The sequence below is a fragment of the Solibacillus sp. FSL R7-0668 genome (genome assembly GCF_038006205.1).
Taxonomy (GTDB): Bacteria; Bacillota; Bacilli; order Bacillales_A; family Planococcaceae; genus Solibacillus.
The window spans coordinates 365,343-423,013 of the sequence record NZ_JBBOUU010000001.1; the positions used below are offsets into that span (position 1 = coordinate 365,343).

A 57,671-nucleotide genomic window follows, 5' to 3' on the forward strand; every position below is an offset into this window, starting at 1 on the left:
TGATTTTGTTATGCAGCATATTAAGAAAAATAAATTACGTGTTTTTATGACGGTGTTAGCTGCAACGATGGGCTGTGCGTTTTTAATCGTATTAGCATCAGTTGGCTTTGGCTTACAGGCATCGATTGAAAAGGATATTTTATCGAATGATAGTGTGACAAAAATAGAAGTACAAAGCAGCCAATCCCAGTTTACCGAGGAAGAAGTGGCTGAAATTCAAGCGGTAGAACATGTACAAACCGTGCTAAAAATAACAAATATGAATACAGAAGCGCAAAGCTTTTTTGAAGATCGGGATACAATCGGTAGTGTATCGTTAACGAATTTTAACGATTTACAGCAAGTAGCCGATGATTTATCGACGGGTGTGTATCCAACAAATGCAAACGAGATTTTAGTCGGCTATCATTTCGCACAAACGCTGTTAAATGACGCGGATCGGAAACGAATCGAAGAAAAATCATTAGAAGCACAGGCAAATGGTGATTATTATGATGGTTCTGAAGAGGGTTATAAAGAGTCCCTTCTAGGTAAAGAAATCGAAGTGGCATTCCGTTCTTATGAGGATGTCTCGAAACAAACCGAGCGTCAAAAATTCAAGATTGTTGGTGTGCTTGCGAAGCCTAGCTATGAATGGGCGATTGATAATAAAATGTATCTATCTGATGCAGTGGCACCAAAGCTAGAAGAAAGCTTTGGACAAGCGTTCCCAGAGCAACAAGAAGCGCTTTATTTTGATCGTTTTGAAATTTATGCAACAAGCTTAGAGTATGTGAAGCCGATATTAGAGGAATTACGCGATAAAGGTTTTGGTGTCTATTCGGTAACGGAGCAATTAGAGGAGCTCAATGTCTTTTTCTTAGTATTAAAGGCAGGACTTATTTTTGTAGGGACCATTGCGGTACTCATTGCATCGATTGGGATTTTCAATACGATGACGATGGCTGTAACCGAACGTACGCGTGAAATTGGGGTGTTAAAGGCAATTGGCGCAAGTCCGAAGCTGATTCAACGATTATTCTTAATGGAGAGCATGTTTATTGGTGTCATTGGAACGGTCATTGCTGTTGCGATTTCTTATGCGGTAAGCTTTGCATCCAATGCGTTGCTACCAGTTGTATTAAAGGCAGCAACAGGTGAGGAAAGCTTTGATGGTATTCAGTTTTCTGCAATTCCGTGGCAGCTCGTTGTCATTGCGGCAGCGATTAGTATCGGGGTAGCGATTATTTCAGGTGTGCGCCCTGCACGAAAAGCGACAAAAATTGAAGTGATGCAAGCCTTGCGTCAAGAAGCATGATGAAAATGAGGTATCCGAGAGCATATTCTTGGGTACCTCATTTTTCAATTGGCTACTAATAATTCAAGGAGTCGTAATTGCCTCTGATGTTCCAGATAGGCTTGCTCTGCCTGCTGTAAGGTCACCAATTCAAATGTAAGACTTTGCTTTGGCGTGAGCTGTGCAGCGTAGGGTAAATCTGCGGCAATGACTTGAGCGATTTTTGGATAGCCGCCCGTTGTTTGATGATCCGCCATTAATAAAATCGGTTGACCACTAGCAGGAAGCTGAATGGTACCGAATGTGACAGCTTCGGATAATAGCTGTGACGTGTTGGCTGCTGCGATCGGTTGCTCACTTTCTAAGCGATAGCCCATGCGATCTGAGTTAATAGAAATGGTGTAGGGTTGCTGTAAAAATAGTTGCTGTGCTTGCTCACTAAAATAAGGCCATTCCGTTCCTTGTAAAATGCGAACAGGCCGCGCTTTATAGAAATTGTGTGTGTAAACCTGTAGAGGCTTAAAGCGTTGTGCTGTACGTTCATAAGGAATCGCGTCGCCTGTTTGTAAGGGCCGCCCTTGAAAACCACCGAAGCCTACCTTTATATAGGTGCTCGTGCTATTTAAAATGGGTTTAATGGTAAATCCACCTGAGATACTTAGATAGCTGCGTGCGCCTTGTACAATCGGACCGCATGTTAACAGATCATTTGGCTGGATTGGGATGGCCCGGTTCATCGGGATATCTTTGCCGTTGAGCTTAGCTTGCATCATACCACCTGTTAAGGCGATGGTCGTTTCCTTTGTAAATTGAAATTGTCCACCAATAAGCGTCATTTCCAAGGCAGGTTTGTTGTGCTGTTGGAGTAAAGCATTGCCGATGCGATAAGCAATCATGTCCATGGCGCCGCTTGTAATGACGCCGTATTGCTGATAGCCGAAGCGTCCAGCATCTTGAATGACTGAAAAAATACCGGGCTTAATGATAATTAGCATGACGAGTCCTCCTTAACGGCGATGAAGCGCACCCGATCGCCGGCTTGTAATAATGACGGTGGCTGTTGTTGGAGTGAAAAGAGCGCTGTCATCGTGCGCCCAATAATTTGCCAACCACCCGGAGTTGCAAACGGATAAATCCCGGTTTGTGTGCCGCCAATACCAACTGAGCCTGCCGCGATTTCGAGGCGTGGTATTGCGCGGCGCGGTGTGGCGATTCGTTCATCAAGTCCGCCTAAATAAGGAAATCCCGGTGCAAAGCCGAGCATATAGACAAGGTAATCGCGCGATGTATGGCGTTTGATGACCTCCTCTGTCGTTAGCTGATTGTAGTCGGCCACTTCTTGTAAATCGGGTCCGTAGTCACCCCCATAAATGACGGGGATTTCAATGATGCGCCTTTTAATGGCTGAGATTTGCTCCTCTGTAGAGAAAAGGGGCGTGACGTAATTTTGTACTTGTTGTGCAATAGTACTTGCATATGGTAATCGTTTTTGCACGATGAAAGGATCGTAGTAAATACAAAAGTTCGTGTAGCTTGGCACGATTTCAATGAGTCCGGGAAAGGGCTGTTGAAGTAATGCGTTCATCGCGTGCTGAATTTGATTTTGTATTTGGTCGTTCATAATGGAACCAAATTGAACAAACAGTGCTTGTTCGCTCAATTGTTTGAATTGAATGGTTTGCATACATTCACCTCGTTATTGGAATCGTGCTTATTGTATGGCATGATAATAGCATAGTTGTTGGAAAATTCCAAAAAGGCAGGGGACGCTGTTGTTAAAGGTAGATATGAACTGTGACTTAGGTGAAAGCTTTGGGCGCTATAGGCTTGGCGAGCAAGAGGCCATTTTACAATATGTGACGAGTGCGAATATTGCATGTGGCTTTCATGCGGGCGATCCATCGGTTATGCGGGAAACGGTCGAGCTTGCTTTGAAGTACGATGTAGCGATTGGTGCGCATCCGGGGCTACCGGATTTAAATGGCTTCGGTCGTAGAGAAATGGCGATTTCTGCACAGGAGGCCTATGATTTAGTCGTCTATCAAATTGGCGCGCTGCAAGGCTTTTTAACGACTAAAGGGGTGGTGATGCAGCATGTCAAACCACATGGCGCTCTTTATAATATGGCCGCGAAAAATCGTGAGCTGGCACAGGCGATTGCGCAAGCGGTGTATGATGTTTCCCCAAAGCTTCGGTTGTATGGTTTGGCAGCGAGTGAGTCAACGGCAGCTGCGGAGCGTATTGGGTTAAAGGCAGTGCATGAGGTGTTTGCTGACCGCACCTATCAAGCAAACGGTGCATTGACGTCACGCCGTGAAAAAAATGCCCTTATTACCGAGGAGGCACAAGCTATTGCGCAAATAATTGAAATGGTAAAAGAAGGTACCGTAACCTCCGTCCAACAAACAAAGGTGCCAATACGCGCAGATAGTATTTGTATCCATGGGGATGGGGCGCATGCGGTGGCATTTGCAAAAGTAGCACGCACACAGCTAGAAGCACAGGGAATTCGCATACAAGCATTCGAAAAAAAGGGAGCGTCCGAATAAATGGACACTCCCTTTCATTTTAATAATAAGGTAACACTTCAGAAACGGTTACAAATTCATAGCCCTCGCTTTGTAAATATTGGAGCACGGGCTCAAGTCCATCTGCTGTTGATTGGTGGATATCATGCATTAAGACAATGGCGTTATTATGTAATGATTTTTGAATCATCGGTAATAGCTTTGCTGGGTCATGGTGCTTCCAATCGAGCGTATCAATCGTCCAGTTCACAGATCTACGTGGAATGAGTGCGCGCACGGAGTCGTTAATGGCTCCATATGGTGGACGGAAAAAGGCTGACGGCTGACCGATTGCCGCTTTGATCGCTTGCTCGGTTGTTTCGTATTCCTTTTTAATAGCCGCGGCCGACATTTTCGTCAGTACGGGATGTGTCCAAGTATGATTCCCAATTTCGTGCCCCGCAACCCGGACTTCTTGTACGAGACTAGGATAATATTGGACACGGCTACCAAGCATGAAAAACGTTGCCTTGGCCTCATACTTCTGTAACAGCGCCAGGATTTGCTTCGTTACTTCAGGGTGCGGGCCATCATCGAAGGTTAAAGCAATTCGCTTATGTGATGGGTCTGTATTTTGTGTTGGTGCAGTCGTGTCCTCTGCTTCCATTGCGATTTGAAAGTTGGATGCAAGCAATGGATTAATGGATGATAATGAAATTTCTACATTTGGTAAACCCACTTCGACAGGGGCGATTTCCCCTTCATTGAAGTAGACAACAAGGGTGTCCTCTTTTAATGCAAAGCGCTCAAAGGCTTCCCAGTTTGGCTGTGTGGCTGCAACAAGCTTATCTTTGTTTAGCGCATCAGCGAATTCAGGGTTTTTTGCCATTTCGGATTGGACATGATTTGCGAAGGATTTTAAGCTTGCTTCATTATGATTGAGCAAGGTTTGCATATTGAAGGTTTCGCCTGTTTTATTGTCGATTAAAAATGTTGTAACGGTTGTTTCATGTTCGGTATTACTTAAAATGGTTTTATTAGTAAGGACAAATGAATAATACTGTTCATGTGCAAAGGTTTGGAGACTAATATTTAGCTCACCTGTTAAGTCATGCACATTTTGTTGAAGGCGCATCATGCTTATGTAGTAATCTTTTGCCTCATTTATGTACGATAACACGGTATTGTTGAACGTTTCGTGTTCAGTTAATGGGTATTGAATCGCAAAGGGCATTTGTTCGTCATTGGAAATGTCTGTAACAATGCGTACCCCCGGGAAGCTTGATTTTTCCTCTGAAATATTGGATGGGGTATCCTTTGCGCTCTGTTCTTCTGTTTGAAAAATAGGTTCATCATTTAAGACAGTTAAATACACAATAGCTGAGCCGAGTAATGCGATTGTTGAGATGAGTAGTAAGTCAATCCAAATACCACGGCGTTTGCGGTAAGGCGTTTTCATGTTGTATCGGGTTCCTTTCAAAAAAATAGGGTAATAAATGGTTCTATTATAGATGGTTTTCGGCTAGAAATAAGTTAAGGAAATACATCATTATGTAAGCATAAATTGTCCGAAAAAAGACTATGATTTTGACGAAGCTTCAAGTAATATGAGCTAAGAAGTGAAAAGGAGGTCCATCCCCTATGAATGCTGAACATAATGAAATGGCGCTTGAATGCTTTTTATTAGCAGGTCGCATCATGATGGAAAGTGGTGCAGAAACGTATCGTGTAGAAGATACGATGCTAAGAATGGCACGATCTCAAAATATGGTGGACGCGCAAAGCTATGTAACGCCAACAGGGATTATTTTCTCACTTGGTAAAACACAGCCGACAAGAATTACATCAATTTCCACGAGGATAACAGATTTACACAGAATTGTTCTTGTTAACAATGTTTCCCGTAAACTTACATCTCAAATCATAACATTAGAACAAGCTTATGACGAGTTAAAGAAGATTGAAACGACGAATTATTTTTTACCAATTATTATTCAAGTATTAGCGGCGAGTATCGCGAGCAGCTGCTTTTTACTGATGTTTAAAGGGGTATTTACAGATATTCCAGCAGCATTTGTAGCTGGCGGACTCGGGCTCTATATTGTGACAGTGATACATCAATCTACACGTGTTAAGTTTTTCTCGGAGTTTTTGGCAGCATTGGCTGTTGGATTTGTCGCATTGATGGCGGTACATGTTGGGTTTGGGACTGAGGTAGATAAAATTATCATTGGTTCGGTGATGCCACTCGTACCAGGACTGCTGATTACGAATGCGGTGCGTGATTTAATGGCGGGGCATTTTACAGCGGGTATGGCAAAAGGAGCAGAGGCATTTTTAACAGCTTTTGCGATTGGCTCGGGTATCGCGGTTGTTTTATCCTTCTAGATAAAGGGGTTTGTTTATGATTGATAGTCTATGGTTTCAACTGATAATTAGTTTTTTTGCGACAGCTTGCTTTGGGGTCATTTTTAATGCGCCGACGAAGGCAATCCCAGCTTGTGGATTTGTTGGTGCAATTGGTTGGGGAATTTACTATTTCTTATACAATAATGGGTTAGATGAAGTGCGTGCCTCGTTTATTGGTGCATTTGTTGTATCCTTAGTGGCCCATTTTGCGGCGCGCAAGTTTAGTATGCCCATGATTGTTTTTAGTGTGTCGGGTATTATTCCACTTGTGCCTGGTGGTATTGCGTACAATACGATGCGCAATATTATGGAGCTGGATTATTTGATGGGTCTACAAAATGGGATGCGTGCCTTTATGATTTCGGGTGCGATTGCGATGGGCTTAGTTTTTGCTGAAGTCATTATGCAAATCATCCTACGCTCGATGTCTCAAGGAAAAACATCGATTGATTCCTTTATTAAAGCAAAAAAAAGAAGCTCAAAAAGCTAGGAAATCTAGGCTTTTTGAGCTTTTTGAATTAGATTAAATTTGAAATTTCGCTGCTCGTTACAGGTTTGCTAATGTAGAAGCCTTGTACAGCATCGCAGCCGAAGCTTGTTAGGAGTTGCTGCTGCTCTTCGGTTTCAACACCTTCTGCGACAACGCGAAGATTCATCGATTTGCCGAGTTGAACCATCCCGTTTACAAGCAGCTGTGTTTTTTCGGATTTTAATGCAGATGTAAACGTTTGGTCAATTTTCACGATGGAAATCGGTAATAGCTGCATGTAACGGAATGAACCGTAGCCTGTACCAAAATCGTCTAACGCGAAGAGGATGCCTTCGTTTTCAAGTGTACGCATTTGCTTAATGATGCTATTTTCAGCCTCTGCTTCAAGTGCGAACTTTTCTGTAATTTCAATTTGAAGTAAGTTTGCTGGGCAGCCCGTGCGCTCTAATGTATCTAAAATTGATTTTGCCATGTTTTTATCGCGGAACTCACGTACAGAGGAGTTGATGCTCACTTTTATATTGTGACCTGCCTTTTTCCATGCGGCAGCTTGCTCACATGCACGTTCAAGCATGAAGGAGCCGATATTGTTAATGAGCCCTGTTTCTTCAGCGATTGGGATGAGCTCGTCTGGTGAGACAACCCCGATTTCTTCATCATCCCAACGTACGAGCGCCTCAACAGCAGTAACGGTACCTGATTGTATATCTAATTGTGGCTGGTAAAGCACATGTAAATTTTTTTGATCGAGCGCCTGTAATAAGCGTCTTTCAACGATTGATTTACGGTTAATCGCTGCATGTGATGATTTGGATAATGAAACAATGCGATCACCACCAGCCTCACGCACCGTTGCAATGGTTGCAAGAGACGCTTTCATTAGCTGTGAAAAGGTTGTTTGGTCTTCAGGGTAGCGCGTCATTCCCCCACTTATTGATAATGGTACGGCGACATTGCCATTATAAATAGGATTTTGCTGCAAGTACGTTAAGAAGCCTTGTGTAAACCATTCAGGTAATGGTGTAATGACAACGAATTCATTTTCATTAATACGCGCCATTGTGCTGTCTTGGAAATACATTTTCATGCGTTTCGTAAACTCCACCACTAAAGAACTATCGTCCAAATCATGGTGTAAATCTTTAATTGTATAGAATTTGTCGATGCTTAAATAGACAAATGAAAAATGACGTTTTTCCTCAATCATTGCAGTAATAATTTGGGCCAAACGGTGAACGTTGATCATGCCTGTTTCTGGGTCGATATAGGCAATTTTTTCGAGCTGGAATTGTATGCTCTTGTCTTTTGTAATATCGCGCTCGATTAAGAGGTATTGATTTTGCTCGGGCGTCGGACCAAATAGCGGGATGGCTGTTAAGTGCACCCAATATAGCTGCTCATCCTTCGTTATCTTCTGGACGTCCCCTTGCCAAATTTGCCCGCCATGCACAGTTTTCCAAATGTCTTGTGTGACTTTTTCAGATGCCTCTGTTGACGGAAATAGCTGCCAAAATGTTTTGCCAATTACGCGCTTTGGTGTCCAATGACTTGTTTTTAAAAAGGCTTGGTTCGTTTGGATAATAAAGCCGTCTTGATCTAGTGTGACAGTCATAAATGATTGGTGAATCCCGTTTTTTAAATCCGATAAATGCTGCTGTTCGGCATCGATTGAACGCATTTCGTCTGTCGGTACGCATAAAACATACGTAGCCTCTTGCTCATTCATTGTGATTGGTTTGGTATAGAGTGTGACAGATGTGATTGCTTGGTGCTTTGTTGTTATCGCGATTTCTTGTAAGCGGAGTGGCACGGTACTTGAGACAATTGATTCGATCATCGCATTATCGACTGCTGCAAAAAGTGTGTCTTCAATCGATATTTCTTTTAAACGCTCGATATCTTCCGTTGAATAGTCAAAATGTTCTAGATTCCCTTTGGCGATTGTTCCATTGGGTAAAAGAATGAAGGACGGGAAAGGAGTTACCAGCAATGTGTCCATTTCGGTTGAATAGAGTTGCTCTTTTGTCATATATCATTTCTCCTCAATGCGTAAAATAATACTATTATTATAATTAAAAAATGCCCATTAGTCACTAAATATTAAAGTAGATTATTATAAAATTAAGGAATTATAGTATTATTATACCCGTTATTGTGAATATAAAATAAATAAGGCTAGTGAAATTACTTGATTTTAGTAGTATAAGGTGGAAAGGAATATAGTTTTAGTTCTTTAGGTAATAGTATGGCTTTAGTCTTTGAATGTAAAAAGTAATGAAGCTATTTCAAATGTAACGAGTGAAACCGTAATTATCATATACCCCATTCGTTAGAAAATAATAGATTACTGAGGGCAGTTTTCTAAAAATATGAAATAAATTATCGTAAAAGTTTTCGGGAGTTGCGTTACTAGGATTGCTTGACTAAAATAATAGCATGATGAAGTTGAAGGAATTGGAGTAGAAAGAATGAATTTATCGGCAATAACAGTGTCGCTTCCACTAGATGAAGAAACATATGAAGAACTGCAAAATTTATGTGAAGTCGCGGAATGTGATGGGCATATTTATACGCAAGTCATGAATTTACCAATCGCGCGTAGCTATGAATCACGCGGATTTTATGTGTTGGTTTATGATGATGATAAAAACGAGCTGATTGGTGCGGGAACGGCGATTGATATAATGGGCTTAAATACCTTTGAATGGTCGGTGTTAGTGGCACCGATGTATCGTCAACTAGGTGTAGGCGGTGCGATTGTGAATGTATTAAAGGATGGAATGGCGGCACGCGGAAGTGAAGGCGAACTGGCGTTAACAATCGAAGGATCTCACTTTGGCAAGGAGTTTTTAAGTAAGCTAGGCTATTTATATAGCTTTTCAGAGGCGACTTTAGAAGCGAAGGCAGAGGTATTACAGCAGCCGGGAGCAGTCAAGCTTCGTCCATTTATGCAAAAGGATACGGAGGCACTTGTAACCATTTTTAGTGAGGCTTTTGGGGATATACGTGAGGAATCACTAGAGCTTATTGAATTTAACACGACAACGGAAGGGCTTGTCATGTGGACGGCGGAAGTGGGAGAGGAAGTAGTCGGAACGGTGACCACTCGTAAAGAGGGTGAAGTCGAGTGGATTACGGCCTTTGCGGTGGCGCCAAACAAGCAGGGGCAAGGGATTGGCACGCAAATTTTAAACATCGTCAAAGATTATGCGATTCGCCAGGATGAAAAAACGATACTATTAGACGTTGAAATCGAAAATGCCAGCGCATTACGCGTCTATGAAAAAGCAGGCTTCATGAAATCGATGCAGCTCGATTATTATATTTGTTTGTAAAGGTTGAAGAGTATGTAGCAATAAAGAAAAGGTCAAAACCCTTAATAGGAGGGGTTTTGACCTTTTTCTATTGCCTTCACATCAAAAATGCTTCTTTTGAAGGACCGATTATATACAGCTCGTGCATTGCGCGGGTGAGGGCGACATAGAGGAGCTTGCGGTCGATTGAATTGTCGTAATAGGGTGCCTCAAATGATGCGATGATGACCGCATCAAACTCCAGCCCTTTTGCTAAGTGACTAGGCACGACGAGGAGCTTCTGCTGATCAATCGCCGAATTTTCGTCCAATATTTGTGCGGGAAACTCGGCCTTTTCCAGCTGCTTCACAATTGATTTCGCTTCTTTTGTCGTTTTGCAAATGAGTGCGATAGACTGATGGTTGCTTGCTTTAATTTGCTCGACAATTTGGGTAATGGTTTTGACATTTAGGGCTTGTTGTTCGATAAATTGAGGCTGCTTACCATGTCTTACAACGGGTTCGACAAGTGGTAGGTCCTCGTCCATTTGCATGAGAATGTCATTGGCTACTTCCATAATTTCAATCGTTGTGCGGTAGCTTTTTTGCAGTGTCGCATAGGTGGCGCGTGGGAATAGATCAAGCACGGGCTGCCAATCCGTTAAGGAACGATAGCTGTGGATGCCTTGGGCTAAATCGCCAACCATCGTAAACATATCCGTTTCCAGTCCGGCCTTTAATGCGGCAAGCTGGAAGTAGCTGTAGTCCTGTACCTCGTCAATGAAAACAACGCGCATTTTCCATGGCTCCTCTATGCCTTTTACCTTTGCCTGCAAATAATAGAGCGCGGCTAAATCCTCTAACGCCCAAATCTCCTTTTTATGCGCTTGTAGGAAGCTTTCTGTTTCGTTTTGATCCCATTCTGGTGCAATTTTATAGAGTAATTCGCGATTCGTCACGATTTCGCGGTAAAGTGTTTTGACCTTTGTTTTTGTGAAGGGCTTCATATAACGTGTTGCCGTTGTTTTGGCTTCTTGCTTAATTTTTGGAATGCGTTCATCGCGCTCGTCAATTAATTTCGTGACGGTATAGCGGCGTTTTTCTGCATCGCGCATGCCGTTTAGCGCTCGGCCAATGGCTTCCTCATAACGGGCGTTTAACTTAGTTAAGACAGCGGTAGTTTTTCGCTTAACCTCGGTTTGAATGATTTTTTTGATGCGTTCGAGGCGTTTTTCAATCGGCATATAATGAAATTCGACTAAAAACAGCTTTTTCAAATGCTCGCCCTTCATAATTCGGTATTTTTCGATAAAGACATCGTCAAAACGTGTAGCCAATTGCTCTTCATAGTGCTGTAAATAGCGCTGCATCATCAGCTCATAAAAGGGGCTGCCCTTCATTTTGGAAATATGCAGGTCATCGTAATTCGTCATGGTGTTCTCGACGATTTTTTCGAGCTGCTCATTTGGATTTGTGAGCTTTAATTTCACATGTAAGGCGTTTTGTACATACTCGGCATAGGTCGTTTGGCAAATTTTATCGACGCCAAGCTCTGGTAGCACATCGCCAATGTATTCGATAAATAAATTATTCGGTGCTAAAATCATCAGCTGCTCGGCATTAAAGTGCTCGCCCATTGTATATAAAAAATACGAAATTCGGTGGAGGGCAATGGTCGTTTTTCCAGAACCAGCTGCCCCTTGTACGAGAATTGGTTGGCGGAGGTGCGCACGAATAATTTCATTTTGCTCCTTTTGAATAGTCGATACGATTTCAGTTAAACGAACATCGGCCTTTCCTTCGAGCGCTTCTTGTAACAATTCGTCGTTTGTTGTTAAATCAACGTCTCGGTAATCGAGAAGCTCGGCTTGCTCAATTTTGTATTGGCGTTTGGCGAATAGATGCCCGGCTTGTTCTTCACCGCGTACGTCATAGGTTAGCTCACCTAGTCGTCCATCATAGTACACGTTTGCGACAGGGGAACGCCAATCGACGATAATCGGCTCATGGGTTTCGCTGTGAAAGAGAGAGGTTTTTCCAATATAAAGAAATTCCTCTGGCTCCCCTTCACGCTGAAAATGGATGCGCGCGAAATAGGGCTTTTGACGAATCGCCTCTAAGCCCTCCTTTTGATCGCGTGCTAGCTCGAAAAAGCGCGTGTTCATTAAAATATTTAAGAAGCTGTCACTCGAATCGAGGTATTCCACGTTTGACATCGCTGTTTTAATATTGGCCTGTGCATTTTCAATATCGCTTATAGAGCTATGTAAAATGCGGTCCATATACGCAATGGTGTCGTGAAGTCGTCGCTGCTCCTCTTTGAAATTCTTTAGCTGTAACTGATGTTCCATCGTTTGTCGTTCCCCCAATCATCTTATAAAGTCAGACTATTATCGTATCAAATGTAGCAATCTTAATTCAAGTATTGCTCTAAAAATGAATGGTGATTTCTGGATTGCTTTGTGAGAAAAGTTCTTTTAAGGGGTATAAAGGATTAAAGCTATGAGCAATGTGAAAAAATTTGTGAGGATTTCATTTTCATTTCATTTTACTTCTGTAAGTTACTTTGTATTAAGAGAGGCTTGATTAATAGTATAAGTGCTCTAGCATACAAAATTTTGGAGGTTACCAATGAATAAGCGGTTAGATGAAGTACAATATGCCCGTGCCTTTGCAATGTTTGCGGTATTATTTGTGCACTTTAGCTCAACAGGTTTGGGGGCAGTGACGCCTGAATCGAGTACCTTTTATGTCTATTCGGCATTCAATACATTAGGGAAGCTTGGGGTGCCCGTTTTTTTCTTTTTAAGTGGCTTGGTGCTGTTTTATAGCTATAATAATAGGCCATTTACAAAGGAAACAATTCGCCAATTTTATAAGAAGCGATTGAAATATATTATTGTTCCTTATCTTGTTATTTCGACTTTTTACTTTGGTGTTCGTATTGTCCATTCTAGTAGTTTTTCATCTGTTCCGGCTTTGTTGACGGGTTTAGGTGAGGCGTTATTATGGGGGAAAGCCTATACGCATTTGTATTTTTTATTTGTGTTGTTGCAGTTTTATTTAGCGTTTCCTTTGATTTTGTATTTCTTTAAGAAGGTAAAGGTTCGTGTTTTGACAGTGCTACTTGCTTCGCTTGCCTTGCAGTTCGCTTGGTTTTATGTGAATAAAAATTATTTACAAGTGGAGGCGCGTGGCTCGTATTTTCTATCGTATGTATCGTTCTTCTTGGTAGGTGCTGCAGTGGGGAGCAATTATGCGCAACTCGATCACTGGTGGCAGGTGCATCGTAAAAAAATGGCGGTGTTTATTGTGACATTGTTTGTGCTTGCGGCTACTAGCTTGATTGTGGTGGATAGTTGGACACGTGCTGATACATTGGTTCCGTATTTACCGTCTAGCCCATATCATACGTATATTTTTGACGGACTTTGGGTGCTTCTAGGACTAGCGGGTAGCTTGTTTACGTTATGGCTAGGAAAAATGGTGATTGTACTCGATTATGCGCCATTACAGATTTTCTTAAATCGTTTAGCGCAATTGTCATTTGGTATTTATTTAATTCATCCATTTTTCTTACTATTTTTCCGTAGCTGGCTACCAAGTTCGACACCGCTCGTATTTCATGGGTGGCAGTTGTTTACCGCCATTGCGATTACGGCTATTTGTTGGGTGCTGACGAGCTGGTTAAGTAAGTGGAAAATGAGCTGGATCATTATCGGAAAATAATAAAAAGCCTACTAATTGTAGGCTTTTTGGGTGTTTACCATTTTGCGGCATGCTCCTCGATGCAGCCAAGCATTTGCTGGATTTGGAGCGTGGTGCCGTCGTCGAGCTGAATGCTGCCGTCATAATAGCCGACCATTTGATGCACGGTTGACACAATGACCTTCGCGTTTGTATTGGCGACGCGTTCGAAAAAGGGTGTAAAGGTTAACTGGATTTGGTCGCTGAATTTCGAGCGAATGGTCCACGGAATCATGTAGTTGAAACGATCATATTCGAAGCGCACATCCTCATGAATTTTAGTCATGACTCCATCAATGAAAATAGCGTTTTCGGTCATGCCGGTGCCGTCCGTCCATTGCCCGCCAAAGTTTAAGCCGATGCGTTGGCCACGAACAAGCTGGGAGGCCATTCCCCAATTCCAAATTGCCTCGCGTGGCCAAATACCACGTCCGTAATCGAGTACGGCAAAGCTTTCTTCAGGCGAAAAGGTAAAGCGACGGCTCCCGATCTTTACGATGCCAGATGTAGGCAAGGTATGATGCTTGGCGGTAAATTGAAATGTTTGCCGATTCCACGGGATTACGACGTTTAATGATTCATCATCTTGTGGATGCTCAATTGTTAATTCGGCATGTAGATGCTCCCCGTCAAAGTCAGGTGAAATGACGGTTAAGTGCGTGACCCCGTTATAGTAGGTTAATTGAATGTTCATTTCACTGTTTTTGTAGCTAACGGTTTCAAGTACTTGCGTTGGCATTTTGACTTTTGCGCCAAGTGGAATGACAATTGTTTTTTCGAAATAGCGCTGGGTTTCGTATTCAAGGAAATAGACGAAGCACACCGCAGCATAATCTAAATGGCTGATCGTTGCGGAAAATAAAATTTCCTCGCCAAAGACACACCAATAGTTCCACTTTTTCTTGCGTAAAAAATGACCAGATAAGTTGCAATCAATAATTGGCTGACGTGCAAAGCCGATTGCCCCTGGATTTAAGTTGCCTTTTTTATCGCAAAGAGCTGTTGGAAGTACGATTTCTTTTTCTGCGTGCTGCCTCATTAAAAATTCCCCCTATACAAAGAAAATAACACTAACTCAGGACCCCATTTTTCGAACAAGTCCTAAAAAGTATGTTTAACAATAATTGTATCAAACATTTATGAAAACTGGGCATTTTCACTCTACTTTTATAGAACGGACATATTTGAAAAAAAATGGTCATACGTTGTAAAAAAAGAAATGAGGCCAAATGCATATGCTTTACTATAATCGCCAAGCTGCGGTCGATTATGCAAATTATTGGTGGGATAAATACAATCCAAGATTTCCGTCATTTCAGGATGATTGTACAAATTTTATATCCCAATGTCTGTATGCAGGGGGCGCACCGATGCGTGGCTTTTCGGATCGTGCGCAGGGCTGGTGGATGATTGGAACACCCGAGCGTTGGAGCTATAGCTGGTCGGTATCCCATTCCTTAAGATGGTATTTAGAATCGTCGAAAAAAGGGCTAATCGCAACACGCGTTTATTCGATTGATGAGCTGGAGATCGGGGATGTTATTTTTTACGATTTTCAAGGGGATGGACGGATTGACCATAGCACCATTGTGACACGAATTGACAATGGGATTCCGTACGTCAATGCACATACGATGAATAGCAAAAATCGCCACTATGCCTATGAGGATTCTTCGGCATATACACCGCTCATGGAGTATTATTTCTTTCATATTAGCGATACCTTTCCATTATAAAACGATATATTAAATAATGAAAAATCATGATAAGGTAGTACTAGTATACGAAGGAGGATTTGTCGATGACAGTATCAGTAAAACAAGCCATTTTAGAGCGCCGTTCAATCAAAAAATTTAATGGACAACCCGTTGAAAAACAAGCGGTGCTACAAATTTTAGATGATGCCAAATGGGCACCGAATCACGGCAATCGTCAGCCTTGGCGCGTTGTTGTAGCAGCAGATGAAAAATTAGCGGAAGTACATGCGTTATTGCGCGATTTAGCGATTCCGAAATGGCAAGAGCTTTCAGAGGAAACGCTTGCTGCACAAATGCAAAAATTCACGCTTGCAGGGGCCTATGCTTTTGTATTAGTAACAGAGGATATGCGTCAAAAAGAGCGTTTAGAAGATTATGCAGCGGCTTCTTGCTACTTACAAAATGCACAGTTACTCGCTTGGGAGCAAGGAATCGGGACATGCTGGAAAACACCAGGCTTCTTGGATAACCCAAAATTCCGTGAAGCATTAAACGCCAAAGCAAACGAGCGCGTGATTTCTATGTTCCAATTTGGTTATTTTGATGAAGCGACACCAGCAAAGCCACGTAAAGAATTAGCAGATTTCGTTTCAGAATTCGGCGCATAATAAAGAGGGAGTGCGCTGCAAAGTTCAGTGTACTCCCTTCATTTTAATAGTAGAAACCGGACGAACGCTCGTAAACCACATCCACTCAATCCTCATAATCCATCATTTCACCAAACAATCGCAAAAAAATAATAGAAAAGATGTTTTTATATCATATCCAAGAGGGAAAAGTAGCGTACAAAAACTTTTTGGAGGGATTGTCTATGTTTCAAACTGAACCGAAGCAAACGGTTGATGTTGTTTATACAAAGCGTGATCTACTCGAAAAACTTCAGGAATTACGTCTGCCACCAGAAACGGTGAATCGCCCGACCATTTACATTTTGACGAAGCATATCAACGAATTTCATGCATTAGCACGCGATAGTCAAATTAAGCTTGTGACAACGCATGGCATCCGTAGTTTCTTGAAGGAGCTTTTATTTAAAGAGTCTCCTATTGAAAAGGTACTGCGTCTCATGAAATTGCCACATCAACAATATTTAGAATACGAGGCAGTTATTCGTAGTGGGGGCATGGTCATCGTGTCGGGGGTAGACCCGCTAAATGAGCGTGAATGGACGGGGCATACATTGACAAAATGGATTACCAATCGCTCAAATTCCTCGAATATTATTTTGCGAGATGTGAAAGAAGAGCGTGTCATTCCATATGAGCCAAAGCCACAGCTGTACTTTTTGCCTTCGATGGGCGTAGCGGGCGAATTTGGTCGTGCGGATGAGGTGCTAGCGTCTTCCAAAGACGAGATTCCACTGCAAGATAATCAACGCCTCGTTCGTGACGCTAAAACACGGGAATTGGGCGTGTATCAGGGACCGCATAAATAGAATAGAATGCTAAACCGAGCCATTCGAATGGGGATGCGCTTGGTTTTTAATTTTGGGAGCAATGATTTATAAAAATTAGGATGAATTTTTATTCGTTAATATTCGCTTAAAATACAGGTGGGTAATTTTCTTTATATTGGAAAACTACATAAATTCACATGAATACCTACCTTTATTAATGGTATATGCATATATAGTGTATAAAAATCTGATAATTGAATTCTGAAAATTAAAACTTATTATTTATCTATTGAATATTTATGCATTAAAAGTTAGAATAAGTTATCGCTTATTTGATAATCCTTAAAGTAGTTATCAAAAAGTTGCAAATTATATTGTGAGGTCCTTATAAATGGCAGATTGGTTAGATTTATATAGAGAAATGGGCGATTACTTAGCGCCAAGTATGGCAAAGGATCACCCAAATCTTCCGGTAGTGAAAGAAGAAGGCTGTTATTATTGGGGTGCGGATGGCAAGAAATATTTAGATTTCACGTCAGGCATCGCCGTAACAAACACAGGTCACCGTCATCCAAAGGTGGTACAAGCCATTAAAGATGCGGCAGATAGCTTAGTACATGGCCCATCTGGTGTCATTATGTACGAATCCATTTTAAAATTATCGGAAGAGCTTGGCGAAGTATTACCGGGTGATTTAGGCTGCTTCTTCTTTGCGAATAGTGGTACAGAGGCAATTGAAGGGGCATTGAAGCTCGCGAAGTTTACGACAGAGCGTCCTTATGTGATTTCATTTACTGGCTGCTTCCACGGTCGCTCGATGGGGGCACTTGGTGTAACAACATCAAAAGCGAAATACCGTAAATTCTTACAGCCATCACATCTTTCATACCAAATTCCGTATGCTGATGTGAAGGCAGCTCCAGCGGGTGTTGATGCAGAGCAGTATGTGGTTGAAAAGCTAGAGAAAGACTTTAAACAACTATTTAAGCACCAAGTAACACCTGAGGAAGTCGCAGCGGTGATTTTAGAGCCGGTTTTAGGTGAGGGTGGCTATATCATCCCACCAAAAGCATGGGTGAAGAAAATCCGTGAAATTTGTGACCAGCACGGCATTTTATTAATTTTTGATGAAGTCCAAACAGGCTTCGGTCGTACAGGCGAATGGTTCGCTGCACAATACTTTGATGTAACGCCAGATATTATGGCGATTGCGAAAGGGATTGCATCAGGCTTACCACTTTCAGCTACAGTGGCTTCAAAAGAGCTCATGGAAAAATGGCCAATTGGTTCGCATGGGACAACATTCGGAGGTAACCCAATCGCTTGTTCCGTAGCACGTACAACATTAGAAATTTTCCACGAAGAAAATTTAGTTGAAAATTCTCGCGTTGTCGGTGCATATGCGCGTGAACAACTGCTTAAAATGAAAGAAAAGCATCCGATCATTAGTGATGTACGTTCGGCCGGTTTAATGATTGGTATTGAGCTATCAGATCCAGCGACGGGCGAGGTTTCAGGTGAGGCAGTAGGAAAAGTATTAGATTACGCGCTTGAAGAAGGCGTACTATTCTACTTATGTGGTAATGAGGGAGAAGTGATTCGTATGATTCCACCACTTACCGTAACAAAAGAGCAAATTGATGACGGCTTACAAATGCTAGATAAAGCCATTGCACGATATTTAAAAGAACAACAATAAAGGGAGAGAAAAAACATGAAGAAAAAATGGTTATTAGCAGTTTTGACAACACTTGTTATTGCAGTATTAGCGGCATGTGGTACAGCAGACGAAAAAGAAACTACATCAGGTAGTGAAGGACCAGCAGACGGCGGCGACAAAAAGACATTAGTAGTAGGTACATCAGCAGACTACGCACCATTCGAATTTGTAGACACAGCAACAAGTGATGAAATTATCGGTTTCGATATCGAATTAATCAAAACAATTGGTGACAAATTAGGCTATGAAATCGAAGTACAAAATATGGACTTTAACTCACTTATTACAGCATTACAAGCGAAAAAATTCGACGTAGTAATCTCTGGTATGACACCAACAAAGGAACGCGATAAAGTGGTAGACTTCTCAGTTCCTTATTATGAAACAGAGCAATATTTAATTTTTGACAAAGAAAAAGGCTATACAACACCAGCTGATATTAAAGGCGGCGTGGTAGGTGCACAAATTTCTTCGATTCAAGAAGAAATCGCGATTGAATTAGGTGAGGCAAATGGCTTCAAAGTAGAAAGCCGTAACTTAATTCCTGAGTTAATTCAAGAATTAAAAACAGGTCGTTTTGATGCAGCAGTGATCGAAAACATCGTTTCTGAAAACTACTTATCAAAAAATGATGACTTAGCAGCATTCCCAATCGAAGTAGAAGAGCCAGATTATAAAGCAATCGTATTCCAAGAAGGTAGCGAATTAAAAGCAGAGTTCGATAAAGTAATCGAAGAATTAAATGCTGACGGTACAATCGAAGAATTAAAGAAAAAATGGTTCGTTGTTGAGTAACAGCTAGTTGAAGGAGCTGTCCCGGAAGTACTTCTTGGACACTCCTTTTCTCACGTTTTTTAGAGGGGAAAACCAACAAGGGGATTCTCTACTAAACTAATTTAACTAAAGAAAGGGGGGCTACGATGTTTAATTTTGAGGCAATCGTACCCTCTATCCCGTATATTTTTGAGGGGATAGGTATTACATTACAGATTGTAATCGGTGCGACGATTTTAGGGGTAGTTTTAGGTATTCTATTAGCCTTATGTAAAATCGGAAATATTGCACCATTGCGCTGGTTTGCAAGTTTTTATACATCAATTTTCCGTGGGACGCCGTTAGTTCTTCAATTAATGTTAATTTTCTATGCAGTTCCACAAGTATTAGATATTCAAATTGACCCTGTTCCCGCTGCGATTATTGCATTTGGTTTAAACTCAGGGGCTTATATTTCTGAAATTATCCGTGCAGGTATCAATGCAGTCGATAAAGGGCAAATGGAAGCCGCAAAAGCGCTTGGTATTCCATATGCAAAAATGATGAAGGATATTATCTTACCGCAGGCGATGAAAAATATTTTACCATCGTTAATGAATGAATTTATTACGTTAAATAAGGAATCAGCCATCGTTACGGTGATCGGGGCAATGGATATTATGCGCCGTGCATACGTTGTTGGGGGTTCGACCTTTACGTATTTAGAGCCGCTACTAATTGCGGGGTTAATTTACTATGTCATGACATTAGTATTATCATTCCTTGGCAAAATGCTAGAAAAGAGGATGAGACGCAGTGATTAAAATTGATAATCTGAAAAAAACATATGGTAAAAATGAAGTATTAAAAGGCATTTCAACAGAAGTGAAGGAGCGCGAGGTAATCGCGATTATTGGTCCTTCTGGGTCGGGAAAATCCACGTTTTTACGCTGCATTAACCGCTTAGAGGAACCAACTGAAGGCATCATTTCGATTGCAGGTGTGGAAGTGACAAATAAAAATGTCATGAAGGTACGCGAGAATTTAGGAATGGTGTTTCAGCACTTCCACCTCTTCCCGCACAAAACGGTTTTAGAAAACTTAACATATGCACCGATTAACGTAAAGGGTGTAGCTAAAGAGCAGGCAGTGAAAACGGCAGAAGAGCTGTTATCAAAAGTCGGCCTTTATGACAAACGCGATGAATTCCCGAATCGTTTATCCGGTGGGCAAAAGCAGCGTGTCGCGATCGCACGTGCGCTAGCGATGAATCCAACGGCCATTCTTTTCGATGAGCCAACATCAGCACTAGATCCGGAAATGGTAAAAGAGGTTTTGGAAGTAATGAAATCACTTGCCAAAGAGGGCATGACAATGCTGATCGTAACGCATGAAATGGGCTTCGCGCGTGAAGTTGCAGACCGTGTGCTGTTTTTAGATGGTGGCTATTTAGTGGAAGACGCTTCTCCGGAAGAATTCTTTACAGCACCAAAATCAGAGCGCGCTAAAGCGTTTTTAGAGAAAGTATTATAAGTAAAGTAGACACATCCGTGATTGAGTTGCGGGTGTGTTTTTTGATTGGGGATTATTTGTAGTGTATTTGGATTCTATGTCATGCAAGTGTTAAAAAATATAATTGTGCTATACGAATATCAAATTTTGCATAGCACAATCTATTTTTATAGATGGTTACTTATATAGGAAGCTAAATTATCATAACCAAATGCATGTAACGGAAAGTCAAAATCACTATCTGAAATTTCCATTTCAACTTCATCAGATCTATCTGCAGCAAAAAAACAAAGCTCATGTTCTAAATTAAATGATTTAAATTTTTCATGGAATAATGAAAAATATTGTTCCTCAACATCACCAAATCGATCAGGTTGGATTTTGCATTCGTAAAAAACGCGAACGGAATTTTTTAAATAGGCGTAGTCCATTGTCTTTTTACTGAGATCTGGATTTCCTGAATGATGATAATAAGCAATTACATCATTTTCATTTTTCGTAGGTAGCCCAATAGAAACGCCCCAGCCTCTTTGTTGAGGGGGAGGGGGATGTTCTAGGGAATATGTACCGCCATAGAAACCAACCAAAATGGCTTCAAAAATTTTACCTCTAAGTGAATTTAGAAAATTTTTATCCTTTTTATCAGCCATTTTGAAGGCGGTAAATAAATGACCACGAGTCAATTTGAAGATATTAATATTTGCATTTTGATAGGCGTTTTCTAATTCATTTTGAACTTCTTTGTAACGACTTTCTACCGTACCACGTTGCCATTTTGCAGACCTTTTTAGTAACTCGCAAAAGTCTTCGAGAATGATATGTGTTTGAACATCTTTAAAGTAATTTGCGACGTCACGTGATGCTTGTTTGATTGTTAAATCATCTCTATCTAGGGTTTTTAAATAAATGTTAATTGGTTTGGTCATTGTCATTTATGGCTTTTAAATAGTTGATTACATCTAAGGTCGGCAACATAAAGCTTGGTAGGGTTGTTCTACTGATTAACGAACTAGAAACTTCTCGTATATACGGTAAAAGCATAGGTACCACATTTTGTAATGCATAGTTTTTTAATTGTTCGGTATCGATGTTGGTCGTTGAGTATACTTGGCCTTTATATTTTATCGTCATAGAGAATCCTGTATCCTCTTTAGAACCAATTTCAGCCGTTAGAAAAATATTGGCATAATCATTTTCAATTTCAGCATGTTTGTAGAGTGCGAATGGTAAATCGCTATACGCTTCTATGCCGACATTATTAAATTGTACATCAATTAATTCCACATAACGTAATTGTATCGCATTTCGTTGAAACAATAAGTTATCAAGTACATCTTTGTTGTTCATACGGAAAACCTCCAATTAATTTTAATATTAAAACAACCACTGTTTCCAGTGGTTGTGAGATTGTATTTGAAATGAAATCAAAATTTGGCTTTCGTTCAATTGTATAATTGATTAATTTAATTTCTTCCTTTTCTAAAGCAATATTAGATAAGTGAATTAGATTTTCTGTAAGGTTGGTAAGTGTATTCACGACTGTAGATCGAGTACTTTTTTTGTCTCTTTCATCCCAATTCAAATCATCTTTAAGTGCACCTAAAACCAAATTAATTTTTGATGCGACTGTCGTATCATATGGAAGGTTTAGCTCCATTAACTTTTTTAATTGGATAAAGCCTTTGTTTTTTAGCCAGTCTAAAAACAAATAATCAGATTTTTTTTCGCATTGTTTATCAGCAGCTACTAAAAAAACCTCCATATTTTCAGTTGGAGTGATGTTAAAGAAATCATGAAATGCTTGGATATACAACGAAGTCAATTTATTTATTTTATCTGAATACTTATTTTCAATCGGATTCGTTTTTAATAACCATTTTTCACTATTCATGTCATTTCTCCCCCTCGTTATAATTTAATTTACACTAAAAAATGTAATCTGTAAATGAATCGTTTCGGTTGTAAAATTAATGTCTCCTATAATCCAAAAAATAAACATGGAGTACATATTATATCTAAATTTTAAGTGGTTATTTCGGATACGTCTGACAAACACGCCCAACTTGCCCATCTGCTAAGCGGACTTTAATTCCGTGTGGGTGAAAGCTGCTGTTTGTGAGCAGGTCTTTTACAACACCACGCGTTGTGTTGCCTGTGCGTTGGTCTTTCTTTAACACGATATCTACCTCTAAGCCCGGATAGACATCACTGCGATTTTTTCCGTTCATGTTCTTTGCTCCTTCATGCTCGTTTGTTTTTCTAGTATAGCATGACCGCGCTGCAAAACGGTAAACCCCGCATTTATCTCGGTAAATGATTCAAAAAGTTTTGATAGCAAAAGCCGCGTACATCCGCCTCACTGTAGTGCTTGAGTAGCTCATTCACTAAATTTTGGTGCATGCCCGCGTGTTCTAAGCCAGGAATTTTAGCGTTAATGCCGTCAAAATCGGAGCCGAGGCCGATTAAGTGCTTGCCACCAAGCCCACAAATATGGTCGATATGCTTGATTAAATCGGTCATTGAAGCTTCTTTTGAACCCGTAATAAACTCCGGGAAGTACACAACATGCATTGGGGCGTTTTTCGCAATCATCGCACGGATTTGCTCGTCGGTTAAGTTGCGTTCATGCTGGCAGACGCTTGTTGCATTGGAATGCGAGGCAATGACATAATCCGCTTGCTCCATCACATCCCAAAAGCTTTGTTCGTGTAAATGTGTGACGTCGGTGAAGATTTTATGCGTATTGTTGAGCTGAATAATATCGCGCCCAAACGCTGTCACACCGCGCCTCAATTTACTATGTAAGCCATCTGCTGCTTCGTTTGGATTGTTCCAAGTAAGGCCGATTGATAGTACGCCGAACTGATAAAATTGATGCCAAAACGAGAGATCACCTGCGAAAAAATCGACCCCTTCAATCGTTAAAAACGCGCCGATTTGTCCTGGCTTTAGCTTATCGAAGTCGTCCCATGTTTTGAGGTGCACCATGAGCGGATGCTGCGTAATTATTTGTTGAAAATGCTGCACCTGCTGATAGGCTGCTTGAATTTTGGCTTCAGGTGATAAAGTTGGATCAATAAAAATCGCGAATGCTTGTGCCATCACGTGCCCAGCCTGCAAGCGCTCATAATTCACATCTAAGCGTGATGAACTCGTGAAATTGGTATTGCCTTCATACAAATGTAATAACGCATCGCAATGTAAATCAATGATGGGAATGGCCATGTATACTCCTCCAGTTCAATTTCTTCCATTATAAATAATATGAGAAGTTTTTAAAATATTTTCAGGTAACACGTGGATAGGCGAAAAGTAATGATTCGCAAATAAACCCGGGCAAAGCGCACATAAACTCACGCGCAGATAAAAAACAGCCCATGTTAGAAAATTTATCTAACATGAGCCATAAGTTTAAGCGTGATGCAGTCCGGCGAAAATGCCACCCTTTGCAACAAGCTCCTCATATGTGCCTTGTTCCTCGATGCCATTTGGTGTGACAACGAAAATATAATCAGCATCGCGAATCGTCGCTAAACGATGGGCGATAATGAGCGTCGTGCGGTTTTTCGCTAAATCATTCAATGATTGCTGAATGATGCGCTCCGTTGCTGTGTCTAAAGCAGATGTCGCTTCATCTAAAATAAGAATTGGCGGGTTCTTTAAGAACATGCGCGCAATGGCAAGGCGTTGTTTTTGACCGCCCGATAATTTCAGCCCGCGTTCGCCGATTTCAGTTTCGAAGCCGTCTGGTAGGTTTTCGATAAATTCGAGTAGATTTGCCTGCTCGGCTGCGGCTTTAATGTCCTCAAAGCTGGCGCCGAGTTTGCCATACTCGATATTTTCACGAATGGTACCGGTAAAGAGGAATACATCCTGCTGCACCGTTCCGATTTGCTTGCGTAGTGAGTGTTGCGTCAAATCGCGAATGTCGTGCCCATCAATTGTAATGGCGCCGTCTGTTACGTCATAGAAGCGCGGAATGAGTGAGCTGATTGTCGTCTTCCCTGAGCCAGATGGACCAACAAAGGCAATCGTCTTCCCGGCTTTGACGTTAAACGAAATATTATTTAACACCTGCTTGCTGTCCGCATAGGTGAAGCTGACATTGTGGAAGGCGATATCCCCCTGTAAATGATCCACTTCAATGGCATTTGGACGATCAGTAATGCTCGGCTCCTGGTCGATTAAATCACAGAAGCGCTTGAAGCCCGCCATGCCTTTTGGGTACATTTCAAGTAGTGCGCTAATTTTATCGATTGGTTTAATTAACACATTCGTAAATAATATAAAGCTCGCAAATTCCCCGTAAGAAAGCTGGTTATGATAAGCGAGCCAAGCCCCCACAACGAGTACAACTAATGTTAACAGGCGCGTTAAAATATAAATGCTTGAATGTGTGCCCGCCATGACTTTATAGGCATAGATTTTGGCCTTGCGGAAGAGGGAGTTTTGCTCCTTGAAGCGCTTCTTTTCAAATTCCTCGTTCGTAAAGGATTTGACAACGCGAATGCCAGAAAAGCTGTCCTCCACGCGTCCGTTGACATTGGCAATTTCCCCATACATCACCGTCCAGCCTTTTTTCATGCGCTTATTGCTCAAATACATGACCGCAATTAAAAATGGAACGAATATTAAAATGATGGTCGCCAGTGTGCCGTTAATATTGTACATCAGTGTGAATGCCCCGATGAACGTCATAATGGCGATGAATAAATCCTCAGGACCGTGGTGGGCAAATTCGCCGATATCAAATAAATCATTCGTAATGCGGCTCATTAAATGCCCGGTTTTCATATTATCGAAAAACGTATACGGCTGGCGCTGCACATGATTGAATAGCTGCTGGCGCATATCCGTTTCGATATTGACCCCGAGTTTATGGCCTAAATAGTTGACGATGAAGTTCATCACCGTACTGATAATATACGTTAATAATAGAAGCGCACTGATTTTGGTAATCATGCCCCAATCATTTGTAGGTAGTAGCTCATCAATAAACCATTTTACTGCCATAGGGAAAAGTAGTTCTAAAATAGCGACGAATACCGCACTGGAAAAGTCGATGATGAATAAGCGCTTATGCGGTTTGTAGTACGTAAAAAATCTTGCTAGCATAGTGTGTCCTTTCTGTTAAGCAACGTTAACTAGGTGTAATTGAAAATGATTGTTAACTCGCATTATACATTTTTTCGGGTGGCGAAGGAATAGGGGGAGGGCTGGGGAGTTGTGGATAATCAAAAAACGAACTAGAAGTGGTAAAATTAATAAAATGAGATGATAAAGGGTGTACGGACATGAATTTTTATATAGTAATGCAAGGGAAAACATATGAACAGGCAAAAGAGGCGAGTGTTGTTTGGTGCTCGATCTACGATAATAGCGGGCAAACACCGCATTCTTGGGAACGTATGAACGAGGTAAAACAGGGAGATGCCATTTTCCACTGTGTAAAGGGTGAAATTGTTGCGATTAGTATTGCGCAGGAAGATTGCCATAAAGGTGAAGATCCATTTGGCGAAGAAAAACAGATTGGCAATCAATTCTCGACGGCTTATGAGCCACTTCAAATTCCGATTGCGATTAAAGCAAACTTAGAGCAAATTCAGCAGCTCTTACCAGTGAAGTACTCCCCATTCCAACAAAATGGCGATGGTAACCAAGGCTTCTTATATCCTTGTAATGAAATGCTCGCGATTAAATTGTTAGAGCTTATTAGTGATGCGAATATTTATGAGGAAAATGTAGAACAGCTAGAATTTGCAATGGGCTTAATTGCACAAAAAGAACGCAATACATTAGCACCGATTTTATTTGAAACCGAGGCAGAGGCCAAGTTGAAAATTCGCAGGGGTCAGCAGAAATTTAAAAAGCAGTTAACGCCTCTATGGGACCATCATTGCGCGTTATGCGGCATCAAATTACCAGAGCTTTTAAAAGCAAGCCATTCCAAACCGTGGAAAGACTCGACGGATGAAGAACGACTCGATCCGTACAACGGCATATTACTGTGCAGCAACCATGATACACTATACGACCTCGGCTATATTGCATTTGATGGCACTGGAAAAATTCACATTTCACCAGAGCTTGCGAAAGAGGACTATAGTAAGTACGGCATTCATGAAAAAATGCGTGTAAACCGTGTGGAAGAGAATAAGAAGTATTTTAAGTGGCATAAGCGAGAAGTTTTTAGGGGTTGAGGGATCGCGTTTTTCGCCATTAGTAGTGTTATTACTCGCTAAAGAGTAGGGAGTTAACAAAGCCTAAAATTTATAATTTGTTTTGCGATAGCAGAAGTTTAAAACGGCGCATTGATCAAATGAATCAATGCGCTTTTTTAGGTTAAATTGAATAATGGTGATTTAAAATTCATTTATGTGAAATTATTTCACTTGATATTGAATATATATTAAAAAAGGACTATATTATTCATAATAATGAAATTAGATGGAGGTGGCGTAATGAACATCGGTATGGAAATTAAGAAGCTGAGGACAGAGCAGGGCATCACGTTAAAGGCGTTAAGTGAAAAAAGTGAGCTGTCTGTTGGGTTTCTTTCGCAATTAGAAAGAGGGCTTACGACAATCGCGGTGGACTCACTTGAAAAGCTGGCGACAATTTTGGATGTGCATTTAACGCATTTCTTTGATAATCCTGTAAAAAAGAAAGAGCTTGTGTTAAGAAGCTATGAGCAAGAAATTATGGATTCCGTTGAGGGCGGCTTTATTAAATATAGCTTGAGCGCCAATTTGGAAAATAAACTGCTTGTTCCGAGACTGATTGAAATTTTACCTCAAAAGAAGGATGAAGAAATCGTCTCCTATACGCATGAGGGGGAGGAATTCGTCTATGTGCTAGAGGGAATCTTAACCGTTTACCTCAATGGGACAAGGCATGAGGTCTACCCGGGAGACAGTGTGCATATGGACTCGACGATTGCGCATAATTGGGCGAATTATACGAATAAAACCGTCAAGCTAATCGCGATTAATACACCGAATTATATGTATCACCAACAAGGGCCGAATCGAAAAGACGTTATAGAAAGTGATTAAGGAATGGATAAATTAATTTTATATGTAATCGGTGCTTTTTTTGTAATCGGTGCGATCGATTCGATAACGGGCAATCGTCTGAAGCTGGGGGAGAAATTTGAGGAAGGCATTAAGACGATGGGTGCTTTAGGGCTTGGTATGATTGGGATTATTTCGTTAGTGCCGATTTTTACCGACTTTTTATCCGCTGTCATCATCCCCATTTGCCGTGTTTTCGGTTTAGATCCTTCGATTGTGCCGGCGCTCTTTTTAGCTGTCGATATGGGCGGCTATCAAATGGCTACGGAGCTTGCAGCAACAGAGGAAATGGGGGCCTTTGCGGGAATTATTATTGCCTCCACATTGGGTGCGACCATTAGTTTTTCCATCCCAGTTGCGCTCGGCATGCTCTCTAAAGAGGATGAAAACTATTTTTCTAAAGGGGTGCTTGTGGGCATCCTGACGATCCCGATTGGCTGTTTTGTGGCAGGCTTATGGCAAGGAATTAATGTTTCGTTATTGGTGTTAAACCTCATTCCGATTTTCCTTTTTGCCGTAATTTTGGGGATTGGCTTATTAAAAGCGCCACAGGTTTTTATCAAAGTGTTTAATCTGTTTGGAAAGCTGATTGTTTGTTTAAGTGTTATTGGATTACTTTTACAAGGAATTGATGTCATTTTGGGCATAAAGCTTGTCGCGAATTTGGCGCCTTTAGCGGAATCGACAGAAATCGTAGCCAAGATTGCCATTGTTTTAGGGGGCGCTTATCCAATGCTTGCCTGCATTAATCGGCTGTTTACAAAGCGATTTGAGAAAATTGGTCAAAAATTTGGCATCAACGCAGTATCCGTGGCAGGCATACTGGGTGGCTTGGCGAGTAATTTATTAATTTTTGGTACCTTTAAGGACATGAATCCAAAAGGTAAGGTGGTGGCGACTGCTTTTGGTGTGAGTGGTGCCTTTGTATTTGGGGGGCAGCTCGGGTTTGTATCTGGCGTAGCACCGGACATGATTGGTGCTTTTATCGTTGCCAAGCTAACTGCCGGAATTTTGAGTATCATACTCGCCATTTGGCTATATGACCGTGAACAAAAAACAATAGGATAATGGAGGAATTTGTAATGACTAGTAAAGACAGAGTTGAAAAGCTAAGACAATTAATGAAGGACAATGAAATGGATGCCTACATCATCCCTAGCTATGATGCGCATCAGAGTGAATATGTAGCAGAGCATTGGAAGGGTAGACAATGGCTATCTGGCTTTACAGGGTCTGCGGGTACGGTTGTTGTAACATTAGAGGACGCAGGATTATGGACGGACGGCAGATACTATATTCAAGCAGAACAACAGCTAGCGGGCTCAGGCATTCGTTTGTTTAAAATGACGGAACCGGGTGTGCCTTCTTATTCTCAATGGTTGGCAACGGTTTTGAAGGAAGGGGCGGTTGTCGGCTTTGATGGCACGGTCTTTTCAACAAATATGGTGAAGAAAATGGAAGTAGATTTAAAGGCGAAGAGCATCACATTCAAAATGGAGCAGGATTTACTGGATGTGCTTTGGGAGGATCGACCAGCTATTCCAAAGGAGCCACTATTCACGCATGACATCCAGTTTGCGGGCAAATCGCGTGTAGAGAAGTTAAATGAAGTGCGCCAAGATATGAAAACAAAAGGGGCAAATTATTTTATTTTAACCTCTCTAGATGACATTGCCTGGCTGCTGAATATCCGAGGAAATGATGTGCCAAATAGTCCTGTTGTAATCACGAATGTAATCGTCGCAGCGCAAAATTGCTATTTATTTATCGATGCGTGCAAGGTGCCGGCTGCGGTAAAAGAAGAGCTAGAGGCTGATGGAATCGAGCTAAAGGATAGCGCGGACATCCTACCATTTTTAGCCGAGCTTTCGGGTGAGGATACGGTGCTGCTGGATGCCAATCGAACAAATATCCGACTATACAATGCCATCAACAGTGAGGCCAAAAAAGTGGTGAGTGCGAACATGACGACGGCGTTAAAGGCGATCAAAAATGACGTGGAAATCAAAAATTTCAAAGCATGTGAAATAAAAGATGGTGTGGCCATGGTGAAATTTATCAAATGGCTCAAGGACGCTGTAGCGAAAGAGGCAATTACCGAGATTGCGGCAGAGGAAAAATTAGAGCAGTTTAGAAGTGAGCAAGAAGGCTTTGTTGGACCAAGCTTTGATACAATTGCCGGCTATCAGGAGCATGCTGCGTTGATGCATTATAAAGCCAATCCGGAAACTCAGCATACGCTTAAGGCGGAGGGGCTGCTGTTAATCGATTCGGGTGGTCAGTATTATGATGGCACAACTGATATTACAAGAACGTTCGTGTTAGGCGAGCTTACCGAGCGACAAAAAAGAGATTATACATTGGTGCTAAAGGGTTTTATCGCATTAAGCGCGGTGAAATTCTTACACGGGGCAACTGGTTCAAATTTAGATGTGCTAGCAAGACAGCCGATTTGGCAGCACGGCATTGACTATAAATGTGGAACGGGCCATGGGGTAGGCTTCTTCCTGAATGTGCATGAAGGACCACAAAGCATTCGAAATGATGTGAATACCGTTACATTAGAAAAGGGCATGATCCTGACGAACGAGCCAGGAATTTACCTCGAAGGACAATACGGCATTCGCATCGAAAACATGATGGTTGTCACACAGGCTGAAAAAACTGAGTTTGGTCAATTTATGGAATTCGAAGCGATTACTTATTGCCCGATTGATCTAGCAGGGATCGATAAAGAGCTATTAACCAAGCAAGAAATCCAGTGGTTAAACGACTACCATCAAGAGGTATACACAAAGCTAGCTCCTTATTTAGATGAAGAGGAGCGCGTGTGGCTGCGAGGGGAGACGCAGGAGATTTAGTCTATCTTACACATAATGAAAACCGCTTCTACGTTGGGGGATACCAAGCGAAGAGGCGGTTTTTTGTTGATTTTAAATGGGGGTGAAGGTGGTGCGTTAGAATAACATTAGCTGTTGACTATGTTGCTGCTCGCGTTCTCGTAAATAGTGCACAGCCCACTCGGCAATTGGTGCTGCAACGGCTTTTGCAAGGAGTACAGGTACAGCATTACCGATTTGCTTGTACTGTTTATCCAGTCGGCTGTTTTCCGATGCCGCCATATTCCCGCCATCACTGAACTGATACCAGTCAGGGAATGTTTGGATACGGGCAATTTCTTTTACAGATAATCGGCGCGGATGTAAGTCATCTTCGGCAAATGCCCATTGATCTTTGCCTATATGCTGCATTGGTGCACCGCCGGGATGAAGAGGGGCTTGGCGACCAGACGCTTGAATCGTAAAACTTTGTTCATCCCAACGCTTTTTGCGGTTACGGGACATGTAGATGCTTGAATAGGAGCCGGTAAAGTAGGGTCCTGGATCAGCTTCCAAATCGCCTATCGCATCTTGTAGTGTGACAAATGGCTGTAAATCCGTACCATGTGTCGGCGCGGGATAATGATAATCAAATGGTAAATCATTGCGAACCCCGACAATAAAGACACGCTCACGTAGCTGGGGCACACCATAATCACGTGCATTGAGTAGCTTGTACTGCACACGATAGCCAGCTGCTGCGAAGTCTTCTGTGATTTGCTTAATGACCTCCCCTTTACCAAGCGTCAGCATGCCCTTTACATTTTCTGCCACGAATATTGCTGGCTTTGCTTGTGTTATGGCGCGGATGAAGTGAAGGTAGAGGAAGTTGCGCTCGTCGTCGATTAGGCGCGGGCCTCCTTCGCTATAGCCGGGGCACGGAAATCCCCCTATAATAATGTCAGATTTAGGGAAATTGCGAACCTTTCGAATATCAATTCCATGTTGGAAATGAGATTTAGGAAAGTTTAGTGCATATGTTTCGTTCGCTTCCTTAAATAAATCATTTGTATAAATCGTATGGAAAATGCTATCTTCACGCAAAGACTCAAATGAATGTCGATCAGCGAATGCGGTCATTGCGGCTTCTTCACCTATTACAGCAGCAAGTCCGGCTAATTCAAAACCTAAATCTAAACCACCACAGCCCGAGAAAAGAGATAGTATATTAATTTTATTTTGATTGTATTGAATAGCTTCTAAATATTCAGAGTCAATGTTAGCATCAAGGAATTTACTATTTTCCTCAGCAATTTTTTGAAGTAAAACTTTTTGTATATCTTCAACCTTGTAATCAGAGGCTGGCTTAAATTTTGCTCGACCTTTTTGCTCAAGCTTAATTGTAATTTCACTTGTCACGATTAAAACCTCCTATAACTTTTTTTAGTATAGCAAAGACGGCTTTAAAAGGCCAGTATTTTAAATTTGTATGATTTTAACAAAAAGTGGTAGGTTTTATTGTACTATAGAAATAAAAGAAATTTGATAAGGGTGAAAACAAATGGTCTCTTTAAAATCCAAAGGGAATCTGCATGTTGCAAATGTATATGCGGCATTAAAGCGGTTTTTAAATAATGAAAATATTGAAAGCTATCCAACTGAGGTAAAGCAGACGGTGGATTATATAGCTAATAAATTTTTGAATATAGAAGCTGTTCAGGTTAAATTTGATTTTCCAAAGCCGGATGAGCACCCAGATTTGACCTTATATTTAAAAGATGGAGAAGCGGTAAAAGTAAATTTGTTTTCTATTGAAGGAAAACAGAAAATTCAGCCTAAAAATATTGGAGCAAAAAGCTTTCTCGAAAAATATTTTCAATCTGAAGGGCTACAAAGTGAATTTAACCGAATCGTTGCGTATGAGTACGATCAATTTTTAACAAGTGTTATTGAAACGGTCGAAGAAGTAAATATCTATTCAAAAACGAGAGATTTAAAGGCTAAAGTTAATGTGTTATATCCAAGTTTTACGGATAAAATTAATCCTATTCGTAAAAGCTTTCTGTTTAATTTAAGGAAACAGTTGTTTGAATTATTGCAGCAAGCTCAATCAACAATGGCGGAGGGGTTTTTAAACGGTTTTAAAGAGTTGATGTTACTCGATAGTATAAACATTATAACAGATTACAAAAGTAAGAACAATTGTTCTGCTGTTGAGGAATGGAAACCTGCTGTTCAATTTAATAATGAAATTGAATTATACAAGAAGGGAAATGATACAGTAGGGATTCGTATTGGTGAAACAGCGTTAACATTACGCTTAAAATTTGAAAGTTCTCCGACATCTAGTATAAAGCTCGCAACAAGTTATGACTTGTTTCCATTAGATAATGAGCGTGTAAAAATTAACGAAGCCACGTTGAAGAAATTTAATAAACTGAAAAAGAATCCAACAACTACACATAAAACAGACCCTAATGCGATTGGAAAATGCAATGAAGCACTTGTGTATGCAAGCTTTGTGGAAAAATACCCCTCTGTGTATCAGGTAGATCCGAAAGAGTTTATTACTATGTATGAGTCATATGTGCCAAAAGTGAAGGAGCAGGCGGCTGATTACTTAATAGAATCAGCAAAGGTTACAATTGAGGAAATAGAACTTTATTTAACAAAAAAGTATACAATTTATGAATTGGAAAGCATTCAATTAGTACCGCAAAACTATATAAAGAATCGTTTAGATACAGCCGATTTACTACTTACTTTGAATATAAATGGACGTAAAATTGATACTTATTTTTCATTAAAAGCCGTTGCAAAATTAGGGAGTCAGATTACAGTGAAAAATCCTGGCATTGGTACGATTTTAGGAGCCGACTTTTTTGCAATTGGGTCAATGTCAGATGTAGTTGACCAGGTAAAATTGCTATTTGAACAGGGTGTTGTCAATCATCAGGAAAGCTTGGAAGAAGTTTCCGTTAGACTAGGGGAACGTCTAAGTCAGGCGAATCAAGAGAAATTGAAAAAGGGTCTAACAGCACTGTTTGGAAAAGCTCCAACAGTAGTTACATTTTATGAAGCGCAGCAATGTGTCATTAAAGAACATGGCAAAATTGAATCAGAAGTGAAAGTATTCATTCAGCAACCCACACCAATTAATACAACGCTTGCTTGGAATGATGGACAGGATGAAATTAAGCTAAGGGTGAAATTTAGTGAAGGTCAGCAAAAAGGGTGGAGTTCTTTGAAGTTGGCTGGGGAGTATAGATTGCGACGATAAGAAGCTATTGGTTTGGTAGTAGGAAATTAATATTTAAATTCCTTTTATTTATAACTATAGTAGATTGAGACTATCTAACAAAAAGATTAAATATATAAATTGAATTTAACATTCTAACACTCAATCAGCCTTAAACTCCTAAATATCGTTAAATCACTGATTTCGTTTGTTTTTCACAATGTTAGATTCATATGTTCAATTAATATATTAAAATAGTAAGAACATTACATAAGTCAGGAGGGGGTTTGCTTGTTGTTTAACTCATTTCAATATGTCCATCCAAATGGAGAGGACCTTCCATTCGAAAAATGGATGAAGTTTGGGATTGAACTCGCACAATTCTTAAAAATGCAACCCGAACCTGTGAAGCTTTATATTTCTGTTCCTTCAAGTTTACTGTTTTCATATATATTTACGTTAGGATGTATAGATTACGATTTTCGACATCCGATAAAAGAACGCTTATTAGAAAAGTATTTATTATTAAAACCTGGGCAACGTATTTTATACAAAGTAGATGACGAATGGATTGCACATTCTGTAGAGGAAATTGGTGAACATCCGATTTCGAAAAAGCGTGCAATTGTACTTAGAGATCGATTAAAATCGATTAATTATGTACCAGAAGAGCGATGGGCGACACATATTAGTATATTCGATGAAGAAATTACAGATATCCGTAATGTGCGAAAAGTGAACAACGTTTTTAATATTTTAGAGGATGAGTTTTTAAATGCAATTTACGAGGAAGAAAAGTTACAACTTGTAATGATGCAAAATACACCAAATACATATGTTTATACAAATAAAACGGAGTGGAATGCCTATAAAGAAACATTGAAACTACGCTATTTGGAGCAGGAAATATTATTAGATAATTTTTTCTTTGACGGTTCTTTGACAACTTTTCGGAATATTGGATTTTTAGAACATAAAGTTACTGAGAATCTACCGATTGATGCAACTATAATTCTAAATGGTAGTAGTCGTGGGATACGTAAATTGGATTTATTAAAAGATCAAAAATGTGTGCTTATTATAGATCGACATGAATTGAAGGCGAAAGTAGAGGAATTGCAATTTAAAATTGAAAATGATTGTTTAATGGGAAAAAGCAAGGTTATTAATAAAAATCTTATTGAATACCTAAAGGAACATAACACGTATATACCAGAAGGGGTTGAGATAATTGTCTGGATACCGTAAAGCTAATTTATTCTTAGTAAATAAGCTGTTTGATACAGATAGTCATATTATGTTTGAAAAAGTAAACTATTCACTAATCGACGAACTAACGTTATATTTGAAGAATTTAAAAGTTTATGTAGACTCATATTATGCAACAGATGAGTTACTACAAGCGGAAACAAGACAATTTTTATCTATTTGTCGACGCTGTTTTGGTACTATCCGTAAATACAATATTTTTTTTCAGGCAAACGATCCCGAAATTCGTAATTTTATTAATTTTACTAGGCGTAAAGTATATAATGAGTTATTTCGAGATGTTGTTGAGCCGATTATCAATGTTATTCGTAAATTGCGTACTATCGAAGAAAATGCTTATTTAATACATATAGAATCATTGATTGAATCACAAAAAATCGACCCACAAAGTTCTATTATTTTGATAAAAAATAAGATTCTAGACAGTGAATTACAGTTCGATACTACGTCGATTCGTGTGATGTCTGACAAAGAATTTATAGATGATGGTAGATATGTTGATACATTAATATTTATTGGAACACCAAGCTATTTTGATAAAAAATTTAGCGAAGTTTTTTATTCTAATAAAATTTTGTTTTTAGCGTATGGGAATTTTGAAAACAAATTGCTTCCTATGACATCATTTAAAAATATTGTTCCTAAAGAACAGTTGATTAACACAATTTATCGAAAGGTAAAAATTGATCCAGGTATACAGGGTATTTCATTAAAAGAAGTTTCAAATGAATCTTCTTTGAAAGAACACGAAGAAATAATCTTGACACAGTATGAAAGCAAAGGAAATGAAAAGGGAGATCTAGTTGAAGTAAAACTAGCGGATATTTCAAATAATAATTATATTTTTTTACCAATGAGGCAAAAAGTTAATGTAATTGATCGGGATACATTAAAGATTGCACAAGCATATGTAAAAGAAATCGAAAAAGGCGATCTTCTCTTGTTTCGTACGCAAAACGCTACGACATTCATTCGTGATATTGCGGACGAAATACTAGGAGATGAAGCACCAATTCATAGGAAGCATGTTGAAATTTGGAAACGTAAACTGCGAAAAATTGTTGAAGTAAATGGAATAGATAAAGTTTCAAGGGTTTATCGTAAAAAATATAATTTGGAAGTTGCACGCGTACACAATGTAAAATATTGGATTAGTAGCTTTGCTATTAAGCCATCATGCTTGTCAGAATTACTTGATATTTTGCGTATTGAAGAAGATACGAAGAATGCGATTTTACAATCTACAAAGTTAATTAATAGTGCTCACATTTCTGCAGGTAGAAAGATTTCTAATAGTTTAATGAATGAGCTTGATCAAAATTTAGAAAATATTATTGAGGAAAAAGGCTATTATACTTTCGAATCGAAGGAGTTTAAAGGTACATCATTTAATATTGAAGAAATTCAAAAACTATCGGAGAAAACTTATTTTATACCGGAGAGAGATACATTAAAAATTATAAATTCTTGAGGTGAGTCAATATGAATTCAAAGTTAGAAAATGCATTAAGGAATCGTGAAATACTTATTGAATCTGTTGAACAAGAGATTGTTGGTCCGGGTGACATTAATAATACAACTGTTCAATTTAACCCAATTGGTAACACTAAGTTCACATCTTTTGATGAATTAAATGCTAATTACTATTATTTGCACGGTACCGTAAAAGAAGAAGTCTTACAAGGTGAGTCCCCTTCGCGCCGTTATGCAGCAGGAATGTTGTATCCTTTTGAATTAAAAAGTTTTGATAACGATGTCTATGAAAATTTAGACTTTGAATCAGGGAGTGAAGAATTTTATAAAGAACAAGATGAAATGGATCGTGATGAACTTGAAGAAGAGGATGGTTTAGAAGAGGTACCGCCACAAGTGCAGCAAAACGATCAAAACATCTCAAGTATGGGGGTAACGTTTTGTTTAGCGAACAGTTCGCAATCATTTAATATTCTGTTTACAGGCGGTGTGTATGATAAACACCGAATTGAAGCGTATATTTTCGGTAAAGATAAAAAATCTGGTGCTGATAAGCATTACCAATTTAAAGAAGATTGGTGGCTACGTAAATCTGTTAGCGCGAATATTAATGTACAGGTTGCTGATTTTGATATAACAAAAAAAATTAGCTATAGGGAATATGATGTAGAGTTAGTAGATGTTACTAATACACCTGTATCGCGCTACAAATTAAAACTACACTTACAGTGCCGTATGAAGCAACAATACGCGTTATTTACAGTGACTGCGATTAACGTATCTTCTCCTCCGTTAACATTCAATAAAGATGAGTATGCTATTTTTCAATCCAAAATTACAATTAGCGCAAATGAAGGGGATTTTTTAAATTATCCTAAAGTATCGGAACGTAATTTAGATTTAACAAAAGATGAATGGAATAATGAACTATTATTCAAAAATAAGTTGAACTACGCGTTCGGTCATAATTGTGCGGTGACATGGGATTATAAAAAGAAAGCGATTCAAGAGTTCTCAACAACATTTATTCCATCCTATGAGACCGAAAGTATGACACCAGATGTTGAAATCGAAGTAGAAGGTAAAAAAATGCCGTTGAAAATTGAAATGCGGCAGTTAATGAATGTCGAAACCTATGAAGATGTATTAAAAATATTACAACCGCTTGTGAATGGATACAAGAAATGGATTGATGAACGTGAAAGAGAAATAGTCCAAACGATTACAAAGCCAGAGTTAATAGAAGCGGCAAATACTAATTTAGATTTGTGTCGTAAAAGTTTATTGCGTATGGAAAGAGGGCTAGTATTACTAGAACAACCAAAAGTGTTGAGAGCGTTTAAATATGCTAACAAAGCAATATTATTACAGCAAGTTAATGGTAAAACACCTCGTAAAGCATATTACACACGAGAACAAGCTGGAAATACATTAGAACTTGTAATTGATCAGTCATTTGAAAAAGTAATGAGAAAAATGTTGAATTTAGAAAAACAAGATAACAGTTGGAGAGCCTTCCAAATTGCATTTTTCTTAATGTCAATTCAATCTCTTGTAGAAAAAGAGTCGATAGATCGTGAAATAGTTGATTTAATTTGGTTCCCTACCGGCGGAGGTAAGACTGAAGCATATTTAGGTGTTGCAGCATTTCAAATGTTTTATCGTCGTTTAGTAGATAATACAGATGCTGGTGTAGATATAATTATGCGTTATACATTACGACTTCTAACTGCAGATCAATTTCAACGTGCGTCACGTTTATTATGTGCTATGGAGTATATTCGTCGTGAAAACGCTGATGTACTGGGAGATATACCATATTCTATTGGTATATGGGTTGGATCGAAAACAACGCCAAATCGTACAGTTGATGCAATAAGTGAAGTTCGTAAAATGCAAAAGCCACAGGGTCTGGATAATTTAGCAATTACACGTTGCCCATGGTGCGGGTGTGAAATCGGAAAAGTAAAAATCAAGGGAAAAGGTGCAAAGCAAAATGAATCACAAGCTATTGGTTTTAAAATCATAGACGGTGATTTAATTGTACATTGCCCAGATATAGACTGCCATTTTAATGATGAAATTCCCGTATATTTTATAGATGAAATGATTTATAAAAAACAGCCTACATTCTTAATTGGTACAATTGACAAATTTGTACAAATTTCGTGGCGTAACGAGGCACGACGTTTATTTGGTATCAATGAGGAAGGCGAACGCGTACTTTCGCCACCGCAAATCATTATTCAAGATGAGTTGCATTTGATTTCGGGGCCGCTTGGGACATTAACAGGTCTTTATGAAGTTTTGATAGAGGAACTTTGTATTGATGATCGTGGACCAAATCCGATTAAACCTAAAATAATTTCAGCTACAGCTACTATTAAAGAATTTGAGGCACAGGCTAAATGTTTGTTTGGACGTGAAAACGCTCGTTTATTTCCAAATCCAGGAATAGATATTGATGATTCTTTCTTCTCAAAAGTTGCATTGGATGAGCATGACCTTCCCAAACCAGGGCGTAAATATATTGGGGTATTTCCATCAAAAGTCCGTATTCTCATGGCGCAAGTTATGACGTATTCAGCGTTATTACAAAAAGTAAATAGCTTTCCAGAAGATCAGAGAGATCCATTCTGGACGCTACTATCATTTTATAATAGTTTACGAGATTTGGGAGCAGGTCTAAATCTATTTAGCAGTGACATTCCAACTTATATTGAAGCATTAGTTCAGCGTGAAGGAATTGATTTTAAAAATCGACGAGCTATTTTCTCGTCATTAGAGCTTACATCCCGTAAACAAAGTAATGAAATTACCAAAACTATTGATGATTTAAATGTTCCTTATGAAATGAAAAATGATAAAGGATATACTCAAGCATTGAATGCTTGCTTAGCCTCAAACATTATTGAAGTAGGTGTTGATATTGACAGACTCTCACTCATGGGAATCGTAGGACAACCAAAAATGACGGCACAATATATACAAGTAAGTGGACGAGTAGGACGCCGTCCAGATGAACGTCCTGGTTTAATTGTAACGATTTATTCAAATCAAAATTCGCGCGACAAATCACATTTTGAACATTTTATTGGTTATCACCAACGTTTGTATGCTCAAGTGGAAACGACAAGCTTAACGCCGTTTTCAACAGCATCACTTGATCGAGGCTTAACCGCTGTAATTATTGGGTTTATGCGTCAACGTCTTCATAATGAACTGGCACAATCTCCAACAACTAAAGAAGTAGGGCGGGCACTTAAAGATGAACGATTTATAAAATTCCGTGAACGATTTTTAAAGCGTGTTGAATTAATTGATGCGGAGCAAGTAGACATAATGAAGGAACAGTTTGCTACATTTATGAATGCATTGTTAAAGGGGCGTTATGAAACTTGGCGAGTTTCAGATACACAACGAGGCTTAATGCATGAGGCTGGTAAATTAGCTGATGCAGAAAAGTATCCAAGCAGTATTTCAGTTATAAATTCATTACGTAGTGTAGATGCGGAATGTTTAGCATCAATTACAGTATTAGAAGAAGATATCGAAGAATTTAGCTGGTAGTAAGGGAGGAACAGAATGAGATATTTACCAATGAGACGATCGAAGTTGGTCGGTACTGAAGGACCTGGATCACTTGTTATTAGCCCTGAAGGTGAAACGGCAGTAGTAGGAGCTCTGGACTTATGGTTTAGAGATTTTCATGGTAATTCATCATCAGAATTACAAGAGTTTGAAGTTCACGAGCCACGTTTAAAAGCTGTTTTAAAAGTAGATAAATTTTATAAACCACCAGAGTTTCGAAAAAAATCGAAAAGTAAAATGGAAGTAGTACCAAATAGTAATTTGGTTATACCACTAATGCGTTTTCCAAAATGGCATTATTGTGGAGCTTGCCGTACGCTTAAAGAACTTGAGTTGGATCAAACAACTGTTTATGTAGATTGCCCGAAATGTCAACAAAAACGTCAATTTAAACAAGTACCATTTGTTGTTATTTGTGAGCATGGTCACTTATCAGATTTTCCATGGCGTGAATGGGCACATAGTGATGATCATACAACTTGTAAAGGAAACTTGGTAATAAAAACAAGTGGTGGTACAACGTTGGATTCATGGCGTGTAATTTGCGAAGGTTGCAATGCTTCACGAGATTTAAATCGTATTACCTCAGCAGATAAAGAAGCAGGGACAAGTTATCTAGGTAATCAATTAAACGATTCAAAGTCTAATAAGTATACATGTCGTGGGGAACGTCCGTGGTGTGGAACTGAAAAGGAACCTTGTAGTGCAGCGCCAGTAGCAATTTTACGTAACTCGATAACTGTCTACATGGCAAAAAAAATGAGTGCATTGGCGATTCCTGGAGATTACAGTGAAAATGTAGATACAGTAGTTTCTAAAATCCAGTCTCCTTCAAAATTTTTAATACGTGAAACTTTAAAGTTAATGGATAATGATGAAAGTAAAGTTCAGTATATCCGTAGCAGTTTACGTTTCGAATTAGGTGAACAAATTACAGAGGAAGATATTAAAGAAGCGTTACTATATGTCGAATCTAGCGAGCAATTTGAATATACGGAAGAACAACTTGAAAAACCTGGTCTATTAATTAAAGAAAAAGAATTTGAAAAGCTGACCACAGTTGTGAATTCAAAAGAATTAAAGGTAGAGCCTGAATGGATATTTGAAGATGATGCAGCCGAAACAAATTATTATAGTAATTATTTTGAGCGCATTTCACGTGTGCTTCGTTTAAAGGAAACTACGGCACTTTACGGCTTTGATCGTAAAGATTATAAAAATACGACAGACTACAGCAGCTACTATCCGTTTTTATATAAGGACTTAGATAATGCAAAAGAACTTTGGCTACCGGTCAATGAGGTTTATGGAGAAGGTATTTTCATTCAATTTAATTTGGAACAAATAAAGAAATGGGAAAATTCTTCAGCAGTACAGAGCTATTTCAAACGATATTTACAACGTATCTCACACGTTGAGCATCGTGATGAAACGATAATAACGCCGGGTAACATTATGTTACATACATTTTCACATTTTCTTATCGATGAACTGGCAAATGTTTGTGGATACAATCGTGCATCGATTCGAGAAAGGCTTTATTTAGATAAAGAACAATCTGGCATTTTAATTTATATTTCAGCAGGAGATGCAGAAGGTACTTTAGGAGGGCTTGTTCGCCTAGGCTTGAAAGATAAGATATTTCATATTATCGATAAAGCGAAAAATAAAGCTGAATGGTGTAGCTCAGATCCTGTTTGTACTGAAATTGGAAAAACACAAGGACAAGGCGTTAATGGTATTAATGGTGCTGCATGCTACAATTGTTCGCATATTCCTGAAACTTCTTGTGAATTTTGGAATTTATATCTAGATAGAAGTCTTTTGGTAGATCCCAAAATTGGATATTTTAAGTGAAATTCAGTAATTATTTGACTGTAAAATAAAAGTATTAAATTATCATATCTTTTGATTGACTGATTTTTCATGAAATTAGTAATAAAGGGATTATTTGTAAGTGTAAGTTTCTATATCAACATATACATAGATGAATCTCTAAAATTGTGAATACTCCGATTTTCATTGGAAGCTGCATCAAGTAAGTACTGGGTGAATTGGGTTGGTCAACATATTTATCAAAATAATTTAAGGTTGAAGTATATATATATGTATGCAAAAGCAACTGAAAAACTCGCGGTAGTTATGCGTCAAGGTTAAAAAATACTAATGAATCAATCGGTGGTGTTATCATATGAATTTCCGAAAAATTCCCTACAACGATACGCTCTATATTAAAACCAAATCAACCTATGAAAATATCTATCATGATTTCGAAAGCTTTGCGCAAAGGCTAACAGTAGAGGCGGGGAAATCAACAAAAAGTAGTGGCAAGGCGAGCTCGTATGCACGTTATTTAATACGGCTTATCATTTTTTATGAGGCGTTTTTTGAAGAGGTTATGGATCCACTTGTTAGCTTTGAGGCGGTCAAAAAACTGGAAAGGCTAAGTCGGCATGAGCAGTTCAAAGACTATAATAAGGAGGAAAAGCATTTTCCAAGCGCGACAATTGGCTGTTTTCGAGCCTATATTACCTCGAAATGTGAAGCACAGGAGGAATATGCAGATATTCAATTAAACAACCATTTATATCAACAAAATAGCGATACAGAACCTATAGTAGATGAGCAATTAAGGGCAATGCTAGTAAACGGTCCGAAAGAAAAATTAGCGAAAAAGCCAAATACAATTGGCGAAAGCTATCCTAGAAGCCTAGCAGAAAGTATCGAAGCTAAAAGACGTGCTAATTATACTTGTGAAATGAATGATGCTCATCGAACTTTTATAAACGCTGCCGATCATCAAAATTATATTGAAGCTCATCATTTAATCCCGATGGCGGCACAGGATTATTATGATTACACGATTGATTTTGCTGATAATATTGTGACACTTTGCCCAAATTGTCATCGTCAAATTCACTATGCCGTCCCTCATGAAAAAGGGGAATTAGTAGAAATACTGTTCCAGAAACGTCAAAAAAATTATGAGAACTATGGAATAGATATTGATATAGCGCGGCTGAAAAATTTTTATGGGTTGCTGTGAATTTTTTAAGGAAAAGAACATAATAAAAACAAGCGCTTCTACAATGTAACTTCATCGTAGAAGCGCTTGTTTTTACTCCCCCACCTTCCAAACCCCAACAAACGCAGGAAACACCTTCGTCCGTTCCTTCAGTTCAAAGAGATAGATCCATTCCTCGGTATGGGGCAGGCGGATGGATTCGTGCTGGAATTGCTCGTAGACGCTATGCCATTTTACTGCGGCTACGTTGAATTGCTGCTCGTGCATGCGCTGGGCATCAATGGGGTTTTCGGCAAAGTAGAAGGCGTAATGCTTGTCCTTCACCTCTGTTGCGTAAAGCTTGATGCGATTGATGCCGAGGACGTCCTGCTTATTCATTTGCTGTAGCTCATTTAATTCTTCTTCGGTGAAGGGCACGTCGTAAATGCGCTCGGGGCGGTCGTATTTTTGTAAGTAGCCCTTTTTGAGTGCGAGGTAAATCCAATAGGCACCGAAGTTTTGCTCGTTCTTGACCATATCCATCAGTAGCTGGTAGACAGTCGTCGCTTTCATGAGCTGCCTCGGGATAGCACATGACCGGTCATGCGGTTATAAAAGGCATAGGCAGTACCGGTTGGGCCGTTGCGATTTTTGGCAACAATGAGTTCAAGTAAATCCAAGTCCTCCCTCACATCGGTATTGTAATAGGAGTCGCGGTAGAGAAAAACAATAATGTCGGCGTCTTGTTCGATGGAGCCAGAGTCGCGCAAATCGCTCATCATTGGGCGTTTATTGCCACGCGATTCGACGTTGCGATTGAGCTGCGATAGGCAAATAATCGGGCAATTCAGCTCCTTCGCCATTTGTTTGAGGCTGCGACTAATTTTGCTTGTGGCGATCGCTGAAAAGTCTTGGTCGTTTTCGGATTGAATGATTTGCAAATAATCGATGAAAATAATGGGCTTTAAATTCGGATTTTGGCGAATGATTCGTCTAGCCTGTGCGCGAATTTGAGCAATTGCTAAATGGCTACGGTCGTCAATTTGGACATTGGATTGATGGACGCGATTGAGGACAATACTCCAATTTTTTGCCTGCTCCGATGTGAAATATTGCTTTGGGTTCCGTAGCTTCAATCGGGAATAATTGCCTGCTGTGGCGATGCAGCGATCGAGTAAGCTACGGGTGCTCATTTCCAGTGAAAAGATAATCGGCAAATGTCCGTTCCAGCCGGCATAAAGCGCCAAGTTATTCATCATATCGGTTTTGCCCATTGACGGGCGCGCTGCTAAAATTGTTACCTCGCCAGGTCGGAAGCCATCAATGAGTAGCGCCAAATCCTGAATATGTGGAATTACAATGCCAGGTGTTATCGTTTCCTCGAATGGTCGATTTTCCATATGCGCTAAAGTTTGAAGGATTGTTGTATCATGAAAATCGCCCTCTAACTGCGTTTGATCGAGCGCATGTATAATTTGCGGAATCGGCCAATCGCCTTCGTTTGCTTGAAATAGTATTTGCCCCTTTTGCTTTTCACACCAAACCTCACGCTGAAGCTGCACGTAGGCGTCGAACTTCTCAGGATTTGAAAAATGAATCAGCTCTGTAACATACGGAAGCCCAATCTGTGTAACTTGCTCAAAGCGCGCACTCAGTGTCATGAAATCAACAGGATGATCTTCAAGTGCCAGCTCGCGCATCATCGTAAACAGCATGCGATGATGTTGCCCGTAAAACATCTCGGGTGTGAGATTGCTGTCTAATATTAAGTAATTCTCCTCCAGCATGGTTCCTAAAATACTTTTCTCCAAAAATTCTTTTTTCATCTAAAATTCCTCCCCCGCATTAAAATCTAAAACAACTGGCTGTGGTGTCGGTGCTGGCTTGTATTTCTTCGACAGCGCATTGTTTAAATAGCTTTCGAAATTCGCCGGGCGAAATAATGTCATCGGGCGCAAATATTTTTCCATTTCGGCATCATGCAGCCAGCAGGACACCTGTTCATCAATGACGAGGCGGCAATCATTGACACTATGCCCCTCCTTCAAACGTCCGCTAATAAAATTGCGATTCGCCTGCGATTTTAAGCTAAAGTTTTTAGAAGCACGTTCATTTAAGTACAGCAGCACCTCATCAATTTGCTTAGCAATCGCTTTATTTTGTGCATTGTTTTTGTTGTGCTTTGGCTTCGGAGTGGGTGTGAAAGTTTTGCTTGCCGATAATTGTGCAAAATCGTCCTCGTCAATGGCGTACAGCTGTTTATAGTTGTCAATGAGGTTTTGTAATTTTTCGTAATCAATTTTATACCATTTTGTGCGGTCTACCTGAAATTGGTTGAACTGATCGGTCGAGTGGACAATCGCCAAATCTTCTAATTTGCGAAGGGTGCGCTTAATTTTCGGCGTATTCCAAAATGGAAGCTGCTCCTGCCATTTTGCATGTGGCTGGCAATACCAGATTTCTCCGTTGTGCTTTTCCTTTTGTTGCTGTAAGCGATAGTGCAGCTGTTGCAGTAAAATTGTTTCCTCCAGTCCAATCACACAAGCAAGCTGTGGCAAAACAATGAGTGGATTTTCAGTCGTCAATAAGTTCATTTCGTCTCCTCCTTAAAATTGTCTTCACCATGTATATGGCATGTAAAAGACAAAAAGGGGACTGGCTTTGCAAAGTTTTTTTGAAAATTTTTAATTAGCCATCGTCGTATTTTGAATACGACAATAAATATCTTTTAAATCTTTAATACTCTAATCTTTTAGAGTGGTAATAAAGTGGATTCTCAGAGGGGACACAGATGGACACTCTGAAGGGATATTAGTGGTTGGTGGAGGGGACGGATTTTTTTGTATATTTTGAAGAGAACTAAATTTCTTTAAATTTTAAATAGCAAAGGAGATTAAATTTGATATATTGATATTAAAGTAAAGGAATTCAAATCTAACTGAGGTGATTAAGTGTTATACAAAACATCGCAACAACTTTTAAAAAAAGCAAAAGAAGCGGAGAATAAAACATTTCGTCAAATTGATCAAAAAGAACGCCTTTCGAAAATCTTAAAAGGCGGCTTTGGGCATGTTATTGAGGAGAGCCATTTTGGTTATGAAATCAATTCTAATTCTGAACCAGATTTTAAAGAGTTAGGGATTGAATTAAAAGTAACAGCTATTAAAGAAAATAAAAATGGTAGCTTTTCGGCGAAGGAACGTCTTGTGTTAAATATAATAAATTACATGGAAGAATATAATAAAACGTTTGAGACTTCAAGTTTTTGGAAGAAAAATCAAAAGCTCTTATTGATGTTTTATAAGTGGGTGCCTAAAATGGATCCACGTGATTATAAAATTTTAGAAGCTATATTATATGAGTATCCAGAAGAGGATTTAATTATTATTAGACGGGATTGGGAAAGACTTAACCAGTTTATCAACGAAGGGAAAGCACATTTATTAACAGAAAAGAATTTTGAGTATTTAAGCCCATGTACAAAAGGTGTAAATAAAAACTCAATGCGTGAGCAACCATTCAGTGAAATCAAAGCGAAGCAACGTGCTTATTCTTTTAAATCTTCTTATATGACATCGATTATTCGTGAAATGATTTCATTGGAACGATTAACGTACTTTTCAACAAAACAGGAGTTGCAAACTAAAACAATTGAACAACTTTTGAATGAAAGATTTGCACCATACATAGGTATGAAACGTGATGAAATGGCGAGTCATTTTAATATTTCAGTTAATCCTAAACATAAATCGTTTGTACCTTCATTAGTCAGTGCTTTATTAGGGGTAAAAGGAACAAAGCTTGATTCAATTGCTGAGTTTGCAAAGGCAAATATTCAATTTAAAACAGTGCGTTTAAAACCGAATGGTAAGCCGAAAGAGAGCATGTCTTTTGTTAATATTGATTTTCATGAAGTTATTCAAGAGGAGTGGGAGGATAGTTTTCTATATAATTATTTTTCCGAAACTAAGCTCCTTTTTGTGATATTTCAAATTGATGAAAATGACGAATTATATTTCAAAGGTATTCAATTATGGCAAATGCCAGAGGAACAAATTGATAACGAATTATTTCACTATTGGACGGAAATTAGACGCGTGGTTAATGAAGGGGTAAAGCTGACTAAAACGAAGAAGGGGATTTCTAATAATCTTCCTGATAGTAAATTTAATGGCAAATTCCATGTTCGTCCAAAAGGAAAAGATAGTAGTGACAAAGTGGCTCTCCCTGATGGGCAAATGATTACGAAGCAATGTTATTGGTTTAATGCGGGGTATGTAGCAAATATTATTAGTGGCATTGAATAATAGAAGAAATTGTATGTTATAATATTAAGTTTTCGATCTTCCAATTTGAATGAAAAGCAGTTATAATAGTGGATGTCTATGAAAAAGGAAAGGATGTTCGCTATGAAAAACACTTTGAACGTAGTCGAGTTGTTTGCAGGAGTGGGCGGGTTTCGATTAGGTTTAGAACGAGCGAACGCAAATGTTTTTAAAACAGTTTGGGCAAACCAATGGGAGCCTTCCCGCAAAGTACAACATGCTTATGAATGCTACGAAAGAAATTTTATGACAGGAATCAATAGTTTTAGTAATGAAGATATAGCTAAAGTTCCGGAAAAAGTTATAAACGAATTCGAAATCGATTTATTGGTAGGAGGATTTCCTTGCCAAGACTATTCAGTGGCCCGTAGCTTGAATAATGAAAAAGGACTAGAAGGGAAAAAGGGTGTCTTATTTTGGGAAATTAAGCGCATGATAGAGCACTCGCATCCGAAATATATTTTACTTGAAAACGTCGATCGACTATTAAAATCGCCATCGAAACAGCGTGGTCGTGATTTTGCAGTAATGCTAGCCACATTTCGTGATTTAGGATATATTGTGGAATGGCGTGTTGTGAATGCTGCCGAAGTAGGGTTTGCGCAAAAACGTCGACGGGTTTTTATTTTTGCCTATAAAAAGCATTTAGATTTTGCACAAAAGCAGCAAAAAATTACCTCAGAGAAAATTGTGTTTAGTGAGGGGTTCTTTGCACAAACGTTTCCAGTCAAAAAGCAACCATATAAAAACAGAATTAATACAGTAGAGCTACCACAGGATATTGTTGAAATTTCAGATACATTTGCACATGAATTCCACACAGCTGGTGTTATGATTGATGGGAAAGTATTTACGGCGCATACAGAAATTATGGAAGAAAAATTTACACCGCTAAAGGATATTTTACAGGACGAAGCCGAAGTAGACGAGAGCTTCTACTTAACAGAGGAGCAGGTAACGAAATTCGCCTATTTACGAGGCCCGAAAAAAATCGAACGTACATCAGCAGAAGGCTTTAACTATATTTTCTCAGAAGGTGGTATGTCACCCACTGATGATATTAATGGACCTGGGCGTACAATGCTAACAAGTGAAGCTTCAGTCAATCGTAGTACACATATTATTGAAGTAAATGGACGCAAACGCTTCTTAACTCCGATTGAATGTGAACGCTTAAATGGTTTCCCGACAAATTGGACGGAAGGGATGCCAAATCGTATGCGTTATTTCTGTATGGGGAATGCCCTTGTTGTGGATTTAATTGAAAAAATGGGTCAAACAATTTTGAAAATTGACCAAGAGGAAACGGTTACTTCTACACAGACTGTAATGCCGTTTACACAATAATCTGATGTAACTTATATAAAAAGCAATCTAACGTTGATTAGATTGCTTTTTAATATATGGAATTATTATTGAAACAGTTAAAAAGAAATACTCTTTTAACTAAAAAAACACGATGCTCCATTCTCTCACAGGTCATCGCATTTCCATCTATCCCATAACCTTTGAATGCATAATAAACGCATAGCCCTCTGCACTTTCAAGGGAAAAGGCAGCACCTTGTCCGTCAATTGCGTCCACAATGATTTGCATATGCTTTAAATAATCATTTTGATTTTTATCGATGTAATAAGGGACACCGGCAATTTCGCCGACTAAAATTAATTGGCTGCTAATATAGTGACCGTCTGCTTGAAAGCACATCGGCACAGTGCCATCACAGCAGCCTGAGGATTGCTCGAATAGGAGATTGCCGTGCTTGGCTTTTAAGCGTTCAATTACGTCAATAGCTTTTTCAGTTGCGATTAGTTTTTCCATCAAAATTTGAACCACCTTTCAATAGAGGGAATAAAAAAAGGGATGCGCTAAATTAGCACATCCCTTTAGCACTTTTTGGCTTAGAAGAAACCTTGAGCGTTTTTGTTGTAGCTGACTAACATACATTTTGTTTGTTGGTAGTGGTCTAACATCATTAAGTGGTTTTCACGACCGATACCTGATTTTTTGTAACCGCCGAATGCAGCGTGTGCAGGGTATTGGTGGTATGTGTTTGTCCATACGCGACCCGCTTGGATACCACGAACAGCGCGGTAAGCTGTGTCCATATTACGAGACCATACACCAGAACCTAGGCCGAATTCTGTATCGTTCGCAATTTCCATCGCTTCTTCAAAAGTAGAGAATGTTGTAACAGATAATACTGGACCAAAGATCTCTTCTTGGAAGATGCGCATTTTGTTGTTTCCTTTGAATACAGTTGGTGCCACATAGTAGCCGCCCTCTTGATCTGCATCTAATTGGTTTTGGTAGCCACCTACTAATAATTCAGCGCCTTCTTCTTTACCAATTTCGATGTAAGATAAGATTTTTTGTAATTGCTCGTTTGAAGCTTGAGCACCCATCATAACTTCTGTATCTAATGGGTTACCGATTTTAATTGCTTTTACGCGCTCTAATACACGCTCCATGAATTTGTCATAGATAGATTCGTGGATTAATGCACGAGAAGGACAAGTACAAATTTCGCCTGAGTTTAATGCGAACATAACTAAGCCTTCAATTGCTTTATCTAAGAACTCATCATCTTGATCCATTACGTCTGGGAAGAAGATGTTTGGTGATTTACCACCAAGCTCTAATGTTACTGGAATAATATTTTCTGTTGCATATTGCATAATTAAGCGACCAACGCCAGTAGAACCAGTGAATGCTACTTTGTTGATACGTGGGTTTGTTGCAAGTGGTTTACCAACTTCTACACCTAAACCGTTCACCACGTTGAATACACCTTTTGGTAATAAGTCATGGATTAATTCAATTAATACCATCATAGAAGCTGGTGTTTGCTCAGCAGGCTTCATGACGATGACGTTACCAGCAGCTAATGCAGGAGCGATTTTCCAAGCAGCCATTAATAATGGGAAGTTCCAAGGAATGATTTGACCTACAACCCCGATTGGCTCGTGGAAGTGATATGCTACTGTATCGTTGTCGATTTCAGAAATGCCACCTTGTTGTGCACGAATCGCACCAGCGAAGTAGCGGAAATGATCAACTACTAATGGGATATCAGCATTTAATGTTTCACGAACAGCTTTACCATTGTCCCAAGTTTCAGCAACTGCGATTGTTTCTAAGTTTGCTTCGATGCGGTCTGCAATCTTGTTTAAGATGTTTGCGCGGTAAGCAACAGAAGTTTGTGCCCAAGCGTCTTTTGCAGCATATGCAGCATCTAAAGCTAATTCGATATCTTCTTCAGTTGAACGAGCAACAGATGTGAAAACTTTACCTGTTACTGGAGATTTTACGTCTAAATATTGGCCTTTAACGGGAGCAACCCATTCGCCACCGATAAAGTTATTGTATTGTTCTTTGAAATTAACGACTGCACCAGCAGTATTAGGATTTGCATAGATCATAAATAATCGCCTCATTACGTTAGATTTAAAGTGTAGAATACTTTATGCCTCGATTATGCATCGGAGAATAGAAGATTGCAATCGAAATAACCTCGAAAAATATTCAGAATAGTTTATTTTTAATAGAAAAATTGAATATTTATTAGGATTTGTAAAATAGTGGTGTATTGGTACAATAGTATTCGATGGAGAGTATAAAAGAATATTTAGTTCAATGATATGCTACTGATATAGTAAGTAGAGTATTATATAACACTATTGTAGTATGAATGAAAATTATATAATATGCATAAAAATTCTCGGTAATTACTTTCGATTTGAGGTGTTTTTTTATGCTTTTTGACCATGCGATGACAGTCGGGGCATTAAAAAGTAATGGAGTTTTGTTGTATTCGCAAATAACGCCCCCGTACCACTCGATTTCCTATTTCAGTGATGGGGTATGTTTTTTCAAATGATATGCAAGAAATTTAGTGAATACTGGTAAAATAGAGAGCGAAATGAAAATGATTGGATCTATGGGGGGGAACGTGGTGATAAATAAATGATACTTGTATTCATAATTGCACTAATAGGCGCGCTCCTTTTTTCTGCTTTGTCTTTGCCCATCCCGTGGCTACTCGGACCGATTTTTTCGGTACTCATCGCGCAGTTTTTCATTAAAGACCGTTTGCGCTGGCCGGCTGTGCTGCGTAATGTTGGCTTGATTATTGTCGGGGTGGCGATTGGGCAGCAGTTTGATTTGACACTTTTTAGCGATTTTAAATCCTTACTAGTAGCTATGGTTATCATCAATTTCATATTATTTGGCTTTTGTTTAGGTATTGCATGGGTCATTTCCAAAACGACGGGACTATCATTTAAAACATCGGTCGCGGCTAATGTTCCGGGAGGGTTGTCCCAGCTTGTGCTTTTTGCAGAGGAAGAGGGAGATATTAATTTAACGGCGGTGACGTATTTTCATATTATCCGTGTGTTGGGCGTTGTCTTGCTGATTCCATTTTTGGTGTCGGGGCATGTAGCGAGTGGCGGAGGGATTCCGATTTCTGTGGACGGGTGGCAAGTGGTCGTGCTGATTTTGCTTTCGGCGGCTCTTGTTCCATTAGGCAAGAAAATGAAACTACCGGTTGCCCAGTTTTTAACCCCGATTTTGGTTGTCATTACACTGAAGCTGTTTGCGATTGAAGCCGCGCCCATGCCGAGCGATGTTTTGCATATTGCCCAAATTTTAATTGGTGCATATATTGGGTTGTTGTTAAAGCCAGAAACATTGCGTTTACCTGTAAAAGTGTTAATTGGTGGGATTGCCAGTACGATGGCAATGATTGTGCTTACTTATGGGACTAGCTTGCTTATCGCACATTATTTAGATTTAAGCTTTGCGACGAGCTTTTTAAGTACAGCGCCAGGAGGACTCGACCAGATGGGCATACTTGCCGCTGCTGTACAGGCGGATATTTCGGTTGTGACCGTGTTTCAGCTGTTTCGTTTATTATTTATTTTCCTTTGTATCCTGCCGCTTATTAAATGGGTGTATCGTGAGAAAAAAACTTAATTGTGTCCGCGATTTTACGGCTTTTCGCTTGAATTTATTTGAAAAAGAGCTTGGAAGCTAACCCTTTGCCAGCGGTTTAGGTTATACTAGAGAAAGTGATTAATTGAGGGAGTAGGATTAAGAAACATGCAAACGCAATCAAATCGACAGTTGTGGGCGCAAGCGGTAAAAACGGGCATTATCAAATCAAATTTGATTCCGATGATTGCCGCGCTAATGCTCGCACTCTACACATATAAATTGAATTTTATGGAACATATTCCAGCCATTATTTTTGCAACGCTTGGCTCTGCCGCTGTTATTGCCGCTGCAGGTGCATTTAACAACGTCTATGACCGAGACATCGACCAAATTATGCCGCGTACCAAAATGCGTCCAACGGTAACAGGTCAATTATCCGTAAAGCAGGTGCTGATCGCGGCTATGCTTTTACTCATTGTAGGCTGTGTTCTGCTTTACTTAGCCTCACCGCTTGCAGCATTTCTTGGCTTTTTAGGTGTCTTTTTCTATGTCGTGCCCTACACAATGTGGACAAAGCGCCGTACGATTTGGAACACAGAGGTTGGCAGTATTTCTGGCGCTATGCCACCGTTAATTGGTTGGGCAGCTGTAGCACCAGACATTTGGCATCCGGCTGCATGGGCATTGTTTTTAATTATGGTCATTTGGCAAATGCCACACTTTTACGCCATTGCGATTCGTAAAAAAGAAGACTATGCTGCAGCGAATATCCCCATGCTACCCGTAGTAAAAGGGGAAGCGCGTACCTATATTCAATCGAATATTTACCTTGTCTTACTTATTATCTCAAGCTTTTTATTTTTACCGCTTAGCTTAGGTTTAACAATCGTGTCGTTTATTTTAGGCGTTATCTGGCTGTGGATGAGTATTACTGCGTCTAAGAAAAAGGAACAGAAAAAGTGGGCTAACAAAATGTTTGCTTACTCGTTATTCCATATGATGGCTGTTTTTGGAACAGTATTCATCTATGCGTCAGTCGGGCTAATTTTAAATGCGCTCTAATAAGGTCTACCGTAGTCACTATGAAAACCATGGCGGCTACGATTTTTTTTGTGCGTAGAAATACATACCACCCAAAGAAGTTAATATTCTGTGAACAGAAGTTGTGAGCATCCTATGACAATCAAACCACAGCTATTTTGAAGTCTGGTGGCACGTGTTATGATAACATCATCAAGCGAAGCAAATTGCTTGAACATAAGTTTCGCTCTCAATATGATATGCTTACTTTTACTCAAATTTCGTATAGGACTTCGACAACATATAAAACCCCCTATTTTTATATGGTCAAGTACGGAAAAAGGAAACTCCAACGCTCCTGTGGGCAGTTGGGGTTTTTGTTGTTTTTTTGGAGGGATGCTTTGTGATGCAGCGCTTTGGTAGCTCCAAATGAAGGCAATGAAGCGCTATAAAAAGGTTTCTCGCATTTTTATGGCTCTGGTAAGGTTCTTTTCTTTTATTGCTTTGTATAATTTGAATATATAAATGGCAAAATTAAACGATAAGGGCTCTTTCAGTTTACTTTCAGTTTTTTGACAAATTAAAAATCTAACGATAAAATGGAGGCGAGAGGTGAGATGATTATGCGTCCTACAGTAATTGAAAGAGAGATTTTAACTGGAACTGCTGCTCACGATTATACGAAAAAGATGGTCGAAACAGACCTAATAGTGACTGCTACATTGGTTAAGCACTTATTATTTACGGTAAAAGGTGCTGAGCAGTATCGAAACGAATGGAATGAAGATAACTTATCTAATAGTGAGAAGCTTGTTGAATATCTAAATCAATTATTAGCACACATTTCAACGGAGTCTATGCAAGAAAGTACAGTAACATACTCAACAAGTGAAGTTGCTAAGTTTATTGGTGTATCACAACAATCAATTAATACTTGGATACGTGATGGGAAAATTAAAGGCGTTGAAAAGGATGGAAATAAGTGGTCTAAAATTCCTGAAGATGCTGAAGTGATTTTATCGAATGGAAAACGATTTACAATTGCTACTTTAAAAGCTAATTGGGAAGCTGAAAATCAAGAACCTGAAGTAGATGAGATCACCTATTTAAAGCACTCGATAAAGGAATTAGAAGAAAAATACGATGGTAAAACCTTTGAGGAAGTTTTCGGTGAAATGACAATTTTGGAATTATCGGAAGCAGATACAGATGCTTCGGTTTGGTGGTCGTATAAAGTGAGGTTGAAAAGTGCCAAAAAAGTTAGGAATAACTAAAACAACCTTTAGCAACCTTGAAGTACGGTATGAGCAAATTTATACCGTATCATTTTCTGAAACACCGGAAGGACAATTAGATCATAAAAAGGGGAGAGAAGTAACAGCAAATATTAAATTCTTTGACGATACTTGTTATCTACATTGTAGAGAAATTTTCGATAAAAATGATTTAGTAGAATATTATTATGATTGGTATGCAGGAAATGGTACGATACTTCAAAAATTCCACGCTCATTATCATCCAAATGATACACCAGAGGAAATAAAAAGGTTTGACCCTTGGCATTGGCATGTGCCTAAAGATGAAAAAGAGAAAGATGGTCAACGAGTACCGGGCAAGGAAGGCTACACAATTACTAATGTGCTTGAAGAACATGTGCTACCACATATATTGCGGGTGAAACGCTCAAAGAAGTAGAAGTCGGTTAAATAACAAAACCAACTTCTACTTTTATTTTGAGTGATGAACTACCAAAGGGAAAGTTTACTTGTTGAATTAACTGGAGCGTTCATTGGTTAACGATTCTCAACAATCGGGCGCGATTCTATAACAAAAATCAGCGCTTGTTTTCATTGCCTATTGAAACCGACCCAACAATCTTTGAAATTGTAGGATACTATGCCCAGCTATCAACTTTCGTCGAGCCGTTTACTTTCAAAAAAATGATAATACAAGCTTCGACTATTTCGGTCATACGTATACAATTTATGACACACAGCTAAAGGATAATGGATTACAGCTTTCAATTAGCGTAGAGGGGCAGCCTGAAATTACTCCTTTTGGTTGGCATATTACCTTCAACGGAACACGTCAACATAACCATACTTACTTTAAAGTTGAAAATAATCAAACGATACTTTCTGTCATTCTTCCGGGAATACAAGAGATCCCAGAAGAAATGACGATGCTGCCTTATCTAGGTATCATCCAAGAAAACTTTGAGCCGTCAATTATTTTAGATTTGAAGGAAACCGTAAATCAATGAATAACTATAAAAACTGAAACATCCCGCTATGTTTCAGTTTTTTAGAATAATAATTCGCCACTATATTAAAATTAAATTTAAGCTATAAATTTTTTATAGTTATATATGAAATCTTCTACATCTATGGACTTTTCCCAAATCTCTATTGCACTTGGGTCAAGTAAAAAAAGGATAGATTCACTTGAAATCGAAATGTATTCGCCATCTTGAGATCCAAGGGCAGCTCTACTAACTTTAGAGCCTTTACTTTTATAATATTTTTCTATTTCCTTATACAGTTCTTCTCGTTTTTCTATATAATCTTTGACGTCATTGTTTGAAACGCTATAAGCATCAACTATTATCTCACCTTCTATAAAAGTCTCTTTTATAGATAGTTTTTCATCCCAAAGGTGAATTTTACTCCAGTTAAAGTATATTTTGTCATCACCCGGAATAAATGAGAATTTTGAAATAACATATAAGTAATTATTATAGTTTACTTCATAGTAATTAGGTATTTCTTCAAAGTTCATATAATAATTTAGATAGTTATTTGGATCTGAAAATACTTCTTTTTTACGAAAGGAATACTTTCAATAAATTTGCATATGGCTTCTTCGCTTTCAAAAACACCTACATCATAGCTTTTTTCGTCTTGGTTAATATTTAATAAAAATGACATATTATCTCCTTAAAAATGATTAATTTACGTTTAACTCTTTCTATATAATAATAGAAAGAGCTAAATGTAATCGTCAACGTAAAAGCATACAATCCGAATAACGGGGAGAATAGTAATGAACCGCTATCATTAGCATCTTGATAAAATACAGGACAAATGTAATAAGTAAAACAGAACGCATAATTACAAGGAAATTGAACCGAAAAGGCCCTTTTTCATAGTGGAATATTTTTAAAATAGTAGCAAAGATTAATTTAATGAATAGTAATTGGAATAAAAATACTATAAATTTTCCGTTTTTTTTTAACTTTCAATTAAATCTGTCGATAATTGTACTACGCACATCAAATTTATTAGGAGGTTATAAAATGGATATAAAAAATTTAGGGTATCAATTTATAGATGGAGAATGGAGAGAAGGACAAAGTAATAGTCTTTTACATGATATAAATCCCTATACTGATGAGGTAATTACTGAATTTAAATTGGCAAATGTTTCTGATATTGATCATGCATATCAAGCGGCTCAACAAGCTAAGCAAGAATGGGACAAAGTGAATCCATTTAAAAAACGAGATATTCTTGAAAATGCTGTGAAATATATTGAAGAAAACGAAGAAGCAATTACATCGATTATTATGGATGAGTTAGGTGGAACAAGATTAAAGGCTGCTTTTGAAATTGGTCTTGTTAAGAATATTATTAAAGAGGCTGCAACATTCCCAATTCGTATGGAAGGGAAGATTTTACCTTCAACAATCGATGATGTAGAAAACCGACTTTATCGAATTCCAGTAGGCGTTGTTGGTGTAATCAGTCCATTTAACTTCCCATTCTTTTTATCAATGAAATCTGTTGCTCCTGCATTAGGTGCTGGGAACGCTGTTGTATTAAAACCTCACGAAGATACACCTATTACAGGCGGAACATTAATTGGTAAGATCTTTGAAGAAGCGGGTGTACCAAAAGGATTAATGAATGTGGTTGTAACAGATATTAAAGAAATCGGTGATGCATTTGTTGAGCATCCGATTCCAAGAATTATTTCCTTCACAGGATCAACTAAGGTAGGAAGTTACATTGGTCAAGTAGCGATTAAAAACTTTAAAAAGCCATTATTAGAGTTAGGTGGAAA

The 57,671-nt window shown here is 39.1% G+C and carries 49 protein-coding genes (2 of these 49 cut by a window edge); 30 read left to right on the forward strand and 19 right to left on the reverse strand.

Annotation, left to right across the window (positions count from 1 at the left end; genetic code table 11):
* A protein-coding gene (locus tag MKX47_RS01795; RefSeq protein WP_340770453.1) for an ABC transporter permease crosses the window boundary here: on the forward strand, positions 1-1,297 show its 3' portion. 20 nt of this gene lie to the left of the window's left edge; 1,297 of the gene's 1,317 nt are visible here — the last part of the coding sequence; the start codon falls outside the window, past its left edge; the stop codon is at positions 1,295-1,297.
* Between the two features lie 44 nt (positions 1,298-1,341).
* On the opposite strand, the gene MKX47_RS01800 is transcribed toward MKX47_RS01795, so the two are convergent.
* Both MKX47_RS01800 and pxpB read right to left on the reverse strand, forming a co-directional pair.
* Positions 1,342-2,271, reverse strand: a complete 930-nt coding sequence (locus MKX47_RS01800; protein WP_340770456.1) for a 5-oxoprolinase subunit C family protein — start codon at positions 2,269-2,271, stop codon at positions 1,342-1,344.
* A complete protein-coding gene (gene pxpB, locus MKX47_RS01805; RefSeq protein ID WP_340770458.1) occupies positions 2,265-2,960 on the reverse strand; it encodes a 5-oxoprolinase subunit PxpB in 696 nt (231 codons plus the stop codon). The genes MKX47_RS01800 and pxpB overlap by 7 nt, the downstream gene beginning before the upstream one ends.
* 88 nt (positions 2,961-3,048) lie before the next feature.
* Here pxpB and MKX47_RS01810 point away from each other — a divergent pair, with 88 nt between their 5' ends.
* Positions 3,049-3,825 carry a LamB/YcsF family protein gene (locus MKX47_RS01810; RefSeq protein WP_340770460.1) on the forward strand — a complete coding sequence of 259 codons (777 nt, stop codon included), beginning with the start codon at positions 3,049-3,051 and terminating at the stop codon, positions 3,823-3,825.
* A 19-nt stretch (positions 3,826-3,844) separates the two neighbouring features.
* Here the strand turns inward: MKX47_RS01810 and MKX47_RS01815 are convergent, their stop codons facing one another.
* Entirely contained in the window at positions 3,845-5,242 is a 1,398-nt protein-coding gene (locus MKX47_RS01815) for a polysaccharide deacetylase family protein (protein ID WP_340770462.1), read from the reverse strand.
* A gap of 182 nt (positions 5,243-5,424) precedes the next feature.
* Between MKX47_RS01815 and MKX47_RS01820 the strand changes: the two genes are divergently transcribed.
* Together MKX47_RS01820 and MKX47_RS01825 are read left to right on the forward strand one after the other, a co-directional pair.
* On the forward strand, positions 5,425-6,171 hold the full coding sequence (locus MKX47_RS01820) for a threonine/serine exporter family protein (RefSeq protein WP_340770465.1): 747 nt from the start codon (positions 5,425-5,427) through the stop codon (positions 6,169-6,171).
* A 16-nt stretch (positions 6,172-6,187) separates the two neighbouring features.
* Complete coding sequence (locus MKX47_RS01825; protein WP_340770468.1) at positions 6,188-6,682, forward strand: threonine/serine exporter family protein; 495 nt, start codon at positions 6,188-6,190, stop codon at positions 6,680-6,682.
* A gap of 28 nt (positions 6,683-6,710) precedes the next feature.
* Here the strand turns inward: MKX47_RS01825 and MKX47_RS01830 are convergent, their stop codons facing one another.
* Positions 6,711-8,711, reverse strand: a complete 2,001-nt coding sequence (locus MKX47_RS01830; RefSeq protein ID WP_340770470.1) for an EAL domain-containing protein — start codon at positions 8,709-8,711, stop codon at positions 6,711-6,713.
* Between the two features lie 439 nt (positions 8,712-9,150).
* Here MKX47_RS01830 and MKX47_RS01835 point away from each other — a divergent pair, with 439 nt between their 5' ends.
* The gene (locus MKX47_RS01835; protein WP_340770472.1) at positions 9,151-10,017 is read left to right on the forward strand and encodes a GNAT family N-acetyltransferase; all 867 of its coding nucleotides are present in this window, start codon (positions 9,151-9,153) and stop codon (positions 10,015-10,017) included.
* A gap of 76 nt (positions 10,018-10,093) precedes the next feature.
* Here MKX47_RS01835 and helD read toward each other — a convergent pair whose 3' ends face one another.
* The gene (helD, locus tag MKX47_RS01840) at positions 10,094-12,325 is read right to left on the reverse strand and encodes an RNA polymerase recycling motor HelD (protein WP_340770473.1); all 2,232 of its coding nucleotides are present in this window, start codon (positions 12,323-12,325) and stop codon (positions 10,094-10,096) included.
* A 280-nt stretch (positions 12,326-12,605) separates the two neighbouring features.
* On the opposite strand from helD, the gene MKX47_RS01845 reads away from it, so the two are divergent.
* Positions 12,606-13,703, forward strand: coding sequence for an acyltransferase (locus MKX47_RS01845; RefSeq protein WP_340770475.1), 1,098 nt, complete (start codon positions 12,606-12,608; stop codon positions 13,701-13,703).
* Between the two features lie 34 nt (positions 13,704-13,737).
* Here the strand turns inward: MKX47_RS01845 and MKX47_RS01850 are convergent, their stop codons facing one another.
* Positions 13,738-14,760 carry a DUF2804 domain-containing protein gene (locus tag MKX47_RS01850; protein WP_340770478.1) on the reverse strand — a complete coding sequence of 341 codons (1,023 nt, stop codon included), beginning with the start codon at positions 14,758-14,760 and terminating at the stop codon, positions 13,738-13,740.
* A gap of 196 nt (positions 14,761-14,956) precedes the next feature.
* Here MKX47_RS01850 and MKX47_RS01855 point away from each other — a divergent pair, with 196 nt between their 5' ends.
* From MKX47_RS01855 to MKX47_RS01885, 7 genes are all read left to right on the forward strand, one after another.
* The gene (locus MKX47_RS01855) at positions 14,957-15,457 is read left to right on the forward strand and encodes an amidase domain-containing protein (RefSeq protein ID WP_340770480.1); all 501 of its coding nucleotides are present in this window, start codon (positions 14,957-14,959) and stop codon (positions 15,455-15,457) included.
* A gap of 65 nt (positions 15,458-15,522) precedes the next feature.
* Positions 15,523-16,086, forward strand: a complete 564-nt coding sequence (locus tag MKX47_RS01860) for a nitroreductase family protein (RefSeq protein WP_340770481.1) — start codon at positions 15,523-15,525, stop codon at positions 16,084-16,086.
* Positions 16,087-16,289: 203 nt separating this feature from the next.
* Positions 16,290-16,913, forward strand: a complete 624-nt coding sequence (locus MKX47_RS01865) for a serine/threonine protein kinase (protein ID WP_340770483.1) — start codon at positions 16,290-16,292, stop codon at positions 16,911-16,913.
* A gap of 352 nt (positions 16,914-17,265) precedes the next feature.
* On the forward strand, positions 17,266-18,573 hold the full coding sequence (locus MKX47_RS01870) for an aspartate aminotransferase family protein (RefSeq protein ID WP_340770487.1): 1,308 nt from the start codon (positions 17,266-17,268) through the stop codon (positions 18,571-18,573).
* A gap of 15 nt (positions 18,574-18,588) precedes the next feature.
* Positions 18,589-19,389 (forward strand): transporter substrate-binding domain-containing protein, encoded by an 801-nt coding sequence (locus tag MKX47_RS01875; RefSeq protein WP_340770488.1) that lies wholly within the window; start codon positions 18,589-18,591, stop codon positions 19,387-19,389.
* A 125-nt stretch (positions 19,390-19,514) separates the two neighbouring features.
* Entirely contained in the window at positions 19,515-20,171 is a 657-nt protein-coding gene (locus MKX47_RS01880; protein WP_340770490.1) for an amino acid ABC transporter permease, read from the forward strand.
* Complete coding sequence (locus MKX47_RS01885; protein ID WP_340770492.1) at positions 20,164-20,880, forward strand: amino acid ABC transporter ATP-binding protein; 717 nt, start codon at positions 20,164-20,166, stop codon at positions 20,878-20,880. Before MKX47_RS01880 ends, MKX47_RS01885 begins: the two co-directional genes overlap by 8 nt.
* Positions 20,881-21,026: 146 nt before the next feature.
* Here the strand turns inward: MKX47_RS01885 and MKX47_RS01890 are convergent, their stop codons facing one another.
* The 6 genes from MKX47_RS01890 to MKX47_RS01915 all read right to left on the reverse strand — a co-directional run bounded on the left by MKX47_RS01890 (position 21,027) and on the right by MKX47_RS01915 (position 25,974).
* On the reverse strand, positions 21,027-21,785 hold the full coding sequence (locus tag MKX47_RS01890) for a hypothetical protein (protein ID WP_340770496.1): 759 nt from the start codon (positions 21,783-21,785) through the stop codon (positions 21,027-21,029).
* A complete protein-coding gene (locus tag MKX47_RS01895; RefSeq protein ID WP_340770499.1) occupies positions 21,769-22,206 on the reverse strand; it encodes a protein-export chaperone SecB in 438 nt (145 codons plus the stop codon). The genes MKX47_RS01890 and MKX47_RS01895 overlap by 17 nt, the downstream gene beginning before the upstream one ends.
* On the reverse strand, positions 22,184-22,750 hold the full coding sequence (locus MKX47_RS01900) for a hypothetical protein (protein ID WP_340770501.1): 567 nt from the start codon (positions 22,748-22,750) through the stop codon (positions 22,184-22,186). Before MKX47_RS01900 ends, MKX47_RS01895 begins: the two co-directional genes overlap by 23 nt.
* A gap of 139 nt (positions 22,751-22,889) precedes the next feature.
* Positions 22,890-23,087 (reverse strand): YwbE family protein, encoded by a 198-nt coding sequence (locus MKX47_RS01905; protein ID WP_340770503.1) that lies wholly within the window; start codon positions 23,085-23,087, stop codon positions 22,890-22,892.
* A 73-nt stretch (positions 23,088-23,160) separates the two neighbouring features.
* Positions 23,161-24,084 carry a dipeptidase gene (locus MKX47_RS01910; protein WP_340770504.1) on the reverse strand — a complete coding sequence of 308 codons (924 nt, stop codon included), beginning with the start codon at positions 24,082-24,084 and terminating at the stop codon, positions 23,161-23,163.
* A gap of 186 nt (positions 24,085-24,270) precedes the next feature.
* Entirely contained in the window at positions 24,271-25,974 is a 1,704-nt protein-coding gene (locus tag MKX47_RS01915; protein WP_340770506.1) for an ABC transporter ATP-binding protein, read from the reverse strand.
* Between the two features lie 179 nt (positions 25,975-26,153).
* Between MKX47_RS01915 and MKX47_RS01920 the strand changes: the two genes are divergently transcribed.
* The 4 genes from MKX47_RS01920 to MKX47_RS01935 all read left to right on the forward strand — a co-directional run bounded on the left by MKX47_RS01920 (position 26,154) and on the right by MKX47_RS01935 (position 30,793).
* On the forward strand, positions 26,154-27,059 hold the full coding sequence (locus MKX47_RS01920) for an HNH endonuclease (protein WP_340770508.1): 906 nt from the start codon (positions 26,154-26,156) through the stop codon (positions 27,057-27,059).
* A 261-nt stretch (positions 27,060-27,320) separates the two neighbouring features.
* Positions 27,321-27,914 (forward strand): helix-turn-helix domain-containing protein, encoded by a 594-nt coding sequence (locus MKX47_RS01925; RefSeq protein WP_340770510.1) that lies wholly within the window; start codon positions 27,321-27,323, stop codon positions 27,912-27,914.
* Positions 27,915-27,917: 3 nt separating this feature from the next.
* Positions 27,918-29,000, forward strand: coding sequence for an ethanolamine utilization protein EutH (gene eutH / locus MKX47_RS01930; RefSeq protein ID WP_340770513.1), 1,083 nt, complete (start codon positions 27,918-27,920; stop codon positions 28,998-29,000).
* A 14-nt stretch (positions 29,001-29,014) separates the two neighbouring features.
* Complete coding sequence (locus MKX47_RS01935) at positions 29,015-30,793, forward strand: aminopeptidase P family protein (RefSeq protein WP_340770515.1); 1,779 nt, start codon at positions 29,015-29,017, stop codon at positions 30,791-30,793.
* Positions 30,794-30,889: 96 nt separating this feature from the next.
* On the opposite strand, the gene MKX47_RS01940 is transcribed toward MKX47_RS01935, so the two are convergent.
* Positions 30,890-32,170 (reverse strand): DNA cytosine methyltransferase, encoded by a 1,281-nt coding sequence (locus MKX47_RS01940; RefSeq protein ID WP_340770517.1) that lies wholly within the window; start codon positions 32,168-32,170, stop codon positions 30,890-30,892.
* A 142-nt stretch (positions 32,171-32,312) separates the two neighbouring features.
* Here MKX47_RS01940 and MKX47_RS01945 point away from each other — a divergent pair, with 142 nt between their 5' ends.
* The 6 genes from MKX47_RS01945 to MKX47_RS01970 all read left to right on the forward strand — a co-directional run bounded on the left by MKX47_RS01945 (position 32,313) and on the right by MKX47_RS01970 (position 43,368).
* Entirely contained in the window at positions 32,313-34,031 is a 1,719-nt protein-coding gene (locus MKX47_RS01945; protein WP_340770520.1) for a hypothetical protein, read from the forward strand.
* A 252-nt stretch (positions 34,032-34,283) separates the two neighbouring features.
* Positions 34,284-35,237 carry a hypothetical protein gene (locus MKX47_RS01950; protein WP_340770523.1) on the forward strand — a complete coding sequence of 318 codons (954 nt, stop codon included), beginning with the start codon at positions 34,284-34,286 and terminating at the stop codon, positions 35,235-35,237.
* Positions 35,221-36,729, forward strand: a complete 1,509-nt coding sequence (locus MKX47_RS01955; RefSeq protein WP_340770525.1) for a hypothetical protein — start codon at positions 35,221-35,223, stop codon at positions 36,727-36,729. The genes MKX47_RS01950 and MKX47_RS01955 overlap by 17 nt, the downstream gene beginning before the upstream one ends.
* An 11-nt stretch (positions 36,730-36,740) precedes the next feature.
* Complete coding sequence (locus MKX47_RS01960; RefSeq protein WP_340770526.1) at positions 36,741-40,301, forward strand: helicase-related protein; 3,561 nt, start codon at positions 36,741-36,743, stop codon at positions 40,299-40,301.
* A 15-nt stretch (positions 40,302-40,316) separates the two neighbouring features.
* Complete coding sequence (locus MKX47_RS01965; RefSeq protein WP_340770528.1) at positions 40,317-42,179, forward strand: DUF1998 domain-containing protein; 1,863 nt, start codon at positions 40,317-40,319, stop codon at positions 42,177-42,179.
* Between the two features lie 334 nt (positions 42,180-42,513).
* Positions 42,514-43,368 (forward strand): HNH endonuclease, encoded by an 855-nt coding sequence (locus MKX47_RS01970; RefSeq protein ID WP_340770530.1) that lies wholly within the window; start codon positions 42,514-42,516, stop codon positions 43,366-43,368.
* Positions 43,369-43,440: 72 nt separating this feature from the next.
* Here MKX47_RS01970 and MKX47_RS01975 read toward each other — a convergent pair whose 3' ends face one another.
* Genes MKX47_RS01975 through MKX47_RS01985 form a run of 3 tightly spaced genes read right to left on the reverse strand, consistent with a single transcriptional unit; the run spans position 43,441 to position 45,920 of the window.
* Positions 43,441-43,899, reverse strand: coding sequence for a hypothetical protein (locus MKX47_RS01975; protein WP_340770532.1), 459 nt, complete (start codon positions 43,897-43,899; stop codon positions 43,441-43,443).
* Entirely contained in the window at positions 43,896-45,152 is a 1,257-nt protein-coding gene (locus tag MKX47_RS01980; protein WP_340770534.1) for a replicative DNA helicase, read from the reverse strand. Before MKX47_RS01980 ends, MKX47_RS01975 begins: the two co-directional genes overlap by 4 nt.
* Positions 45,153-45,920: a conserved phage C-terminal domain-containing protein gene (locus MKX47_RS01985; RefSeq protein WP_340770536.1), complete on the reverse strand. Its 768-nt coding sequence runs from the start codon at positions 45,918-45,920 to the stop codon at positions 45,153-45,155. It lies immediately after the preceding gene.
* A 357-nt stretch (positions 45,921-46,277) separates the two neighbouring features.
* Here MKX47_RS01985 and MKX47_RS01990 point away from each other — a divergent pair, with 357 nt between their 5' ends.
* A complete protein-coding gene (locus MKX47_RS01990) occupies positions 46,278-47,633 on the forward strand; it encodes a Sau3AI family type II restriction endonuclease (RefSeq protein ID WP_340770539.1) in 1,356 nt (451 codons plus the stop codon).
* 102 nt (positions 47,634-47,735) lie between these two features.
* Positions 47,736-48,998 carry a DNA (cytosine-5-)-methyltransferase gene (gene dcm / locus MKX47_RS01995; protein WP_340770541.1) on the forward strand — a complete coding sequence of 421 codons (1,263 nt, stop codon included), beginning with the start codon at positions 47,736-47,738 and terminating at the stop codon, positions 48,996-48,998.
* Positions 48,999-49,145: 147 nt separating this feature from the next.
* Here dcm and MKX47_RS02000 read toward each other — a convergent pair whose 3' ends face one another.
* Positions 49,146-49,472 carry a DUF779 domain-containing protein gene (locus MKX47_RS02000; protein ID WP_340777685.1) on the reverse strand — a complete coding sequence of 109 codons (327 nt, stop codon included), beginning with the start codon at positions 49,470-49,472 and terminating at the stop codon, positions 49,146-49,148.
* 80 nt (positions 49,473-49,552) lie between these two features.
* Positions 49,553-51,073 (reverse strand): acetaldehyde dehydrogenase ExaC, encoded by a 1,521-nt coding sequence (exaC, locus tag MKX47_RS02005; RefSeq protein ID WP_340770543.1) that lies wholly within the window; start codon positions 51,071-51,073, stop codon positions 49,553-49,555.
* Positions 51,074-51,617: 544 nt separating this feature from the next.
* On the opposite strand from exaC, the gene MKX47_RS02010 reads away from it, so the two are divergent.
* From MKX47_RS02010 to MKX47_RS02025, 4 genes are all read left to right on the forward strand, one after another.
* A complete protein-coding gene (locus MKX47_RS02010) occupies positions 51,618-52,628 on the forward strand; it encodes an AbrB family transcriptional regulator (protein WP_340770546.1) in 1,011 nt (336 codons plus the stop codon).
* 126 nt (positions 52,629-52,754) lie between these two features.
* Positions 52,755-53,651 (forward strand): heme o synthase, encoded by an 897-nt coding sequence (gene cyoE / locus MKX47_RS02015; RefSeq protein WP_340770548.1) that lies wholly within the window; start codon positions 52,755-52,757, stop codon positions 53,649-53,651.
* Positions 53,652-54,232: 581 nt separating this feature from the next.
* Entirely contained in the window at positions 54,233-54,883 is a 651-nt protein-coding gene (locus MKX47_RS02020) for a helix-turn-helix domain-containing protein (protein WP_340770549.1), read from the forward strand.
* Positions 54,858-55,304 (forward strand): hypothetical protein, encoded by a 447-nt coding sequence (locus tag MKX47_RS02025; protein ID WP_340770551.1) that lies wholly within the window; start codon positions 54,858-54,860, stop codon positions 55,302-55,304. The genes MKX47_RS02020 and MKX47_RS02025 overlap by 26 nt, the downstream gene beginning before the upstream one ends.
* 645 nt (positions 55,305-55,949) lie before the next feature.
* Here MKX47_RS02025 and MKX47_RS02030 read toward each other — a convergent pair.
* A complete protein-coding gene (locus MKX47_RS02030; protein ID WP_340770556.1) occupies positions 55,950-56,387 on the reverse strand; it encodes a hypothetical protein in 438 nt (145 codons plus the stop codon).
* A gap of 517 nt (positions 56,388-56,904) precedes the next feature.
* On the opposite strand from MKX47_RS02030, the gene MKX47_RS02035 reads away from it, so the two are divergent.
* A protein-coding gene (locus MKX47_RS02035) for an aldehyde dehydrogenase family protein (RefSeq protein WP_340770557.1) crosses the window boundary here: on the forward strand, positions 56,905-57,671 show its 5' portion. Its footprint extends 688 nt past the window's final position; only the first 767 of its 1,455 coding nucleotides appear in the window; its start codon is at positions 56,905-56,907; its stop codon lies off the right edge, out of view.

What these genes read in the sequence shown, in the direction of transcription:
- MKX47_RS01800 (WP_340770456.1), bottom strand. Translation starts at nt 2,271, where the DNA reads ATGCTAATTATCATTAAGCCCGGTATTTTTTCAGTCATTCAAGATGCT.
- pxpB (WP_340770458.1), bottom strand. Translation starts at nt 2,960, where the DNA reads ATGCAAACCATTCAATTCAAACAATTGAGCGAACAAGCACTGTTTGTT.
- MKX47_RS01815 (WP_340770462.1), bottom strand. Translation starts at nt 5,242, where the DNA reads ATGAAAACGCCTTACCGCAAACGCCGTGGTATTTGGATTGACTTACTA.
- MKX47_RS01820 (WP_340770465.1), top strand. Translation starts at nt 5,425, where the DNA reads ATGAATGCTGAACATAATGAAATGGCGCTTGAATGCTTTTTATTAGCA.
- MKX47_RS01825 (WP_340770468.1), top strand. Translation starts at nt 6,188, where the DNA reads ATGATTGATAGTCTATGGTTTCAACTGATAATTAGTTTTTTTGCGACA.
- MKX47_RS01830 (WP_340770470.1), bottom strand. Translation starts at nt 8,711, where the DNA reads ATGACAAAAGAGCAACTCTATTCAACCGAAATGGACACATTGCTGGTA.
- MKX47_RS01835 (WP_340770472.1), top strand. Translation starts at nt 9,151, where the DNA reads ATGAATTTATCGGCAATAACAGTGTCGCTTCCACTAGATGAAGAAACA.
- helD (WP_340770473.1), bottom strand. Translation starts at nt 12,325, where the DNA reads ATGGAACATCAGTTACAGCTAAAGAATTTCAAAGAGGAGCAGCGACGA.
- MKX47_RS01845 (WP_340770475.1), top strand. Translation starts at nt 12,606, where the DNA reads ATGAATAAGCGGTTAGATGAAGTACAATATGCCCGTGCCTTTGCAATG.
- MKX47_RS01850 (WP_340770478.1), bottom strand. Translation starts at nt 14,760, where the DNA reads ATGAGGCAGCACGCAGAAAAAGAAATCGTACTTCCAACAGCTCTTTGC.
- MKX47_RS01855 (WP_340770480.1), top strand. Translation starts at nt 14,957, where the DNA reads ATGCTTTACTATAATCGCCAAGCTGCGGTCGATTATGCAAATTATTGG.
- MKX47_RS01860 (WP_340770481.1), top strand. Translation starts at nt 15,523, where the DNA reads ATGACAGTATCAGTAAAACAAGCCATTTTAGAGCGCCGTTCAATCAAA.
- MKX47_RS01865 (WP_340770483.1), top strand. Translation starts at nt 16,290, where the DNA reads ATGTTTCAAACTGAACCGAAGCAAACGGTTGATGTTGTTTATACAAAG.
- MKX47_RS01870 (WP_340770487.1), top strand. Translation starts at nt 17,266, where the DNA reads ATGGCAGATTGGTTAGATTTATATAGAGAAATGGGCGATTACTTAGCG.
- MKX47_RS01875 (WP_340770488.1), top strand. Translation starts at nt 18,589, where the DNA reads ATGAAGAAAAAATGGTTATTAGCAGTTTTGACAACACTTGTTATTGCA.
- MKX47_RS01880 (WP_340770490.1), top strand. Translation starts at nt 19,515, where the DNA reads ATGTTTAATTTTGAGGCAATCGTACCCTCTATCCCGTATATTTTTGAG.
- MKX47_RS01890 (WP_340770496.1), bottom strand. Translation starts at nt 21,785, where the DNA reads ATGACCAAACCAATTAACATTTATTTAAAAACCCTAGATAGAGATGAT.
- MKX47_RS01895 (WP_340770499.1), bottom strand. Translation starts at nt 22,206, where the DNA reads ATGAACAACAAAGATGTACTTGATAACTTATTGTTTCAACGAAATGCG.
- MKX47_RS01900 (WP_340770501.1), bottom strand. Translation starts at nt 22,750, where the DNA reads ATGAATAGTGAAAAATGGTTATTAAAAACGAATCCGATTGAAAATAAG.
- MKX47_RS01905 (WP_340770503.1), bottom strand. Translation starts at nt 23,087, where the DNA reads ATGAACGGAAAAAATCGCAGTGATGTCTATCCGGGCTTAGAGGTAGAT.
- MKX47_RS01910 (WP_340770504.1), bottom strand. Translation starts at nt 24,084, where the DNA reads ATGGCCATTCCCATCATTGATTTACATTGCGATGCGTTATTACATTTG.
- MKX47_RS01915 (WP_340770506.1), bottom strand. Translation starts at nt 25,974, where the DNA reads ATGCTAGCAAGATTTTTTACGTACTACAAACCGCATAAGCGCTTATTC.
- MKX47_RS01920 (WP_340770508.1), top strand. Translation starts at nt 26,154, where the DNA reads ATGAATTTTTATATAGTAATGCAAGGGAAAACATATGAACAGGCAAAA.
- MKX47_RS01925 (WP_340770510.1), top strand. Translation starts at nt 27,321, where the DNA reads ATGAACATCGGTATGGAAATTAAGAAGCTGAGGACAGAGCAGGGCATC.
- eutH (WP_340770513.1), top strand. Translation starts at nt 27,918, where the DNA reads ATGGATAAATTAATTTTATATGTAATCGGTGCTTTTTTTGTAATCGGT.
- MKX47_RS01935 (WP_340770515.1), top strand. Translation starts at nt 29,015, where the DNA reads ATGACTAGTAAAGACAGAGTTGAAAAGCTAAGACAATTAATGAAGGAC.
- MKX47_RS01945 (WP_340770520.1), top strand. Translation starts at nt 32,313, where the DNA reads ATGGTCTCTTTAAAATCCAAAGGGAATCTGCATGTTGCAAATGTATAT.
- MKX47_RS01960 (WP_340770526.1), top strand. Translation starts at nt 36,741, where the DNA reads ATGAATTCAAAGTTAGAAAATGCATTAAGGAATCGTGAAATACTTATT.
- MKX47_RS01965 (WP_340770528.1), top strand. Translation starts at nt 40,317, where the DNA reads ATGAGATATTTACCAATGAGACGATCGAAGTTGGTCGGTACTGAAGGA.
- MKX47_RS01970 (WP_340770530.1), top strand. Translation starts at nt 42,514, where the DNA reads ATGAATTTCCGAAAAATTCCCTACAACGATACGCTCTATATTAAAACC.
- MKX47_RS01975 (WP_340770532.1), bottom strand. Translation starts at nt 43,899, where the DNA reads ATGAAAGCGACGACTGTCTACCAGCTACTGATGGATATGGTCAAGAAC.
- MKX47_RS01980 (WP_340770534.1), bottom strand. Translation starts at nt 45,152, where the DNA reads ATGAAAAAAGAATTTTTGGAGAAAAGTATTTTAGGAACCATGCTGGAG.
- MKX47_RS01985 (WP_340770536.1), bottom strand. Translation starts at nt 45,920, where the DNA reads ATGAACTTATTGACGACTGAAAATCCACTCATTGTTTTGCCACAGCTT.
- dcm (WP_340770541.1), top strand. Translation starts at nt 47,736, where the DNA reads ATGAAAAACACTTTGAACGTAGTCGAGTTGTTTGCAGGAGTGGGCGGG.
- MKX47_RS02000 (WP_340777685.1), bottom strand. Translation starts at nt 49,472, where the DNA reads ATGGAAAAACTAATCGCAACTGAAAAAGCTATTGACGTAATTGAACGC.
- exaC (WP_340770543.1), bottom strand. Translation starts at nt 51,073, where the DNA reads ATGATCTATGCAAATCCTAATACTGCTGGTGCAGTCGTTAATTTCAAA.
- MKX47_RS02010 (WP_340770546.1), top strand. Translation starts at nt 51,618, where the DNA reads ATGATACTTGTATTCATAATTGCACTAATAGGCGCGCTCCTTTTTTCT.
- cyoE (WP_340770548.1), top strand. Translation starts at nt 52,755, where the DNA reads ATGCAAACGCAATCAAATCGACAGTTGTGGGCGCAAGCGGTAAAAACG.
- MKX47_RS02020 (WP_340770549.1), top strand. Translation starts at nt 54,233, where the DNA reads ATGCGTCCTACAGTAATTGAAAGAGAGATTTTAACTGGAACTGCTGCT.
- MKX47_RS02030 (WP_340770556.1), bottom strand. Translation starts at nt 56,387, where the DNA reads ATGAACTTTGAAGAAATACCTAATTACTATGAAGTAAACTATAATAAT.